Source organism: Burkholderia sp. MSMB1835 (assembly GCF_001526365.1).
In the GTDB taxonomy this organism is placed as follows: domain Bacteria; phylum Pseudomonadota; class Gammaproteobacteria; order Burkholderiales; family Burkholderiaceae; genus Burkholderia.
This window is the reverse complement of record NZ_LOYP01000043.1, coordinates 115344-172031: the sequence shown is the minus strand read 5'-3', so window position 1 is coordinate 172031 and position 56688 is coordinate 115344. Positions and strand designations below refer to the sequence as shown.

Here is a 56688-nt window from a genome sequence, read left to right as displayed (position 1 = left end):
CGTGCCGGCCAGATCGATGACCTGCGCGATGCCCACCTTGAACAGGTGCCCCAGTTGCTCGTCCGACAGCGCGAGCAGTGCGCGGGCGCGATCGGGGCCGAGCATGGTCGCGGCGCCGACCGCGCTGCGCAGCGCCTCCTCCGTCTCGACATCGAGAACCGCAGCCGCGCCTTCGAACACATGAGCTTGCGTGACCATCCTGACCTCCTGATCCAACCGGACGATCAAGCGTAGCCCCGAATCGAAACCAAGTCAACCAAGTCAACCATACGAATCAGCTTTCCGAGCCTCCGGCAGCGCCGTCGGCATTGCGTCACACCGTCCGCAGAAACAACCGGCGCGTGAGATCGAACGCGACGAGATTGCCGGCCACCACGAGCAGCAGCCCGATCACCGCGAGCGGCGACCACCGGTAGCCCTCGAACACCGTCGACACGGCCAGCGCGACGATCGGGAACAGCACCGTGCAGTACGCGGCGCGCTCCGGCCCGATCCGGCCGACGAGCGTCAGGTAGGCGGTAAAACCGATCACCGAGCCCGGCACGGCCAGGTACACGAGCGCGCCGAGATAGCGCGGGCTCATGTCGAGCGTGAACGGCATGCCGGCCGCCGCGCTGCCGACGGTCAGGATCGCCGCGCCGATCAGCATCGCCCAGCCGTTGGTCGCGAGCGGGTGCAGCCCCATCGACTGCATCCGGCTCGACAGCAGGTTGCCCGCCGAGAAACACATCGTGCCGGCGAACGCGATCGCGAGCCCGATCCACGTCGCGTGGTCGTCGAGATGGCCGGCCATCTGCTGCCAGAACAGGCATGCGATGCCGGTCAGGCCGAGCAGCGCGCCCGCGATCGCCGACGGCCGCAGCGGGCGGCCCATGAACAGCCGGCCGTTGATCGAGTTCAGCAGCGGCGCGGTCGAGAAGATCACCGCGACGAGCCCGCTCGGCACAACTTGCTCCGCATAGTAGAAGCACAGGAAATTCAGGCAGAACAGCGCGAAGCCCTGCGCGACGAGAAAGCGCCACGCTTCGCGCGGCGGGCGCACCGGCCGGCGCATCACGCGCAGCAGCGCGAACAGCACGGCGGCCGCGAGCCAGAAGCGCCATGCGATCGACACGGGCGGCGGCACCGAGCCGAGTTGCCACTTGATCGCGATCCAAGTGGTGCCCCAGATCAGCACGGTGACGAAATAAAGCGACAGGTTCATGGCGGCAATTCGGGAAATCGGGTGAATCGGGATCCCGACTATGCCGCCGCCCCGCGCGTGCCGATTGTCCGGAATTGCGGTCTTTTTCGGGACGCCGCACACGCCGTCGCGCGGCCGCTTATACTCGGCGCATCATGAGTCTCTCCCTCTGCGCCCCGCCCGTCGACCGCGCCGCCGCCCTGGCCGGCGGCGAGCTGCCGTTCGGCCTGCAGTCGGTCTGCCGCACCCTCGCCGACGCGAACGCGACGCTCGAGCGCTTCGCATGGCTCGGCGACCATCTCGCGATCGCCGAATGGACGCGGATCACCGACGAAAGCGAGACGATCTACGAGCAGCCCGGCCACCACACGCTGTCGTGCTACCTCGACGGCGGCTACCGGACCGAGCGCCAGCGCGTGCCGCGCTACGGCGCGCCGAGCCTGCTGTGCGCATTGCCGGGCGACCATGAATCGCGCTGGTGGGTGCGTGGCGAAATGCATTTCGTCCACCTGTATTTCCTGCCCGAACACTTCACGCAGCGCGCGATCCGCGAGCTCGACCGCGAACCGCGCGAACTGAAGCTGGCCGATCGCACCTATTTCGAGGATGCGCGCGTCGCCGCGCTGCTGCGCTCGCTCGCGCTCGACGGCTGGGACGATGCCGACGACCGGCTACGCGCGAACGAAACCGCGCATGACGTGCTGAGCCTGCTGCTGCGCGGCCAGAGCACGACGCGCACCGACACGTCGTTCCGCGGCGGGCTCGCGCCGGCGGTGCGCCGCCGCGTGCGCGACTACATCGACACGTACCTGACGCAGCCGCTGACGCTCGGCGAACTCGCCGAGGTCGCCGCGCTGTCCGAATACCACTTCTCGCGGATGTTCCGGCTGTCGTTCGGCCGCGCGCCGCACGCCTGGGTGGCCGAGCAACGGCTCGCCCGGGCCCGCGAGCTGCTGCGCACGACGGCGCTGCCGCTCGCGCAGATCGCGGCCGACTGCGGCTACGCGAACGCCGGCCACTTCAGCCATCGCTTTCGCGACGCGCACGGCACGACACCGAATACGTACCGGCGCGCGATGCAGGGCCGCTGAGCGCGGCCCTGTGCCGCCTTTGCGCGCTTACGCGCCGCGCCGCGACAGTTCCTGTTCGAGCGCGGCGACACCGGCCGGCAGGTCGACCGGCACCTTCAGGTCGACCATCGTGCGACCGAACGCATGCAGCGTGCGGAACAGGTTGTGTTCGCGGCACTGCTCGCCCATCTGTCCGATCCGCACGATCGGCAACCCGAACGACCCCGAGATCTCGACCTGGTACTGCTTCGAGATATGGCCGCAGACCATCCCCGGCGTGAGCCCCTCGGGCGTCTCGATCCCGACCACCGAATTGAGCCGGCAGTCCTTCGGCGCATAAAGCTTGAGCCCCATCGATTCGACGCCCGCCTGCAGCGCCAGCGAGCAGCGCAGGTGGCGCGCGAAGCGGCTTTCGAGCGTCTCCGCGCAGACGAGCCGCAGCGCCTCGTGCAGCGCGAGCACGCCCGACACGGGCGCCGTGTAGTGATAGCCGGCGTTGTGCCAGAAGTTCTCCGCGAGCGCCATGTCGAGGCACCAGTGCGCATTCGGCTCGGGGCGCTGCTTCATGCGTTCCCACGCGGCATCGGAAAACGCGATCAGCGACACGCCCGGAATCGACGACAGCCCCTTCTGGCCGCCGGTGATCACCGCGTCGATGCCCCACGCGTCCATCTCGAGCGGCATCGTCGACAGCGTGCACACCGCATCGACGACCACCAGCGCGCCGGCCGCCTTCGCGAGCGCGGCGATGTCGCGCAGGTCGCGGTTCCATACCGTGTTCGACGTCTCGCCCTGCACGATCGTGACGATCTCGGGCCGCTCGCGCGCGATCGCGTCGGCGATCTCGTCGAGGCTCGCGACCGCGCGGTCGGCGACTTCGAGCGTCGCGACGTCGGCGCCGACACGCGTGGCCATCTCGGCCATCCGCGCGCTGAAGAAGCCATTGCGGATCGACAGCACGCGCGTGCCGCGCCACGCGAGGTTCGAGATCGCCATTTCCATCGCGGCCGAGCCCGGGCCCGCGACGCCGAGCACCCACTTCGTGCGGGTCTGGAACACGTAGCGCGCCATCTCCTTCACCTGCTCGATGATCTTCGCCATCGTCGCGCCGAGGTGATTGATCACGATCGTGTTCGCCTTGGCCACGGCGGCCGGGATCGGAACCGGGCCGGCCCCCATCATCAGCAGCGGTTCTTCGGGCAGGATCGCGTCGAGCGGCACGACGACGGGACAGGGAATCGGCGAATAATCGATGGACATGGCTGGAAAATGATGAGGGAAGAAAAATGCCCGGACGCCGGCGGCATGGCACGGCGAACTGTCGATCATTCCGCGTTCCGCCGCCCCGCGCAAGAGGCACGCACGTCCGGACAGCGCGACGCCGGCCGGTCGCCGGACCGGGCCAGCCGGTCGCGCCGCGACCTGCCGGATTGAAAAAGGGATTGCCGGCCGTTTCCGAAACGGTTCCATTCGGGTTCCGCCCGCACGATTTTCTCCGCCAATATCGGCAACGGTTCGCCGAAACCGCCGGTTCAGCCCGATTCTCGGATCGAACGAAATGGAGCGGCCACCTGATACAAATCGCGGAGCGAATTCGATACACAAAATCCGAACGTGGAAAAAACATCCATTATTGCGGCATGTATTGGGGAGCGACGCCGAAATCGCCCTGTCACGGTTCGCACGAATTTAGCCCAACACGTTGATTGGAATAGGTAATCCGGGCCACCTCGACGCATATTCCAATATCGCGCCGTTTTCCCCCTGGCGTTCTTGCTGCATTGCAGCGTTAAACCGGTACTCGCGATTTCGATTTTACGCAAGCCGCCCCTTTTCTCAGGTTGACGGATATCGGTTCCGTATTGAACAATCGTCTGCGGAATCGAAATTCGATTTTCGATACGAGGGAGAGCTGGGGCCGCGCAATGCGCTTTCGATGTCGTGCGGCGATAAATCACAACCAAAATCAATCAACCGGGCCAAAAATACGCAAGCCATGAACCAGATTCAGACCATGCGTGTATTCGTCTGCGTCGCCGAACAGCAAAGCTTTCGGCGCGCGGCGCACCATCTCGGCGTGTCCAATGCGCTCGTCACGCGTTCGATCGCGATGCTCGAGGGCCATCTGAACACACGGCTGATCCATCGCACCACGCGCAACCTGTCGCTCACCGAGGCCGGCGTGCGCTACCTCGATGGCTGCCGCGCGCTGCTCGAGGAATTCGACCACCTCGAATCGTCGGTCGCGCATGCGGTGCGCGAACCGGCCGGCACGCTGCGCGTCGTCGCGTCGGGGCTGCTGTCGCCGCTGGCGCTGACGCCGCTCGTCAGCAGCTTCCGGCACCGCTATCCGGAGCTGCGCGTGCAGCTGACCGTCGCCGAAGGGCCGCTCGACGTGCTCGATTCGGGCTACGACGTCGGCATCGTCACCGGCACCCGGCTCGACGGCAACCCGTCGCTGATCGGCCATGCCCTCGCGCCGAATCCGTTCGTCGCGTGCGCGGCGCCGGCCTATCTCGACCGTCGCGGCGAGCCGCGCGTGCCCGACGATCTACCGGGCCACGACTGGGTCACGCTCGCGCCGCACCAGCACGCGCCGACGTGGCAACTGGTCGGTCACGACGGCGTCGCCCATTCGGTCACGGTGCGCCCGGCCTGCACGGTCAACCAGCTCGCGCTCGTGCAGGCGGCGGCCGTGGCCGGCGCCGGCATCGCGGTGCTGCCCGAGCCGTGCGTGGCCGACGCGCTCAACCACGGCACGCTCGTGCGGCTGATGGCCGGCTACCGGATCGACGATCCCGACGCGCAGTTGTCGCTCGTCTATCCGAACCGCCAGTACGTGCCGGCCCGCACGCGCAGCTTCGTCGAGCATGCACTCGAGCACTTCGGCGCGTCGTCCGCCCGCGAACGGACGGACTACGGCTTCCTGCGGCCGGCGCGCGGGCCCGAACACGCCGACATCGTCACGGGCCTGCAGTAAACTGCGCGCGTCAGCCATTGGAGGTGCAGCGTGCGCGTGATCCTGTTCAGCAGCCGGCAGTACGACGACGATTCATTCACCGCCGCCAACCGGCAGTTCGGCTATCGGCTGCACTTCCAGCCGTCGCACCTCGACGCGGAAACGGCGATCCTCGCGCACGGCTATGACGTCGTCTGCCCGTTCGTCAACGACACCGTCGATGCGGCCGTGCTCGAGCGGCTCGCCGACGGCGGCACGCGGCTGATCGCGCTGCGCTCGGCGGGCTTCAACCATGTCGACCTCGCCGCCGCCGAACGGCTCGGCGTCGCGGTCGTACGCGTGCCCGCGTATTCTCCGCATGCGGTCGCCGAGCACGCGGTCGCGCTGATCCTCGCGCTCAACCGCCGCCTGCCGCGCGCCGTCGCACGCACGCGCGAAGGCGATTTCTCGCTGAACGGCCTGCTCGGCTTCGACCTGCACGGCAAGACCGTCGGCGTGATCGGCACCGGCATCATCGGCAGCGTGTTCGCGAAGATCATGATGGGGTTCGGGATGCATGTGCTCGCGCACTCGGTGCCGCCGTACAACGATGAGCTGATCGCGTTCGGCGCGCGCTACGTCGAGCTCGACGAGTTGTTGCATCACGCCGACATCGTCAGCCTGCATTGCCCGCTGCTGCCGTCGACACACCACCTGATCAACGAACGCACGCTCGCGCGGATGAAGCACGGCGCGATGCTGATCAACACGGGGCGCGGCGGCCTCGTCGATGCGCAGGCGCTGGTCGACGCGCTCAAGAGCGGCCAGCTGGGCCATCTCGGGCTCGACGTGTACGAAGAGGAAAGCGGGCTCTTCTTCGAGGATCACTCCGACCTGCCGCTGCAGGACGACGTGCTCGCGCGCCTGCTGACGTTCCCGAACGTGATCGTCACGTCGCATCAGGCATTCTTCACGCGCGAGGCGCTGGCCGAGATCGCGCACACGACGCTGCTGAACATCGAGGCATGGCATGCGGGCGCGCCGCAGAACGTCGTCATGCCAAACCGTTGAAAAACAGCCCGTTTGACGGCCAGCAGCGCATCCGCAATCGTTTGCTCTTGCCCGTTGCTGCGCACCGCACCCAACCTCGTCAACAATTCAGCGCATTGTTTCGCCCGAAGTAACGTTTCGTGCGCGCCGTCTGTTATCGTTGCGCCGACGTCCTTCCCTGCCTTTGCCGCTCATGCGTTTCGACGATTCCGACATCGCCGCCGTCTATCGCGCCATCTTCGAACGGCGCGACATGCGCCACTTCACGCCGGCGCCCGTCGATCCGGCCGTGCTCGCGCGGCTGCTGCGCGCGGCGCATCACGCACCGAGCGTCGGCTTCATGCAGCCGTGGCGCTTCATCCGCGTCACCGATCCCGCATTGCGCACCGCCATTCACGCGCTGGTCGAGGCCGAGCGCCGCGCGACCGCCGACGCGCTCGGCGAGCGTCAGGACGAGTTCATGCGGCTGAAGGTCGAGGGCGTGCGCGAATGCGGCGAGCTCCTGGTCGTCGCGCTCGCCGACGGCCGCGAGCGCCATGTGTTCGGCCGCCGCACGCTGCCGGAAATGGATCTGGCATCCGCCGCGTGCGCGATCCAGAACATGTGGCTCGCGGCGCGCGCGGAAGGCCTCGGGATGGGCTGGGTGTCGCTGTTCGATGTCGATGCGCTGCGCACGCTGCTGCGAATGCCCGACGGCGCGAAGCCGATCGCCGTGCTGTGCGTCGGGCACGTCGATGCGTTCTATGCGAAGCCGATGCTCGAAGCCGAACGCTGGGCCGCGCGGATGCCGATCGAAGCCTGCCTGTTCGAGAACGGCTGGGACGCGCCGGCGGCGATCGACGGGGCCGGATCGGCTGCGTCGCCGGCGGATACCGAAATGAAAAAGAATTCGGGCGCGATGCCCGACGGAACGCCCGAACGCATCGCCTGATGCACGGTTCGGCAGCCACCGTCGCGCCGCCGCCGAATCGCCGCCGATCCAACCGGAGGAGCCTTCCGCCCGCCGCCCCGTCGCACGCCGGCAACAACTGTTTTGGCCCCAAGCATAGGGGTTTTCACTGAAGTAGAATCGCGGCTGACGTTCGCCCGACCGACCGCCCGTCCCGCGCATCCCGCGCCTGGCTCGAGCGGCATCCTTTCCCGAGCCTACCGCGATGCCCCTGCCTCTTTTCGCCCTTGCCGTCGCCGCATTTGGAATCGGTACCACCGAATTCGTGATCATGGGCCTACTGCCGAACGTCGCGCGCGACCTCGGCGTGTCGATCCCGGCCGCCGGGATGCTCGTGTCGGGCTATGCGCTCGGCGTGACGGTCGGCGCACCGATCCTCGCGATCGTCACCGCGAAGATGCCGCGCAAGCGTGCGCTGATGGGCCTGATCGGGCTGTTCATCGCAGGCAACCTGTTCTGCGCGATCGCGCCCGGCTACGGGGTGCTGATGGCCGCGCGCGTCGTCACCGCGTTCTGCCACGGCGCGTTCTTCGGGATCGGCTCGGTCGTCGCGAGCAACCTCGTCGCGCCGAACCGCCGCGCGCAGGCGATCGCGCTGATGTTCACCGGCCTCACGCTCGCGAACGTGCTCGGCGTGCCGCTCGGCACCGCGCTCGGCCAGGCGTACGGCTGGCGCGCGACGTTCTGGGCCGTCACCGGCATCGGCCTCGTCGCGGCCGCGGCGCTCGCGGTATGCCTGCCGAAAAACCTCGCGATGCCCGACACCAGCATCACGCGCGAATTCGGCGTACTCAAGCACCCGCAGGTGCTGATGGTGCTCGGCATCAGCGTGCTCGCGTCCGCGAGCCTGTTCAGCGTGTTCACGTACATCACGCCGATCCTCGAGGACGTGACGGGCTTCTCGCCACGCCAGGTCACCTACGTGCTGCTGCTGTTCGGCCTCGGCCTGACGGTCGGCGGCACGCTCGGCGGCAAGCTCGCCGACTGGCGCCGGATGCCGTCGCTGATCGCGACGCTCGCGCTGATCGGCATCGTCCTCGCACTGTTCGCGGGCACGATGCACGTGCCGTTCGCCGCGCTCGCGACGATTTTCGTGTGGGGCATCCTCGCGTTCGCGATCGTGCCGCCGCTGCAGATCATGATCGTCGATCGCGCGAGCGACGCGCCGAACCTCGCATCGACGCTGAACCAGGGCGCGTTCAACCTCGGCAACGCGACCGGCGCGTGGCTCGGCGGCATGGCGATCGGCTCCGGCGTGTCGCTCGTGAACCTGCCGTGGGTCGGCGTCGCGATGGCCGTCGCCGCGCTCGCGCTCACGCTGTGGTCGGCGTCGCTCGAACGCCGCCCGGTGGCCGTGCCGACCGAGTACGTATGACATAACCCTCATGCGATCGTTGCGGACACAACGCCATCCGAACCTGATGGCCTTCATGGACCTTTCAACGATCGCGGTGTAGCATCGCGGCCGATGAAAGCCATTCTCAATCGCGATTTCCTCGCGCTGATCCTGAGCGTCGCGGTCGTCGGCCTCGGCACCGGCGCCACGCTGCCGCTCACTGCACTTGCACTGACCGAAGCCGGACACGGCACCAACGTCGTCGGCATGCTGACGGCCGCGCAGGCCCTCGGCGGCCTCGCGATCGTCCCGTTCGTCACCGCGCTCGCGCGGCATATCGGCGCGCGCCGCGCGATCGTCGTGTCGGTCGTGCTGCTCGCGGCCGCCACCGCGCTGATGCAGTTCACGTCGAACCTGGTCCTGTGGGGCGTGCTGCGCGTGCTGTGCGGCGCCGCGCTGATGCTGCTGTTCACGATCGGCGAGGCGTGGGTCAACCAGCTCGCCGACGATTCGACGCGCGGCCGCGTCGTCGCGATCTACGCGACCAATTTCACGCTGTTCCAGATGGCGGGCCCCGTGCTCGTCAGCCAGATCGCCGGCGCGACGAGCATCCGCTTCGCGCTGTGCGGCGCGCTGTTCCTGCTCGCGCTGCCAACGCTCGCGACGATCCGCCGTGCGCCGCTCGCCGGCGACGACGCGCATCACGACGCGCACGGCCGCTGGCTCGACGTGCTGCCGCGCATGCCCGCGCTGATCATCGGCACCGGCTTCTTCGCGCTGTTCGACACGCTCGCGCTGTCGCTGCTGCCGCTCTACGCGATGGATCACGGCGTCGCGAGCGCGACCGCCGTGCTGCTCGCGTCGATCATGCTGTTCGGCGATACCGCGATGCAGTTCCCGATCGGCTGGCTCGCGGACAAGCTCGGCCGCGAACGCGTGCATCTCGGCGCCGGCTGGATCGTGCTCGCGGGCCTGCCGCTGCTGCCGTTCGTGATCGCGAACCCGTGGCTGTGCTGGCCGCTGCTGTTCGTGCTCGGCGCGGCGGCCGGCAGCATCTATACGCTGTCGCTCGTCGCGTGCGGCGAACGTTTCCGCGGCGCGGCGCTCGTCACCGCGAGCTCGCTCGTGTCGGCGTCGTGGAGCGCCGCGAGCTTCGGCGGCCCGCTGGTTGCGGGCGCGTTGATGGAGCAACTGGGCAGCAACGCGCTGGTCGGCGTGCTGGTCGCCTGCGTCGCCGCGTTCGTCGCGGCCGCGTTGTGGGAACGACGCGCGGCGGTGCAACGCGCGGTCTGATGCAGATTGGCGTTGGCGTTGGCGTTGGCGTTGGCGTTGGCGTTGGCGTTGGCGTTGGCGTTGGCGCGCAACATCATGCATCGATACGCGTCGGCCCGCTCGCACCCATGCTCCGATAAACGAAAAACGGCCCGCGCAATGCGGACCGCCCCGTCATGCCGTACTAGCGTGGCCGGCCTGCGCGCGACTTCTCGCGCTGCGGTCCGTCAAGCACGCCGCGCCGGCAAAATCTTGCCTGCACACGTGCCGAAGCCGACGCGATAGCCGTCGCCCTGGCACCATCCCTTCAGCGTCAGCTCGTCGCCGTCCTCGATGAACGTGCGGCTGCCGCCGCCGTTCAGCGCGACCGGCTCCTTGCCGTTCCACGTCAGTTCGAGCAGGCTGCCGAACGAATCCTTGGTCGGCCCGCTGATCGTGCCCGAACCCATCAGGTCGCCCACGCGCGTGTTGCAGCCGGCCACCGTGTGATGCGCCAACTGCTGCGCCATTGTCCAGTACATGTGCTTGAAATTCGTGCGGCAGATCGACGTCGCTTCGGCCGCCCCCTCGGCGCGCAGCGTCACTTCGAGCGCGATGTCGAACGCATGCTTGCCCGCATGCCGCAGATACGCGAGCGGCTGCGGCGACTGCTCCGGCTGCGCGACGCGAAACGGTTCGAGCGCGTCGAGCGTGACGATCCACGGCGAGATCGTCGTCGCGAAGCCCTTCGAGTTGAACGGGCCGAGCGGCACGTACTCCCACTGCTGGATGTCGCGCGCGCTCCAGTCGTTCAGCAGCACCATCCCGAAGATATGCGCTTCCGCATCCTCGCACGCGATCGGCTCGCCGAGCGCATTGCCCTGGCCGACGATGAAGCCCGTCTCCAGTTCGATGTCGAGCTTGCGGCACGCGCCGAACACCGGGCGCTCCTGGTCGGGCAGCTTCAGTTGCCCGTTCGGGCGCCGCACCGGCGTGCCGCTCACGACCACCGACGACGCACGGCCGTTGTAGCCGATCGGCATTTCCGACCAGTTCGGCAACAGCGCATTCTTCGGATCGCGAAACATCGAGCCGACGTTGGTCGCGTGCTCCTTCGACGAATAGAAATCGGTGTAGCCGGGAATCTCGACCGGCAGATGCAGCGTCGCATCGCGCTGCGCGACGAGCACCTGCGCGCGCAGCACCGCATCGTCGCGCAGCCGCGCGTTGTCGCGCGAGAACAGGTTCGACAACTGCACGCGCACGCTGCGCCACGCGTCGCGGCCGAGTGCGATGAACGCGTTGAGCGTCGGCGCGGCGAGTGCATCGGCGCCGGCCGGCAGCGTCAGGAGGCCCGCACGCGCGAGCGCGGCGAGATCGACGATCCGGTCGCCCAGCGCGACGCCCGCACGGCGCGCCGGTTGCTTCGCATCGCTGAAGATCCCGAACGGCAGGTTCTGGATCGGGAAATCGCAGGCGGGATCGTTCGCCGTGTCGACCCAGCTCTTGCGAGCCGGGTCGAGCGTCGCGCGCCAGTCTTGGGTATCGCTCACTTTTGCTCCGGATTGAAGTGTTTCTTGATGCCTTGCCAGCATTCGAAGTAATCGGCCTGCAGCTGAGCGGTGTCGAGCGCGTAGCGCGTCGGCCGGATCAGCGTGCGGGTTTCGAACATGAACGCCATCGTCGCGTCGACCTTGTGCGGCTTCGTCGTATCGCTCGCGGACGCCTTCTCGAACGTGTCCGCATCGGGACCGTGGCCCGACATGCAGTTGTGCAGGCTCGCGCCGCCCGGCACGAAGCCCTCGGCCTTCGCGTCGTACGCGCCGTGCACGAGCCCCATGAACTCGCTCGCGACGTTGCGGTGGAACCACGGCGGGCGGAACGTATCCTCGGCCGCGAGCCAGCGCGGCGGGAAGATCACGAAGTCGATCGTGTCGACGCCCGGCGTGTCGCTCTGTGCCTGCAGCACGAGGAAGATCGACGGATCGGGATGGTCGAAGCTGATCGAGCCGATCGTGTTGAACAGGCGCAGGTCGTATTTATACGGTGCGTAGTTGCCGTGCCACGCGACGACGTCGAGCGGCGAATGGCCGATGTCCGCGCGCCAGAGGCGCCCGTTCAGCTTCGCGACGAGTTCGAACGCGCCTTCGCGATCCTCGTACGCGGCCTGCGGCGTGAGGAAGTCGCGCGGGTTCGCGAGCCCGTTCGAGCCGATCGGGCCGAGATCCGGCAGGCGCAGCAGCGCACCGAAGTTCTCGCAGATGTAGCCGCGCGCGTCGCCGTCCGGCAGCGCGACGGTAAAGCGCACGCCGCGCGGAATCACCGCGATCTCGAACGGCTCGACGTCGAGCCGGCCCAATTCGGTCGCGATGAACAGGCGCCCCTGCTGCGGCACGATCAGCAGTTCGCCGTCCGCGCTGTAGAAGAAGCGGTCCTGCATCGAGCGGTTCGCCGCATACAAGTGGATCGCGCAGCCGTTCATCGCGGCGGCCGAGCCGTTGCCGGCCATCGTGACCAGCCCGTCGACGAAATCGGTCGGCTCGACCGGCATCGGCAGCGGATCCCAGCGCAACTGGTTCGGCGGCGTCGGCGGCACGTCGGCCGAATCGCCGAATTCCGACACGAGCCGCTGCGGGCCCGCGTACGGCTCGAACGGCCGGTGCACGGCGGCCGGGCGAATCCGGTACAGCCACGCGCGGCGGTTGTGGCCGCGCGGCGCGGTAAACGCGGTGCCCGACAACTGCTCCGCGTACAGCCCGTACGGCGCGCGCTGCGGCGAGTTGCGCCCGTGCGGCAGCGCGCCGGGCAGCGCCTCGGTCGCGAATTCGTTCGCGAAACCGCTCAGGTAGCCGGCGGTCGCCGGTGTCGACAGGTCAAGCGTCATCGTTTCCTTTCTCCATCAATTCAGGGCCGCGTTCGGCGCCTGCGCGCCGCTGCGCCGCGTGACGCCCGCCAGGCCCAGCACGAACAGCGCCGAGCACAGCACGGGCACCGCGGCCGCGTGGAACAGCGCGCCGTTCGACCAGTTGAGCGCAATCAGTTGCCCGCCGACGAGCGGCCCGAGCACCGAGCCGATCCGGCCGATGCCGAGGCTCCAGCCGATGCCGGTCGAGCGCAGCGACGTCGGGTAATACTGGCCCGCGAGCGCGTTCACGGCCGGCTGCCCGCCGACGACGCAGAACCCGCCCGCGAACACGACGACCAGCAGCCACGGCAGTGCATGCGCGACCGAGCCGATCAGCCCCACCGACACGGCCGCGCACGCGAAGCACGCGAACAGCACGCGCACGAAACCGTGACGTTCGATGAACCAGCCGAGCGACAGCGTGCCGATCACGCCGCCCGTCTGCAGCACCGTGCCGACGATCACCGCCGTGCTCGGCGAATAGCCGGCGTCGCGCATCACGGTCGGCAGCCAGTTCGACAGGAAGTACAGGTCGATCAGGTTCATGAAGCTGATGGCCCACAGCAGCAGCGTGACCGGCAGGCGGCCGTGGCGGAACAGCTCGGCGACCGGCGCGCCGCTCGCGGCACGCTCGCGCACGACGAGCCGCGTATTCGCATCGATGCCGGCTTCCGGCGCGAATCGCGCGAGCCAGTCGCGCGCCTGCGCGACGCGCCCTTTCAGCACCAGGAACTGCAGCGACTCCGGCAGCCGCGCGAGCATCGCGATCGTCAGCACGAGCGGCACCGCACCGCCGACGAAGAACACCGAACGCCAGCCCAGCGCCGGAATCAGCGCCGCGCTGATGAAGCCGCCGACCGCCGCGCCGAGCGTGAAGCCGCACGACACGATCATCATCCGCTTCACGCGATGCGCGGCCGGGCTGAACTCGCCGACCAGCGCCATCGCGTTCGGCATGATGCAGCCGAGGCCGAGGCCGGTGACGAAGCGCAGCGCCATCAGCACGGGAATCGAGCTCGCGAACGGCGTCGCGAGCATCGTCGCCGCGAAGAACAGCGTCGAGCCGATCAGCACCGGGCGCCGGCCGATCCGGTCGGCCAGCACCGACAGCCCGAGCGCGCCGAGCAGCATCCCGAACAGGCTCGCGCTGAACACCGGCCCGAGCGCCTGCTTCGGCACGCCCCATTCGGCGATCACGCTGGGCGCGACGTAGCCCATCGCCTGCGCATCGAACCCGTCGATCACGAGGCATAGCCCGCACAGCATCAGCAGCATCCAGTGAAACCCCGGGCGATGGGTCTCGTCGATCACGCGCTCGACTTCGAGCACGCGCGCGTCGGCCGGCGCCGCGCTCATTGCGCGACCTCGGCGGCCGGATGCACGGGCGGCGTCACGCCCTGGCGCGCGAGCGCCATCGCTTCGCGCAGCACGTCGGCATCGCCGACCTGGTTCGCGAGCAACAGGATCAGCTTCGCGTTGACGAGCTGGCTGTCGGCCTCCGACAGGTCGCGATGCATGTCGATCAGCGCTTCGTAGAACGCGTCGGGGTCGGCCAGGCGCGGGCGGGTATCGAGTGGGGGCATGACGGTGTCTCCGGTGTCTTTCTTTGTCGTATCAGCGGGCGCAGGTCGCGCGCGCCAGTGCGTCGGCAATCGCCTGACGGTCGAGCGTGCGCGCGCGTGCGCAGACGTGCTGGTCGGGGCGCAACAGGTAGAACGTGCCGGGCTGCGCGTCGTAGCGCCGCGCGGCGAGCCCGTCGACGTCCTCCACGACGTCGACGCCGGCCACCGGCTGCGCGTGCCCGGCCGGCACGACGAGCACGGGACGCACCGGCAGCGCGAGAGCGCCGACGGCCTGCGCGAGCGCCGCCGCGTCGCCCGGCAAGCCGAACAGCACGCCGGTGAAGCCGCCGCGCAGATGCTGCAGCAGCCAGCCCGGCGCGCCCTGCACGCGCACCGGCGCATCGGCCGCCGCCGCGCCCGGCCGCATCGCGCAGGCGAATGCGTCGCCGGCGCGGTCCGGCGTGTTGAGCGGCGAATCGGCGAGCACGGCCGGCACCGACAGGCGCCCGCTGTTCACCAGCTTGCGCGCGAACTCGCAGTCGCGCGCGAGCTTCAGCGTCGCATCGCGGAACACACGCGACACCGCGCTCTTCGGCGTGATGAAGTCGGTCGAGCGCGTCGAGTGGCGGATGTTCTCGTCGGCCGCGAACTCGCGCTCGCTCGCATACGTATCGAGCAGGGCGTCGGCGGAATGGCCGTCGAGCACCAGCTTCAGCTTCCACGCGAGGTTGTCCGCGTCCTGCACGCCGCTGTTCGCGCCGCGCGCGCCGAACGGCGACACGCCGTGCGCGGAATCGCCCGCGAACAGCACGCGGCCGTGCCGGAACGCGTCCATCCGCTGGCAGCGGAACGTGTAGACGCTCACCCACTCGAGCTCGAACTCGACGTCCGGCCCGAGCAGCGCGCGCACGCGCGGGATCACGCGCTCCGGCTGCTTCTCGGCGACGGGATCGGCATCCCAGCCGAGCTGGAAGTCGATGCGCCACACGTTGTCGGGCTGGCGGTGCAGCAGCACCGACTGGTTGCGGTGAAACGGCGGATCGAACCAGAACCAGCGCTCGGTCGGAAACTCCGCCTTCATCTTCACGTCGGCGATCAGGAAGCGGTCCTTGAACGTGCGGCCGCGGCTTTCCAGACCCATCATCGTGCGCATCGGGCTGCGCGAGCCGTCGGCCGCGATCACGTACTGCGCGCGCAGCGTCGCGACACCGTCCGGCGTCTCGACCGTCAGCACCGCGTGTTCGGCCGACTGCTCGATACCCGTCACCTTGTGCTTCCAGCGGATGTCGATGTTCGGCAGCTCGAACGCGCGCTCGGCCAGATAGCCTTCAACGTAGTACTGCTGCAGGTTGATGAACGCGGGGCGCGCATGCCCTTCCTCGGGCAGCAGGTCGAACGCGTAAAGCTGCTCGTCCTGCAGGAACACCTTGCCGACGTGCCAGCTCACGCCCTTGTCGACGAAGCGCTCGCCGCAGCCGAGCCGGTCGAAGATCTCGAGCGTGCGCTTCGCGAAGCAGATCGCGCGCGAGCCGGTCGACAGCGTGTCGTCGTCGTCGAGCAGCACGACGGGTACGCCCTGCTGGGCGAGGTCGATCGCGGCCGCGAGGCCCACCGGGCCCGCGCCGACGACGATCACCGGGTGGACGGCCGCGTCGTGCGCGCGGGCGCGGTACTCGAACTTCAGCGTCTGGTAATCGATGCTCATGGTCGCCATCCGCTCCTCAACCGCGCCGTGCGCGCACCGCCGCGCCCGTCGTGCCGTCCGTCTCCTGCCGGTGCGCCTGCCCGCCTGTCCTGTCAACCGCCACGTCTCGCTCCTTGCTTCCCGTTGATTCGCGAACTGCGCCGTTTCGCGGCGCCCGCATGCCGCATTGCCGGATCGGCGACACATTCTGGATTTACGAATAGTAAAACCAATTACGAATAGTGAAATCAACGTAAACCCTAGGCATCGGCGCGGGGACGGGATAACCATATGAGTGAAACGCCGAGCCGAGCGCGGCGCGCACTGCTAATATCAAGTCAACGAGGCGGCCCTTTCGGCCGCCATTTTTCCTTCTCACGCCGATGATTCCGCCTACCATCCCCGAGCTGGTCGCCCGTGCCGGGCAACTGCCGTATCTGCGGGAACACCTCGCGCTTGCCGAGGGCGGCACCGCGTGCGCGAATCTGCCCGAGCGCACGCTCGCCAGCGCGTACGAGCCGATCTACGACGTGACGATGCCCGGCTCGCCGCAATCGACGTCGTTCGCCGATGCGATCGAGCGCTACGGCGACGAGCTCGGCTTCCAGGCCGTCACGCTCGTCACGGGCGCGCAGCACGATCCGGTCGACGCGGCCGTCGACGACCAGACGCTGGTCGCGATCGACCGCCTGTCGCGCGCGCTGCACGCGATCAATTTCTTCGGGGCGCAGCGCCATGGGCTGTTGTTCCTGCGCGTGCACGAGCGGCTGCTCAAGAGCGTGAAATACGACCACGGCAAGCATTTCTCGTCGGTGCTGCAGCGCTTCGGGCTGCCGCCCGAGCGGATCGTGATCGAGCTGCCGGCGGTCGCGGTCGCCCACAAGACGTTCCTCGGCTACCTGACGCGCAGCTACCAGCATCACGGGTTCAAGGTCGCGGACAAGCTGCCGGACCCGGGCCGCATCCTCGCGGTCGAATCGGACATGGCGCGCCCCGACTACATCAAGATGGATGCGGGCATCGCGTTGCGCGACGGGATGGTCAAGGCGCTCGTCGCCTACGCACAGCGCGTGCGGATTCCGCTGATCTTCGACGGCGTCGTCGACGAGACGCAGTGCGAGCTGCTGCGCCAGCACGACGTGCGGTTCATGCAGGGGCCGGTGTTCGCGAAGGTCGTGACGGCCTGAGCGATCGGCGGGGAAGGCGCGCGGCAGCGGCGCGCCGGACGGCGCACGCCGGTGTCGTGTCGCTTCGCGGATCGGGTTTCGGCACGCAGCGTGGCACGACGCCGGTCGGTTCCTGGTTCGTTCATGCAGCAAGGCCGGACGCGCTTGCGCGCGCTCGACGCCGGTGCCGCGGCGCCGATGTGCGCCTATTCTGGTCCGCCGTCGGCGTACTTCGGTAGATCGTCGTCGATCTCGATGCCGGGGAAACGATCCCCGTACCAGACATGCCACGCCGGACGCAGCCGCGACGGTTCGTCGAGCGTCGCGGAATTGATCTCGACCGTCTGCGGCGCGTCGGAGCGCCGGTATTCGAGTTGCGCGCCGCAACGGCCGCAGAAGCGCCGCTCGCCCCACGCACTCGATGCATAGACGGTCGGTTCGCCCTGCAGGTATTCGAATGCGCCGATCGGCACCGATGCCGACGCAACGACCGCCGCGCCGGTCGTGCGCTGGCAGAGCCGGCAGTGGCAAAAGCCCGCGTCGGCGGGAACGTCGGCGATACGGTAGCGGATCGCGCCGCACGCGCATCCGCCTTCCATCGGTTCGGCGTGCGCCATTGCAAACCTCGTCGTCGGGAAGCACGCGAACGATGATGAGCGCGGTTCTCCCGTCGCGCAATACGCGACGGCGGCGCGCCGCCTCCGCGCCCCACGCTTTACGCCTTACGCCGCCCCGGCGCGAACCAACCGGTTGCCGCGCAACGGCAACGCCCGCGCGCTTGCTCAGATCGTCGGCCCGAGCCGCTGCGCGAGCGCCTTCAGTCGCGGTCCGACCTGCGTGCGAAACACGTCCTCGTCCATCGACGACGCGGGGCCGCTGCAGCTCAGGATCAGCCAGCGCCCCTCGCGCGGCTCGCGAAACGGCACGGCCGCCGCGTTCACGTCCATGTGCCACGCGCGGAACGAATAGCAGCAACCGCCCGTCGAGAACTCGGCCACCGCGTGCTGCGCGGCCTCGACGAGCGCATCGGCGTCGGCCGCGCCGCCGGCCGCGCGGTGCAGTTCGGCATAGAGCGCGCGGCGCGCGTCCTCCGGCTGCACGGCCAGGTACGCGCGCCCCATCGAGCTCGTCAGCATCGACAGCCGCGAACCGGGCGCGAGCCCGAGCGTCAACGCGGTCTCGCTGCGGATCGTCTCCAGGTAGATCATGTCGAGCCCGTCGCGGCAGCCGAGCGACACCGCCGCGCCGATCTCGCGCGCCAGCGCCTGCATGTGCGGCCGCGCGAGATCGATCGTCCCCGAGCCCGACAGCAGCGCGTAGCCGAGCGACAGCACGCCGGCGTCCAGCGCATACTTTCCGAGCGTCTCGTCGTAGCGCAGATAGCCGAGCACCGTCAGCGTATAGGCGAGCCGGTTCACCGTCGCTTTCGGCAGGCCCGTGCGTTCCGCGAAATCGCGATTGCCCAGCATCGTCTCGCCGGGCCGGAAGGCGCGCAGCAGGTCGAGCCCGCGCGCGAGCGCGACGACGAACTTGCGCTCGTCGATCGGGGTGTCGTCGATGGTTGAAAGTGTCATCCGGTGCTACACTGAATTCGATTTGCAAAACATTGTTCCGCACAGCGGAACGCAAGTCAAGCGAACTTCACGCATCAGCCCGGAGCAAGCACCGAAGCGCCCCCTCTGCCCGATCGAAAAACACGGGGGCGGAGTCGACGCCGAGGCGCCCGCTCCGACCGACCGCAAAGCATGGGGCCGAGTCAGCGCCACTCGGGCCGACAGGAGATGAGACGATGAGTGCTGCAACTTTTCATTGGGACGATCCGCTGCTGCTCGACCAGCAACTGACCGAGGAAGAGCGAATGGTCCGCGATGCCGCGCAAGCGTACGCACAGGACAAGCTCGCGCCGCGCGTCACCGAAGCGTTCCGCCACGAACGCACCGACGCGGCCATCTTTCGCGAGATGGGCGAGGTCGGCCTGCTCGGCCCGACGATTCCCGAGGAATACGGCGGCCCCGGCCTCAACTACGTGAGCTACGGGTTGATCGCGCGCGAAGTCGAGCGTGTCGATTCGGGCTACCGGTCGATGATGTCCGTGCAGTCGTCGCTCGTGATGGTGCCGATCCACGAATTCGGCTCCGACGCGCAGAAGCAGAAATACCTGCCGAAGCTCGCGACCGGCGAATGGATCGGCTGCTTCGGTCTGACCGAGCCGGACCACGGCTCCGATCCGGGCAGCATGGTCACGCGCGCGAAGAAGGTGCCGGGCGGCTACTCGCTGTCCGGCGCGAAGATGTGGATCACCAACTCGCCGATCGCCGACGTGTTCGTCGTGTGGGCGAAGCTGGAAGAAAATGGCAAGGACGCGATCCGCGGCTTCATCCTCGAGAAGGGCTGGAAGGGCCTGTCGGCGCCGGCGATCCACGGCAAGGTCGGGCTGCGCGCATCGATCACCGGCGAGATCGTCCTCGACGAGGTGTTCGTGCCCGAAGAGAACCTGATGCCGAACGTGAGCGGCCTGCGCGGCCCGTTCACCTGCCTGAACTCGGCGCGCTACGGGATCGCGTGGGGCGCGCTCGGCGCCGCCGAGTCGTGCTGGCACACCGCGCGCCAGTACGTGCTCGACCGCCGGCAGTTCGGCCGGCCGCTCGCCGCGAACCAGTTGATTCAGAAGAAACTCGCCGACATGCAGACCGAAATCACGCTCGGCCTGCAAGGCGTGCTGCGCCTCGGCCGGATGAAGGACGAAGGCACGGCCGCCGTCGAAATCACGTCGATCATGAAGCGCAATTCGTGCGGCAAGGCGCTCGACATCGCCCGCCTCGCGCGCGACATGCTCGGCGGCAACGGCATCTCCGACGAATTCGGCGTCGCGCGCCACCTCGTGAACCTCGAGGTGGTCAACACGTACGAAGGTACGCACGACATCCACGCGCTGATCCTCGGCCGCGCGCAGACGGGTATCCAGGCATTCTTCTGACGATCCGGCCATGACGCCCGCGGCAGCGATGCCGCGCCCGCGCCCGCCGCCACGGAAAAGGCCCGCCCGGCATCGCTGCCGGGCGGGCCTTCGTCATCGGAGCCGCGGCTCCGGGCTGCCGCTGCTTACTTGTTCGGCTGCGGCGTCAGGCGCAGATACGGACGCACCGCGTTGAAGCCCTTCGGGAAGCGCTTCTTCAACTCTTCCGGATCCTGCAGCGACGGCACGATCACGACGTCGTCGCCGTCCTTCCAGTTGCCGGGCGTCGCGACCTTGTAATTGTCGGTCAGTTGCAACGAATCGATCACGCGCAGCACTTCGTCGAAGTTGCGCCCCGTGCTGGCCGGATAGGTGATCGTGAGCCGCACCTTCTTGTTCGGGTCGATCACGAACAGCGAACGCACAGTCAGCGTTTCGTTCGCGTTCGGGTGAATCATGTCGTACAGCTGCGATACCTTGCGATCCGCGTCGGCGATGATCGGGAAGCCCACGACCGTCGACTGCGTTTCGTTGATGTCGTTGATCCAGCCCTTGTGCGATTCGACGCCGTCGACCGACAGCGCGATCACCTTCACGTTGCGCTTCTCGAATTCGCCCTTCAGCTTCGAGGTCAGCCCGAGTTCGGTCGTGCACACCGGCGTGTAGTCGGCCGGATGGGAGAACAGGACACCCCAGCTGTTGCCGAGCCACTCGTGAAACTTGATGGTGCCCAGGCTCGATTCCTGCTCGAAATCCGGTGCGATGTCGCCAAGACGCAGACTCATGATGTTCCCTCCTCGAACGATGCTGGTTGAAACCGCGCGCCGGACAGCGCGGGGCAGTCCATCAGCTTACGGGAAGCAATGGGCCGTGCGAACGATTATTCCGTTTGATATTCATACTTTTTTGTCATTTTTACCCGGCGTCGTCGCAGGGCGGAGGGCCGCGAGGGAAACTTTTCAATCCTTTGTGGCTCTGTTCATGATTACAAGTCGTTTACCATGCAGTCTTGCGCTGCCGCCGTGTGTCTTCCCGGCTCGCCAGCAGGCAGGGGTTTCGCTACGATGTGAACCTGCAGCATGACAGCACGAAGGGAGTTGCAATGTCGGAAATCAACAAGGAGAAACTGATGTCGGATATCAAAACCGTTCTCTCGGACGCCGAAGACCTGCTCAAGCAAGCGGCGAGCAGCACGGGCGACCGTGCGGCCGAGCTGCGCGAGAAGGCCATGTCTCGCCTGAAGCAGGCCAAGGAAAAGGCGGCCGACGTCCAGGTCGTGGTGGTCGAGAAAGGCAAGAAGGCCGCGCGCGCGACCGACGACTACGTGCACGAGCATCCGTGGACGTCGATCGGCGTGGCCGCCGGCGTCGGCGTGCTGATCGGCCTGCTGATCAACCGCAAGTAACGCGCTTGGCGCCGTTTCGTCCCGCAGGCCGCGTCGCGCGGCCCGCGGGCGTCGAAGCCAGCCGGCTGCGCCGGCCGGCTTTGTCCTAGCTGCTCACTGCACGCGCAAGTCCCTCATCCATGACGACAGACACCCCCTCGCAGCCGTCCGGTCAAGGACCGCTGCGCCGCCTCGTCGGCTCCGCCATCGGCCTTCTGCAGACGCGCCTCGAACTGGTGGGCATCGAGCTCGCCGAGGAGAAGGAGCGCCTGATGGGCGTGCTGTTCCTCGGACTCGCCGCGATGATGCTCGCGACGATGGCGCTCATCAGCCTGACCGTGCTGGTCGCGATCGCGTTCTGGGATACCTACCGCTGGCAGGCGCTCGCCGCGATCACCGCGCTGTATGCCGTTGGCGGCATCGTGTGCGCGCTGAAGGCCCGCTCGGGCCTGCGCGACGCGCCGACCGTATTCGAGGCGACGCTCGCCGAACTCGAGAAAGACCGCGACCTGTTCCGCGGCAAGTCGTGAACGCCCTCGCGCTCATCCCTCCCACCTATCTCGCCGACGCGCCATGAGCCAGAACATCACGGGCAATTCATCCCGCTCCCATTCGTCGCGATCGAACTGGAGCGCATCGCAGCACCGCGCGCTCCGCAAGGAACTGCTGATCCTGCGATCCGAAGTCGAGCGGCTCGAACTCGCGGAAGCCGCCGCCGAAATGCGTCAGGCCGTCACGCGCTTCAGCTGGCTCAAGGTGTTCATCCCCGGCCTGTCCTCCCACAAGTTCGGCCAGTCGGCGAAGAACCTGAACGCAAGCCTCGGTCAGCTCGTCAACCAGTATCCGATGCTGAGCTCGCTCGCGTCGCTCGTGCTGGCGAAACCCGTTCGCTCGCTGCTGCGCGCGAGTGCGGGCCCCGCGTTGAAGTGGGGCACGCTCGGCTTCGCCGCGTGGGAGGTCTACCGGATCTGGAAGCAGTCCCGCGACGAGCGCGGGCTCGACGCACACGACGACTGACCGTCGCATCCCCGCGCGCACGGCCGCAGCCGCTGCGCGCCTTCCTTGCGAACTCAGCGCCCGCCCCAGCAGGCCGCGCCGGGTTCGTCGGCGCCGTCGTTTCCTGCATTGCCCTTCGTCCCGTCCGAGCGCAGCGTGAACGTGCCGCATGCATCGTCGCGCATCGGGCCGGTGTCGAGCGGCGTCGCTGCCAGTTCATAGCTCACCGGCGAACCGTCGCCGTCCGGCCGCCCGAGCGTCAATCGATACACGGCATGCCCGTCCGGCGGCGCGTGCGCGAGCGCATCCGGCAATGCCGCAGGCGGCGCACCGTCCAGCGTTTCGAGATATTGGGCCGCACGGTACAGCGTGTTCACCGCCGACGCGCGGTGAACACGCGCGACATGCTCGCGATACGACGGAATTCCCCACCCGGCCAGCACCGCGACGATCGCAAGCACGATCATCAGTTCGATCAGCGTGAATCCCGCCGCTCGGCACATCGACAGGCGGCCGTTCATCGAAGCACCGCCGCGACACGACGCCAGCGCAGCACGACGATGTGGCCGTCCCGTATCGCGACCTGGTGTTGCAGCCACACGGCGCTCGACGCGTGCGCACCGACGCCGCGCGCGGTGATCAGGTAAGCGCGCTCGCCGGCCTGCCCTGCCGGACGCCGCCACGCCTCGATCAAGCATCGCGGCGGTTGCGCCGCCGTCGGCCAACCGGCGAATGGCGCGAATGCTTCGACCGCCGCCAGCGGCGGTATGCGTCGCCATGCGACGGGTTCCGCATGCGATTCGCTTTCGTTCACATACGGCGCCGAGCCGCGCAGCAATCGCGAGGTGCACGCGGCAAGCGCGGCATCGGCCGCGTGGAAGGCGATCAGCCGATCCGACAACGCGCGGGTGCGGCGCGACTCCGTCAATGCCGCGTCGAACCACGTGCCGGTCAGTGCCGCGATCGCTGCGCCGACCGCGATCACCGCGGGCAACGCAAGACCCGCGTCGCGACGCCAGGCGCGGCGGGTCGAGCGCAAACACATGTGCGGCTCGCGCGGGCTCGCCGCCGAACGGCCCGCGCATGCTCTCTGCTGCCGGTCGCCGCCGCGCGCGACCGTGCGCTCATGCGCGTGGCTTGGGTCAACGCATCGGGAGAGGGTGTCCCGCGCGTACTGCGCTGCTCCGCTCATCGCGCCACCCCGCTTGCTCGCGTTGCATCATGCAACGCAACGTCGGATGGAAGCGCGACGTTCCGCAACGCGACGATTCGATCCAGCGTCAAACGTGCACGGCCGTCCGGCGCCAAGGTGGCGCGGCCGTCGCAGTCGACATGCCGCGTCGGTTCGCGCATCGACTCGCCGCGCGCCTGCACGCAGACATGCACGGCCACGACCTCGCGCCAGTCGTCGGCACGCATCGCATCGGCGTCGACAAACTGCGTGGCGCCGCGACGCAGATAGCGCATGCGCAAGTGGTCGATGCCCGCCACGACGGGCTGCGGCGTACCCGGCCGGCCGCTTCCTTCGCAATACAGTTCGGGCTCGCCCGTCGACGGACTGATATGCGCGTCGAAGCGATTCTCCACCGCCGCCGGTTCGCCCGGCGCGCCGACACCCTGCCCGAGGCAATCCGTCGCCTGACCGCTCACCGTCGTCCACGTCGATACGGCATCGCCGACATACCGGATCAGCAACGCGTCCGATGACAGGCGCGACGGCTCGCAGCGCACCTGTGCGCCGCTCCCCCGCACGCGCGCCGCCGAACACCCGAACACCGGCGGCAACGACGATGCCACTTCGGCATCGAGCGGGCGGAATCCTGCCATCTGGAGCTGCTGACCGATCAGCATCAGCGCGGTAGTGGCCGCGTCGCGCATCCTGAACCCGTCTTCCGCGCGGCGTTGCGCAATGCGCTGCGCGTGGTACAGCGCACCGGCCGCCGCGAGCACGAGAAGCCCGACGGTCATCGCGATCAGCACTTCGAGCAGCGTATTCCCACGCGTACGGCGATCAGCGTTCATCGCCTGCCCGCTCGCGAAACGGCATCCGGACACACGATGGCGGTCGCGTCGACGTTCCCGCCGCGTCGCAGCGCGGCGGCGCGCTTCCATTGCCGCCACGCCAGCGGACAATCGCATAGCGGACGCCGCCCGGCCCACCGGCGAGTGTCATCGCGCCATCCGGCAACGACGCCGCCGCCAGCGCCGCGAGGCCGTCGTCGGCCGCGGCCGCAGCATGCAAGCGCTCGATACGCGCGTCGGCCAGCCACAGCGCGCGTTCGCGCCAGATCGTCGCGCGCTGCGCACGCGCCATCGCGAGCTGGCTGCCGGCGACTGCCAGCATGACGGTGGCGAGCAGCGCGATGGCCAGCGTCGCCTCGATCAACGACGTACCGCGCATGGCATCGCGCATGGCGATCACGCCGCGTCACAACGGCCGGCGACCACTCGCGCGCGGCCGCCTGCCGCAATCCGCACGCAACGCGACGCGTGCGCATCGTCGGCGCCGGACACACTGCGCCGCGGACGCACCTCGAAGCGCCGGATTCCGCCGATCGACTGTCCGACCGGCGACGCAAACGCAAGCTCATGTGCGGCGCCCGAAACGGCCACTTCCGCATCGCGCGGGTAGCGTCGCAGCACACGCGATTGCCCGTCGACCAGCCCGCTGACGAGCCAGTCGCACGACCATTCGGCCGGTTCGCATCGCTCGCCGGCGCGCAGACAGACACCGTCGCGCCCGGCACGGCACAGCGTGACGCGCGCGCCGAGACGCGTTGCCTCGGCACGCGCAAACGACAGCGCACCGAGCAGCGCACGCGAGCGGGCATCCACTCTTTCGCGCATGCGCCACTGGTCGAACGTGGGGACCGCATAGAGCGCGAGCCCCGCCGCCAGCGACATGGCGACCATCAGCTCGACGAGCGTGAATCCGCCCGGCCGTTGCACCACATTCTTCAAGGATTGGGCGCCCAGTTCCATCGCAATCGTCCTCCGCCACGGTGATGCGACGACTGTAGCGGCGCGTGCGGACGCGCGCCATTGGCCGAACGGCCGACTGGCGACATGCGATCGCAGCCGACACAATCGGCGCGAATCGAACCAACGGAGCAGACGATGAACGAACGCAGCGCGTCAGCGCTTACGTGGGGTCTTGGCGGGAGAGGTGCGACGGAACTCTTCGATCACGTCGGCAAATTCGGAAACGTCCTCGAACTGGCGATACACCGATGCGAAGCGCACATAGGCGATCGTATCGAGGCCGCGCAACTCGTTCATCACGAGTTCGCCCAGCTTCTCGCTACGCACTTCGCGCTCGCCAGTCGCGAGCAGTTGATATTCGATACGGGCGACCGCCGCATCGATCGCGTCGGCGGCAACCGGCCGCTTGCGCAGCGCGAGTTGCATGCTGGCGACGATCTTGCGACGGTCGAATTCCGTGCGGCTGCCGTCCTTCTTCACGACGAACGGCAGGGACAACTCGACCCGCTCGTACGTCGTGAAACGCTTGTCGCAAGCCGAGCAGCGACGGCGCCGCCGAATCGCGGCGCCATCCTCGGACACGCGCGAGTCAACGACCTGCGTGTCGTCATGCCGGCAGAACGGGCAGCGCATCGGCGATCAGCGGTAGACCGGGAAACGCTTGGTCAGCTCGGCGACCTGCGCGCGCACGCGCTCGATCGTCGCTGCGTCTTCCGGGTTCTCCAGCACGTCGGCAATCAGGTTGCCCACCTGCTCGGCTTCCGCCGGCCCGAAGCCGCGCGTCGTCATCGCCGGCGAACCGAGACGGATGCCGCTCGTCACGAACGGCTTTTCCGGGTCGTTCGGGATCGCGTTCTTGTTCACCGTGATGTGCGCCGCGCCGAGCGCCGCTTCCGCTGCCTTGCCCGTGATGTTCTTCGCGCGCAGGTCGACCAGCATCACGTGGCTTTCCGTACGGCCCGACACGATGCGCAGGCCGCGCTTCACCAGCGTTTCGGCCAGCACGCGCGCGTTCTCGACGACCTTCTGCTGATATTCCTTGAACTCCGGCGACAGCGCTTCCTTGAACGCCACGGCCTTCGCCGCGATCACGTGCATCAGCGGGCCGCCCTGGATCCCCGGGAAGATCGCCGAGTTGATCGGCTTCTCGTACTCGGCCTTCATCAGGATCACGCCGCCGCGCGGGCCGCGCAGGCTCTTGTGCGTCGTCGTCGTCACGAAATCCGCGTGCGGCACCGGGTTCGGGTACACGCCCGCCGCGATCAGACCTGCGTAGTGGGCCATGTCGACCATCAGGTACGCGCCGACCGACTTCGCGATCTTCGCCAGACGCTCGAAATCGATCTTCAGCGCAAACGCCGACGCGCCCGCGACGATCAGCTTCGGCTTGTGTTCCTGCGCGAGCTGCTCGGCCGCGTCATAGTCGATGTCTTCGTTTTCGTTCAGGCCGTAGCTCACCACGTTGAACCACTTGCCCGACATGTTCACCGGCGAGCCGTGCGTCAGGTGGCCGCCATGCGCGAGGCTCATGCCCATGATCGTGTCGCCCGGCTTGAGCATCGCGAAGAACACGCCCTGGTTCGCCTGCGAACCGGAGTTCGGCTGCACGTTCGCCGCTTCCGCGCCGAACAGTTGCTTCACACGGTCGATCGCCAGCTGCTCGACCACGTCGACGTACTCGCAGCCGCCGTAGTAGCGCTTGCCCGGATACCCTTCCGCGTACTTGTTCGTGAGCTGCGAGCCTTGCGCGGCCATCACGGCCGGGCTCGTGTAGTTTTCCGACGCGATCAGCTCGATGTGATCTTCCTGGCGGCGGTTTTCCTGCTCGATCGCTGCAAAGATTTCGGGATCGACGTTCGCGATGGTGCTTTGGGCTCTGTCAAACATACGGTTTCCGTTAAGTGTGTACAGGTTGACCGGAGTGGCCAAGTACGGTGCGCTGCTGGCGAGACCAGCTCGACGTGGCGGAAGAATCCGTATGACGCGAGGCAGGACAGCCACCGGCGATGCACGCGACGGCGCACAACGGCTGCCCAGGCGAACGGCAAAAACAGCGCCCCGCGCTTCACGGTGGGATGCTCCACCTTGAACCCGAAGGGTTCTATCGCCAGTCACGCAGGGGTGATGAGCGCATTAGTGTATTGGATGCGTCATGAATAGGCAACCGCGCGGCGGGGCGCCCGAATCAATTGGGGCCAGGTTTTACGCGCCCGTGCCGAAACGCTTCGTCGCCTTGCCGCGGTGCGGCATTCTCAGTAGGCTTGCAGGATTCCACCCGCTATCACGTCACCGACCAGGAGCAGTAATGATCGTGTTCGTCACAGGCGCGTCCGCCGGTTTCGGCGCCGCCATCTCCCGAGCCTTCGTCAAGGGAGGCCACCGCGTGGTCGCGACCGCGCGCCGCAAGGATCGTCTCGATGCGCTCGCCGCCGAGCTCGGCGATGCCCTTCTGCCGCTCGAGCTCGACGTACGCGACCGCGCGGCCGTCGAAGCCGTGCCGGCCGCCCTTCCCGTCGAATTCGCGGCGCTCGACGTGCTCGTCAACAACGCCGGCCTCGCGCTTGGCGTCGAGCCGGCCCATAAGGCCAGCCTCGACGAATGGCAGACCATGATCGACACGAACTGCTCGGGCCTCGTGACCGTCACGCATGCGCTGCTGCCCGGCATGATCGAGCGCGGCCGCGGCCATATCTTCAACCTCGGTTCGGTTGCCGGCACCTATCCGTATCCGGGCGGGAACGTATACGGCGCAACCAAGGCTTTTGTCCGACAATTCAGCCTGAACCTGCGCGCCGACCTGATCGGCACGCCGTTGCGCGTGACCGACATCGAGCCGGGCCTGTGCGGCGGCACGGAATTCTCGAACGTCCGCTTCCGCGGCGACGACGCGAAGGCCGCGAACGTGTACCAGAACGTCCAGCCGCTCACGTCCGAGGACATCGCCGACACGATCTACTGGATCGCGACGCGCCCGGCACACGTGAACATCAATACGATCGAGATGATGCCGGTCGCCCAGGCGCCGGCCGGCCTCGCGATCCATCGCGGCTGACGCATCGCGCACGGCCGCGGCCGCCTCCGGCCGGCCCGCGGCGTGTCGCGTCGTACTACATTCCGTTACGAAACCGTTACGAATCCGGTTCCTGCGTTCCGGTAGAATGCGCGCCATGACTCAGCCTACCCGCTCCCCGGAAGCGCTGTCCGGCTTTACCTGGCCGGTGCGCGTGTACTACGAGGATACCGATGCAGGCGGCATCGTCTTCTATGCCAACTACCTGAAGTTCTTCGAGCGCGCCCGCACCGAGTGGCTTCGCGCATGCGGCGTCGACCAGCGCCGGCTCGCCGACGATACCGGCGCGATCTTCATCGTGCGCAGCACGTCGCTCGACTACCGCGCGCCGGCGCGACTCGACGACACGCTGACGATCACGAGCCGGCCCGGGCGCATCGGCCGCGCGTCGGTGGAATTCACGCAGGAAGCCTGGTGTGGCGACACGCTGCTCGTGGCCGGGCACATCCGCCTCGGCTGCGTCGACCGTCACGGCATCCGGCCCGCGGCCATCCCGCCGGCCGTGCTCGACGCGCTGCAACGCGGGCCCGTCATCGACGACGCCGGGCAGGCTGACCTGTCAACGAAGCTCGCATGAGCGCCGTTTAGACACAGCCTATGAACTTGCCGTTCTGATTCGATACTAAGCAAGGTTCGGCGTCAGGCATGGCCGGCGCGCCGCGCCGCACGCACACCGGACGCCCTTGCCGGGCACTCCCGAAGGGACGTTACTCAAACCTCTATGAATACTGCTCAAGACCTGTCGATCATTTCCCTCGTCCTCAACGCGAGCGTGCTGGCCCAGGCCGTGATGGGACTGCTGCTGCTGCTGTCGCTGATGTCGTGGACCTTCATCTTCCGCAAGTGGTTCGCGATCCGCCGTGCGCGCGCGCAAACCGAACGCTTCGAGAAGGATTTCTGGTCGGGCGGCGACCTGCAGGCGCTGTATCAGAGCGCAGCCAACAACCGCCACACGATCGGCGCACTCGAGCGGATCTTCGAATCGGGGATGCGCGAATTCCTCAAGGCGAAGGAAAAACGCCTCAGCGATCCGGGCCTCGTGCTCGACGGTGCGCGCCGCGCGATGCGTGCGTCGTTCCAGCGTGAAATGGACGTGCTCGAAGCCAACCTCGCGTTCCTCGCGTCGGTCGGCTCGGTCAGCCCGTACATCGGTCTGTTCGGCACGGTCTGGGGGATCATGAACTCGTTCCGCGGCCTCGCGAACGTGCAGCAGGCCACGCTCGCGAACGTCGCGCCCGGTATCGCCGAGGCGCTCGTCGCCACCGCGATCGGCCTGTTCGCCGCGATTCCGGCGGTGGTCGCGTACAACCGCTACGCGCACGACATCGACCGCCTCGCGATCCGCTTCGAGACCTTCATCGAAGAGTTCTCGAACATCCTGCAGCGTCAGGCCCAGTAAGGAGCGCGCCATGGCAGGAAGCCCCATCCGATCCAGCATGCGCGGCGGCCGCTCACGCCGCGCGATGGCCGACATCAACGTCGTGCCGTACATCGACGTGATGCTGGTGCTGCTCGTGATCTTCATGGTCACCGCACCGCTCGTCGCGCCGTCGATCATCAACCTGCCGACCGTCGGCAACGCCGCGCCGCAGGAGCAGACGCCGCCTGTCGTCGTCAACATCAAGGCCGACCGCACGATGAGCGTCAAGTACAAGGGCGACTCGGGCGCGACCCAGGAAGACACGATGACGAAGGCCGAGCTCGACAGCTTCATCTCGGCCCGGCAGGCCGATCACCCTGACCAGCCGGTCGTGATCGCAGCCGACAAGACCGTGCAGTACGATGCCGTCATGACCGTGATGTCCGATCTGAAGGCGCGCGGCGTCAAGCGCGTCGGCCTCCTCGTCAAATCGCAATGAACCGGCAGCAATCCACGCGCAGATCCGCGTACCCGCTCCAGCCTCCCCGCGAGCGTGGGACGTGGCGCGCGTTCGCGCTCGCCGCGCTGATGCACGTGCTGCTCGCGCTGTTCCTCTATCACGGCGTGCAGTGGCAGAACAGCACGCCGGCCGGCGCCGAAGCCGAGCTGTGGACCGAAGTGCCCGACGTCCCCGCACCGCGGCCCGTCGTCGCGCCCACGCCGCCCGCGAAGGTCGCGCCGCCCCCTCCCCCGGTGCGCGACGAGCAGGCCGACATCGCGCTGCAGCAGAAGAAACGTCAGCAGGAAGCGGCCGCGCGCGAAGCGCAGCTCGAGCAGCAGCGCCGCGCGCAGCAACTGAAGGCCCAGCAGGAAGAGGAAGCGCGCCGCGCACAGCTCGCCGCGCAACAGGCCGCCGCGCTCGCCGCCCAGAAAGCCGCGGAACGCGACAAACAGAAGCAGGCCGAGAAACTCAAGCAACAGCAGCTCGCCGAGCAGCAGAAGCTCGAACAGCAGAAACTCCAGCAGCAAAAGCAGGCTCAGCTCGAAGCGCAGCAGGCGGCGAAGGCGAAGGCCGACGCAGCCGCGAAGGCAAAGGCGGAAGCGCAGGCCAAGGCGAAGGCCGAAGCCGCGGCGCGCGCGAAGGCCAATGCGGCGGCGAACGCGAAGCTCGACCGCGAGCGCAGTGCGCGCCTCGCGCAGCTGCAGGGGCTGTCCGGCGCCGGCGAAGGCGGCGGCGAAGGCCTCGCGAAAAGCGGCACGGGCACGGGCTCCGGCGGCAATGCCGCCACGCCCGGCTATGCCGACAAGGTGCGCCGCCGCGTCAAGCCGAACATCGTTTGGGGCGGCGAGCGGGCAGGCCTGACCACCGTCGTCAAGATTCGGTGCACGCCGTCCGGTGACGTATTGAGCGCATCGGTCTCCCGCTCGAGCGGGAATTCGGGGTGGGATCAAGCCGTGGTCAATGCGATCCACGCATCGGTCCCGTTGCCGCCCGATTCTAACGGTCGTACCCCGTCTGACATTACGATCACCTTCAAGGCGGCGGAGTGAAACGAAATGCGCTTACACTCCGGGCGTCGCTGTCAGATGGGAACGAATCGGGTATTTTTACTGTCTCTGCCGTTGCGCAGCGATCCAAGCCATACGGGAAGCAAGAAGCATGAGTTTGATGACAAAGCTAGGTTTCAGGGCACTCGTGGCCTCGTGTCTGATTACGGCCGGCAGCGCCGCTAACGCCCAGGTCAACGTGCTGATCACCGGTGTCGGGTCGACCCAGTTCCCCATCGCCACCGCGAATTTCACGAACGAGGCGAACCTGCCGCAGCAGGTCACGTCGATCGTGCGCGCCGACCTCGCCCGCAGCGGCAAATTCACCAACATCGACGCCGGCAGCACGCCCGTGCCGGAGACCGCATCGGTCGATCTCGGCGCATGGAAGGCCAAGGGCGCGAATGCGTTCGTGGCCGGCAGCGTGAACCGCGACGCAAACGGCCAGTACAAGGTCAACTTCATCCTGTACGACACCGTGAAGCAGCAAAGCCTCGGCGGCCTGTCGCTGACGGCCACCGACACCACGCTGCGCACGGCCGGCCACAAGATCGCCGACTACATCTACCAGAAGCTGCTCGGCGTGCGCGGCGTGTTCGCCACGCGCCTGTCGTACGTGATCAAGACCGGCAACCGCTACCAGTTGCAGATTTCGGATTCGGACGGCCAGAACGCGCGCATCGCGCTGTCGAGCACCGAACCGATCATCTCGCCGGCCTGGTCGCCGAGCGGCACGAAGGTCGCGTACGTGTCGTTCGAGCGCAAGAAGCCGATCGTCTACATCCATGACCTGCCGACCGGCAAACGCTACATGGTCTCCGACCAGAAGGGCAACAACAGCGCACCGGCGTGGTCGCCGGACAGCAACACGCTCGCGGTCGCGCTGTCGCTGACGGGCAATACGCAAATCTATACGGTCAACGCGAACGGCGGCGGCCTGCGCCGTCTCACGCAGAGCAGCTCGATCGATACCGAACCGTTCTACTCGCCGGACGGCCGCTGGATCTACTTCACGAGCGACCGTGGCGGTGCGCCGCAAATCTACCGGATGCCCGCACAGGGCGAAAGCGCCGGTGCCGCGCAGCGCGTGACCTTCACCGGCAGCTACAACACGAGCCCGCGCGTGAGCCCGGACGGCAAGCTGCTCGCTTACATCTCCCGCACGGGTGGGGGCTTCAAGCTGTACGTTCAGGATCTGCAGACCGGCGCGGCGAACGCCATCACGAATACCAATCGCGACGAATCGCCGAGCTTCGCGGCAAACGGCCAGTACCTTCTGTACGCGACCCAGTCGGGCGGTCGCAACGTTCTGGCTGCAGTGCCCTCCGACGGCAGCGCGCCGCCGCAGATCCTGTCCGTCCAGGGCGGCTCCGTTCGCGAGCCGTCGTGGGGGCCCTTCATGCAATGACCACAAGGAGAGTAACCATGATGTCGAATAAAGCTCGTCTGGCCCTGGCCGTGATGATGATCAGCGCGCTCGCAGCGTGCAAGTCGGGCGTCAAGCTCGACGACAAGGCGAACAACGCGGGCGCAGTCAGCACGCAGCCGAGCGCCGACAACGTCGCGCAAGTGAACGTCGATCCGCTGAACGACCCGAACAGCCCGCTCGCGAAGCGCAGCATCTACTTCGATTTCGACAGCTATTCGGTGAAGGACGAGTACCAGCCGCTGATGCAGCAGCACGCGCAGTACCTGAAGAGCCACCCGCAACGCCACGTGCTGATCCAGGGCAACACCGACGAACGCGGCACGAGCGAGTACAACCTCGCGCTGGGCCAGAAGCGTGCGGAAGCCGTCCGCCGTGCGATGGCCCTGCTCGGCGTGAACGATTCGCAAATGGAAGCCGTGAGCCTCGGCAAGGAAAAGCCGCAGGCAACGGGTCACGACGAAGCATCGTGGGCGCAGAACCGTCGCGCCGACCTCGTCTACCAACAGTAAGTAACGGAAGAATCGCCGTATGACGCACCGTTTAACCTGGCTGCGCGTTGCCGCAGCATTCTGCGTCGCGGGCGCGGCGTGGTCGGCCGCGCCGGCGCACGCCGGCATGTTCGACGACAACGAAGCGCGCCGTGCCGTACTCGATCTGCGCAGCAAGAGCGACAACCTGTCGAGCCAGTTGTCGGCCGCCCAGCGTACGATCCTCGATCAATCCGGCCGTATCGACCAGCTGAATCAGCAGGTCGCGACGCTGCGCGGCGAGAACGAGGATCTGACGAACCGGCTGACGACGCTCGAGCGGCAGCAGAAGGAGTACTACCAGGATCTCGACACACGGCTCAAGAAGTTCGAGCCGCAGCAGGCGACGATCGATGGTGTCGAAGGCACCGTGCAGCCGGGTGAAACGGATGCGCTCAGCGCGGCGCAGCAGCAGTTCCGCAACGGCAACTTCAAGGCGGCGGCGGCTTCGTTCCGTGCGTTCATCGCGAAGTATCCGCAGAGCCCCTATCAGCCGACCGCGCAGTACTGGTACGGCAACGCGCAATACGCGCTGCGCGACTACCGCGGTTCGACCGCGACGTGGCAAGGGATCGTCAGCAAGTTCCCGCAGCACCCGCGCGCGGCCGACGCCCTCGTGGCGATCGGCACGAACCAGCTCGAGCAAGGCCAGAAGGCGGCCGCGAAGAAGACGTTCGAGCAGGTCGTGTCGCAGTACGCCGGGTCGAACGCGGCGCAGACGGCGCAGGGCAAGCTCGAAACGATCAAATAATTATCGTGACGGGTTGTTGACAGCCCTGCAACCCGTCGCTATAATCTTTTGCTCTTTAGGTCGTTGCCCAAGTTGCTGAAGCAACGAACCGACCGGTTTCAAGAACGTGGGGTGGTAACTCAGTTGGTTAGAGTATCTGACTTTTAATCAGAGAGTCGAGGGTTCGAGTCCCTCCCACCCTACCAACTATCTTCGATAGTGCAAACAAGCCTCCTTCGCGGAGGCTTTTTTGCGTCTGCCGCTTTTGTGTCGCACGCCGACGTCCCCGATAGGCTCGCCGTGGGTCAGCCGGATCGGCCTGACTCGTCACGCCACCCAACCGTCGCACGTACTCAGTACGGCCACAAAGTTCGGTATCCAGAACATCACCATCGCCCTGCGCGACGGCATGGATGAAACGAACGGACGGTCGAGCTGCGGCGCCCCGATGGATACGTTCCGCCGCGGGCCTCATCGCGCAACGGGCGGCCTCGGCGAGCGCCCGCAGCGCGTGCCTTCACTCCTGGATCGACGGCGCGGACTCGGCGTCGGTATAGCGCGGCTTCGCGTTCTGCAAATCGCGCGTGTTCTTCTGCACGGCCACCGAACCGAACAGCGCGAGCACGAACGACATCGCGTAAAAGCCCTTCTCGCTCAATTGAAGCGTCGCGTTGAACAGGCCAACGATCAGCAGCGCGATCGACAGCAGCAGCGCGATCCAGCTGAGACCGTAGTAGATGCCGGTGACGGGAATGCCTTCCGCGCGGTCGCGCACGCTCTTCTGCAGCGAGATCGCCGCATAGAGGCCGAACACCAGCACGGTGAAGTAGTAGCCCTTCTCGTTGAGCTGCATGCCGGCGTTCCAGAGCCCGATCAGGAATGCCGCGAAACCGGCGAGCAGCGCGGCCCACGAAGCGGCCACGAACGCGAACGACGGTTGCTGGATGGTGGTCTGGTTCATTGCTTTGCCCTCTCTTTCTTGTTGTTCGAAATCGTTTTCGTTGAACAGCGTTTTGCGCATGGTAGCAGCTTTGGCGCGCGTCACGACGCGCGCGCTCGCAGGTTCACGTTTCGCGCCGCGCGCCGCCAGCGCCCCGGCGTCGTGCCGAGCACCGCGCGAAACGCCTTGCCGAATGCGGCCTCGGACTGGTAGCCGACCGCCTGCCCGATTTCCGCCTGCCCGCGCTGCGTGTCCTGCAGCAGCGCGCACGCATGCATCATCCTGATCTGCGCGACGAATGCGCCGACACTCATCCCGGCCTTCTCGCGGAAATGCCTCGCATAGGTCGCGCGCGACATCGCCGCCGCGGCGCCGAGCGATTCGACCGTCCACGGTTGCGCCGGCGCCTGCAGCACGGCCCGGACCGACGGGCCGAGGCGCGCATCGGCCGCCAGCGCGAGCCAGCCGGACGGCACGCGCGCGCCGCGGCCGTATGCACGCAGTGCATACGCGAGCAGCGTCTGCCCGAGCGCGTTCACGATCGCGCCGGCGCCCGGCTGCATGTTCGACGCCTCGGTACGCAGCACGCTCGTCAGCAGTTGCAGCGGCGCGGCGCCCGATGCGTCGCGCAAGCCGACGTGCAACACCTGCGGCAGCGTGCGCATCAGCAGTTCGCCCGCGCCGCGCGCATAGACGAACCGTCCGCAGAGCAGATCCACGCTCGCGCTGCCCGGGTCGGCCGGATCGAGATTCGACTTGACCGGCAGCACCGCGCCGTCGTCGGCACTCGAATCGCGCAGCGGCACGAGCGGCTTCGACCGGCTGCCCGCCGCGTCGAGCAGGTCGTGCGCGCCGCCGGCGGGCAGCAGTACGAAATCGCCGTCCGCGAGTTCCAGCGTGCGCCCGTCGGCGGCACGCAGCCGGCAGGTTCCGGCCAGCACCAGATGGAACGCCGCCTCGCCGGGCGGCAGCGGGTCGTGCGGCATCGCGAACGGGCCGTCGAGCAGGCAGCGCACGTCGAGCTCGACATGGCTGCGACCGAGCGACAGCAGTTGACTCAATGCATCCATGAGACGATTGCGCTAAAAATCGACACTCTAGCGTATCGAAACTATCAGCGCGAGCGATCAGAATAGCCCTGCATCGCCCGAGATCGCGGCACCCGCCGCCCTCCTCACTCTTCTCGACAAGGACGCATCATGCTGAACTGGAACGAATACCGGAAGGAACTCTCGACGCGTATCGGCGACATCGCCAAGCTGTCGCCCGATACGCTGGCCGGCTACAAGGCGCTGTCCGGCGCAGGCGCCAAGACCGGCCATCTCGACGCGAAGACACGCGAACTGATCGCACTCGCGGTGGCCGTCACGACGCGCTGCGACGGCTGTATCGCCGTGCATACGGCCGAAGCGGCCAAGCATGGCGCGACCAAGGAGGAAGTGGCGGAAGCGCTCGGCGTCGCGATTGCGTTGAATGCGGGCGCGGCGCTCGTCTATTCGGCGCGTGTGATGGACGCGCTCGGCGATTGAGCCGGCGGCTGCGGCACTGCCGTCGGGCCGCACCGTATTTGTCGTGTTGCGCCCGGCCGCATGGCCGGGCGATCGCGCATCGCGCGGACGGCGATGTACGAAGCGCGTGCGGGTGACTCGCCTGGGCGCGTAAGCGTCGCGGAGTCGGCTACCATGCGCGAACGATACATCGTGAAGGAGCGCTCCATGTGCCGCTGGCTCGCCTATACAGGTAATCCGATCCATCTGGAAACCGTGCTGTTCCGCGCGAAGCATTCGCTGATCGACCAGAGCCTGCATTCGGAGCTGGGCGCGACGACCACCAACGGCGACGGCTTCGGCATCGGCTGGTACGGGCACCCCGACGAACTCCCGTTCCGCTATCGCTCCGTGCATCCCGCGTGGAACGACCGCAACCTGCGTGAAGCCGCGCGTGCGATCCGCTCGCGAATGTTCGTCGCACATATTCGCGCGGCAACCGACACGCCCGTGCAGGAAACCAACTGCCATCCGTTCCGTCACGGTCGCTGGCTGTTCGCGCACAACGGGCTGATCCGCGACTTCCACAAGCTGCGTCGCGACCTGACGATGAAGGTCGATCCCGCGCTGTTCCCGACGCTCGAAGGCTCGACCGACTCCGAGCTGATGTTCCGTCTCGCGCTGACGTACGGTCTCGAGCAGGCGCCGCTGCCGGCGCTCGAACGGATGGTCGGCGTGGTGGAGGAAACCGCCGCGCGGCATCGCGTCGCCGACCCGCTCAACATGACGATCTGCGCGACCGATGGCGAACGGATCGTCGCGGTGCGTTACTCGAGCGAACGGCAATCGCGATCGCTGTTCCACAGCACGTCGTTCAAGCACCTGCACGAGTTGTATCCGCATAATCCGCGTATCGCCGAAGCCGGCGACGATGCGTTCATGGTCGTGTCGGAGCCGCTCGTCGACCTGCGCGGCGCATGGGAGGAAGTGCCGGAAGGGATGGCGATCGTCGCGCACGGCGCCGACGTGCAGCAGCGGCCGTTCGGGCCGCGGCACAAGTGACATGCCGCAGTCCTGACGAAAGCGAGCGCATCCGAATGTCGAATACTTCGGCGCGATACGGCAATTGCGGCGATCCGTTTTGACGGACCGGCGATCGGTACCGCCGAATCAATCGAAAGCGATACGAATCATCTCCCGACGAATACGATCGGGCAACGGGCCTGGGATAATTCCCCAATTCGATAATGAGCGACGGAATCGCATGACGAAAGCAGACCTGCGCACTACTGAAATTTTCGCCGAATAAAAAATTAATACTCTTGCGATTTGATTCCGGCCAGGAATCCAGGGCGATAATCGACGTACGCGCGACAACATAGGTACGAGGAATTCCGCGACACGTCGACGAACAATCGTCACCATTCTTCCAACGAATTCCGACGCAAATCGTCTGCCCCATTGCCCTCGTGGCACGGGCGTGATCGGGACACACCGAAAATCCAGCGGGCGATAAAACGGGGGCGATATTGTACGCACCTTCCATCGCGTCGGCGACACGCCGTCATTTCGAATTATTACGGCGAATCGGCAATCATTACCTGATGGAGGGGACAGCACATCGTCGCGCCGTACGACGGCGAACGCTTATTCCTGATTAAAATATTCAAGTTACAAATTTTGAAAAGGCACGTTACAATTCGCCGACGGATGAATCCGCATCACAATAAAGTAACGACGCAGTTACCGGCACATCGACTCCGAGATGACTCAAGATCTCCAAAACCCACTCCCTGTCATGCTGACGGGCAACCAATCCGTGCTTTCCAGCATGAAGCAGGACCATGCCTTCGTGGTATGGCTCACCGGTGTCTCCGGTGCCGGCAAATCGACGCTCTCGAATCTACTGAAGGAACAACTCGACACGCGCGGCCTGCGGACTTTTCTGCTGGACGGCGACCAGCTTCGCGAAGGGTTGAATCAGGACCTGGGATTCAGCGACGCAGACCGCCACGAGAACATTCGTCGCACGGCCGAGGTCGCGCGCCTGATGGTGGATGCGGGGCTCGTCGTCATCGTTGCGCTGATCTCGCCGTTCCGGGAGGCACGCGCCAAAGCGCGCGCACGTTTTCCGCAGGGCAGGTTTTTCGAAGTCTTCGTCGACGTCGCGCTGGATGTGGCGGAAGCGCGCGATCCCAAGGGGCTGTATGCGTTGGCACGGCAAGGGACCATTCGGCAGTTCACGGGCATCGAATCGACCTATGAAAAACCGGTATTGCCCGATGTGCATGTGCGCACGGGCGAAGCAAGTCCGCTGGAATGCGTGCACGCGATCATGCAGAAATTGCCGTTGAACGGCTGATACTGGCGCGGCCACCGGGCCGCCAGCGCCCCCGCTCCCTTCTTCTTTTTCGGCGCGCTATTGTGGCGACCGGCGGTTGAACTGCCCGCGTTACGCCACATCGGCCCGCTGTCTTGGTTGGCCGCGACGATCAAACCGCATCCGAATCGAATCAAGCTCGCCCGGCAACCTGCGCGAACGCGCGCGCAGCCGCGGTAGCGCCACGAACCCGAGGCGTTCGTACAGCGCGCGGGCGCGCACGTTGCACGTCAGCACGTCGAGCACGACGTCACGGCTGCCGTCGGCCGGCAACGCGCCGGCATCGAGCGCGTCGCGAAACAGCGCGGTGAAGATGCCCGTGCCGCGCTGGCGCGCGTCCGTCGCGCAATGTGCGATCAAAATCTGCGAACGCTTCGGCGCCGGAATCTCTGTCTCGAGCACCAGCCCGCGTAGCAGCTGGCCGATCGTACGGCGCAGCCCAAAGAAGCGCATCAATGCCCACACGACGTGCACGTCGTCGAACGTCGTCCGCCGCCCGTCGTGAATCGCCATCACCGCGAGCACCGTGCCATCGTCGGCGACTGCGACGCGATGCCGGCGCCACGAGAAACGTCCGTGGCGCGACCGGAATGCCTGTTGCAGGAAAGCGATGCAGCGCGCGTCGCTTTCGCCAAGAAAGAAGCCGAATTCGGCCACACCGGACGCAAACACGAGCGGCGCGCATGCTGCCGCGTCATCCGCATCGGCCGCGCGAAACCGCGCCGGTTCGCCGGCGCGCGGGACGGCTTGCGAAACCGCGGCGTCCCGCGTCACGCACTGCGCCCTGCAAGACGCGACAACACGGCAACCGCCCGACCGATCTGCTCCGGCTCATGCGTCGAACAGATGAAAAAGCGCAGCCGCGCGGCCTTTTCCTCGACGGCCGGATAGAAGATCGGCTGCACGTTGATCCCTTCGTCGAACATCGCATTCGCCCACTGGGCGGCCTTCAGCGAGCTGCCCGTGATCACCGGCACGACCGCATACCCGGCGCTCGTGCCCGTATTCAGGCCGGCAGCACGCGCCTCGGTCAGGAACTGCCGCCCGCGCGCCTGCAGTTGTGCGACGCGCTCCGGCTCGGCCTGCAGGCGTTCGAGCGCGGCCAGCGACGCCGCGGCGAGCGTCGGCGCGAGCCCGACGCTGTACAGGAAGCCCGGCGCCAGATGGCGCAACATGTCGACGAGCGGCTGGCAGCCGGCGATGAACCCGCCGCAACTGGCCAGCGTCTTGCTCATCGTGCCCATCCACATGTCGACCTGGTCGGGCGCGACGCCGGCATGCTCGCGGATGCCCTTGCCGGTCGCGCCGAGCACGCCGAGCGAATGCGCCTCGTCGACCAGCAGGAATGCCCCGTGGCGTGTCTTCACGTCGACGAAGCGCTGCAGGTCGGGGAAATCGCCGTCCATGCTGTACAGCCCTTCGATCGCGATCAGCACGTGCCGGTATTCGCGGCGCACGCGCGACAGCAGCTCGTCGAGCGCCTGCCAGTCGTTGTGCGCGAAGCTCAGCCGCTTCGCGCCGCTCAACTGCGCGCCCTGCACGATGCTGTTGTGCGCGAGCGCGTCGTGGACCACCAGGTCGCCCGGGCCGAACAGCGCGCCGATCACGGTCACGTTGGTCGCATGGCCGCTCACGAACGCGACGCAGTCGTCGGTCTCGTAGAACCCGGCCAGCGCCCGCTCGAGCTCGCGCTGCACCGGCCGCTCGCCCGCGACCATCCGGCTCGCCGAGGCCGACGTGCCGTAGCGGTCGATCGCGGCCTTCGCGCGCGCGGACACCGCCGGATCGCCGGCCAGGCCCAGGTAGTTGTAATTCGCGAAGTTCAGGTATTCGCGGCCGCCGATCTGCGTGGTCGCTCCGGCGACACCGTCGTGCACGCGGAAAAACGGCGAGTCGACCCGCAGCTTCTCGCCCATCTCGCGCATGATCCGGACCTGCTGATACTGCGGCATCGATTCGAAGCGGCTGCGCGCCGACGCGGCCTGCACCGCCGGCGTGCCCGGCACGCCGGGCGCCGCCGCGGCGTCGGTCGCGCGCTCCAGTTGCCGTTTCAGCGCTTTCGCCGCCAGTTGCTGGCGAAGATGCTCTCCCAGTGCCATTGCTTCCTTCGCTATATCTCGAAAAGACGCTATGTTACGCCGCGTATTTTTAAAAGACGTGGCGTCACGCGTCGGAAAAGTCGGCCCACTGCCACGCATCGGGCGTGGCCAGCAACGCATCGACCAGCCGAAAATTCATCTCGTGGCTCGGCCGCAGCGCGCTCACGCGCGCGAGCAGCGGCGCACCGGCCAGCGCGAGATCGCCGATCAGGTCGAGCACGCGATGCCGGACGAACTCCTCCGGCAGCCGCATCCCGCCCAGCACGCGATTGCCGACGATCGACGCGGTGCACGACGGCCGCGCGCCGCGCAGGATCGGCACGCCGCGCAGATAGCCGGCGACGATCGCCGGCACGGCCCACTTCACGCGCCCGTACGAGCGCGACGGCGCGATGTCGGTCGCGAATGCGGCCGGCGTCAGCGCGCCGTCCCAATGCATGTCGCCGAAGCCGCGCAAGTCGTTGCGCACGCTCAACTCGTAGCGCGGCGCCGGCTCGATCCGCATCTCGCGCCGCTGGTCGCCATCGCCGTCCGTGACGACGACCGGCCGCAATACGCGGATGAAGCGCTTCGGCGCATCGAGCGCGACGCGGCCGCACGCGCGGATCGCGTCCACCCATGGCGTTGCGCTGCCGTCGAGAATCGGCACCTCTTCCGCGTCGAGCTCGACGATCGCATGATCGATCTCGCATGCGAGCAGCGAGGCAAGCAGGTGCTCGACCGTGCGCACGCCGATGCCGTCGGCATTGCGCAGCATCGTGCAGAGCGGCTGCGCACGGCGCAGCGCGGGATCGACGGGCAGCGTCGCAAGCGTGCGCCCGTGCTCGATCCGACGAAACACGATGCCCGTCACGCCGTCTGCCGGACGCGCGGGCAGAATCCGCACGGCGACCCGGCGGCCCGTGTGCAACCCGTGCCCGTCGATCGTCAGCGGGCGCGCCAGCGTGCCCTGCCGCGTCGCCCAGCCGGTCGGCGCGCTCACCGCGCCACCTCGAGCGACGGCGACGGCTGACCGGCAACCGGCGCCGGCCGCGTATCGAGCATCGCGCGCGCTTCGCCGTCGATCGCATGCTTCGCGGCGAGCGCCGCGACGGCCTCTTGCGCGGCATCGGTCGCCGACACGGCATCGACGCCGGTATCGGCCGACGCGCCGATCGAATCGACGATGCGCGCAGCCAGCGTCGTCACCGACGCGCCTTCGGCGATCGCCATCACCGACAGCTTGACCTCGAACGCTTCCTCGACCGCGAGGCCGAGCTCCATCCCCATCAGCGAATCCATGCCCATGTCGAGCACCGACTTGTCGAGCGCGATGCGATCGGGCGTCATGTGCAGAATCCGCGCGATCTGCGCCTGCAGCGTCCGCGCGACCAGCGCGATCGCTTCGTCGCGCGGCAGCGCGAGCACCTCTTCGCGCAGCTGCGTGCCGCCGTCGCGCGCATCGCCGCCCTTCGCCTGCGATTGCAGCAGCGCATACCGGCGCGCCTTCGCGGCCGGCATCCCGCGGGCGACCGCGTGCCAGTCGAGCCGCACCACCGCTTCGCCGGCCGCGCCCGCGACCAGCACGCGCTCGAGCGCGGCCATCGCTTCGTCGGACGTGATCGACGCGCCGCCGATCCGCGACTGCAACGCTTCGCGCGTATCGGCGTGGCGTGCGAGGAAGCCGACGTCCTCGAGCGGCCCCCAGGCCATGAACGTACCGGGCAAGCCTGCCGCACGGCGATGTTCGACCAGCGCCTCGAGGAAGGTGTTGGCCGCGACGTAGTTCGATTGCCCCGGATTGCCGAGATAGGTCGTCGCCGACGAATAGACGACGAACAGGTCAAGCGGCAGCCCGCGCGTCGCGCGATGCAGGTTCCAGGCGCCGGCCACCTTCGGCGCGAGCACCGCGGCCATCCGTGCATCGTCGAGATTGCGCACGAGGCCGTCGTCGATCGACATCGCGGAATGCAGCACGCCCTTCAGCGGAAGGCCGCGCCGGACGATCGCGTCAATCATCGCGTCGACCGCCGCGGCATCGGTCACGTCGCACGACACGACGTCGACGGTGACGCCGAGCGTATCGTGCCAGCGCGCGACCTCGTCGCGCGCCGGCGCAGCGAGTTCGCCGGAGCGGCTCGCCAGCGTCAGCCCGCGTGCGCCGTGCTCGACCATCCAGCGCGCGCTCGCGAAGCCCAGGCCGCCCGTGCCGCCGACCACCAGGTATGCGCCATGCGGATCGAGCGCGAGCGCCTCCGCCCGCGCGACGCCGCGCGTCGGCGCGGGCGTGCCGGACGGATAGGTCACGAGCACCTTGCCGATCTGGCGCGCCTGCTGCATGTAGCGGAACGCATCCTCGGCCCGCTCGGCCGGGAACGCGCGATACGGCAACGGATGCAGCACGCCTGCCGAGAACAGCGCCATCACTTCGCCGAACAGCCGCGCGGTCAGCGCCGGCAACGCGCCCATCAACTGATCGGCGTCGATGCCGAAATAGCTGATGTTGTTGCGGAACGGCCGTAGGCCGATATGGCTGTTTTCGTAGAAATCGCGCTTGCCGAGTTCGAGGAAACGACCGAACGGACGCAACGTATCGATGCTGCGCACCATCGCCTCGCCGGCGAGCGAATTCAGCACGATGTCGATGCCCTCGCCGCCCGTCATCGCGCGAATCTCGTCCGCGAAGGCCAGGCTGCGCGAATCGAGTACGTGATCGGCGCCGAGCAGGCGCACGAACTCGCGTTTCTCGTCGCTGCCGGCCGTCGCGAACACCTCCGCGCCGAAGTGGCGCGCCAACTGGATCGCGGCGATCCCGACGCCGCCCGCGCCGCCATGCACGAGCACGCGCTCGCCGCGACGCAGCCGTGCGAGTTCGACCAGTGCGTAGTACGCGGTGAAGAACGTGGTCGGCACGGTCGCCGCTTCCTCGAACGACAGGCGTTCGGGTTTCGGCGCGATGGCCTGCGCGCGCGTCCTCACGCGCGTCGCGAACGATGCCGGCGCGAAGCCGAGCACCGCGTCGCCCGGCGCGAATTCCGTCACCGCGCGGCCCACCCGGACGACGCGGCCGGACAGTTCCATGCCGATCGTTGCGCCCGCGAAGCCGGTCTCGACCGCCTCATCGGACAGGAGCCCCATCGCATACATCACGTCGCGGAAATTCAGGCCGGTGGCAACCGGCTCGATTTCCACCTCGTCGTCGCCCAGCGCGCGTTCCGACAACGCGAACCATTCGAGATTGCGCAGCGAGCCCGGTGCGTCGAACGCGAGCACCGCCGCGCGCGCCATCGCGCCGTCGCTGCGCGCCGCGGCCCGCGCGGCCGTCAGCATGCGCGGCACCAGCCGCCCGTGTGCGCTCAGCACGACTTCTTCCTCGGCCGCCGCGCCGGTCAGCTCGCGAATCAGCGCATCGGGAATCCCGTCCGCCGTGCGATCGACGTCGATCAGCCGGCACGCAAGTTCGGGATGCTCGTTCGCCAGCACGCGACCGAGGCCCCACAGCGTCGCCTGTTCCGGGTGCGCGTTCGCGGCACCGGCGAACGGCGCGCCGCCGCGCGTGACGACGGTCAGTCGCGTGGCCGCGTTCGGCTGCGCGCCGAGCGCGCGCACGAGCGCTGCCAGCGCGATCACGCCGTGACGCAGCGCGGCCATCAGGCCGTCTCCCGTCGTCGTATCGGCGAGCGGCGTCTCCGGCGCGCAGAACACGACATGCGCCGGCTGCCCGGCCGGCAACGACGCGATCGCGTCGGCCGCATGCGTGACGTCGACGATATCGGCCGGATAGCCCGCGTGCGCGAGCGCATCGGCCAGCCGCCCGCCGAAACCGCCGGCCGCGTCCGGGGCGTGCATCACGAGCCATTGTTCGCTGCGGGCGAGCACATCGAGATCGCTCGCGTCGCTGCCGTGTTGCGCGGCAGCGGTACTGGCCGGGTTGCGCGCGATGACGAACGTCGGCGTGCCATCCAGATCGAGCCCCTGCTCGACATGCCGCACGACGTCGACGTAGCCCGCGCGCGCCAGCGCCGCTTCGAGATCCGCCGGCGCCAGCGGCGCGGGCGCATCCGCCTCCGTCGTCGCCGCCTGCGGGGCGAACACGATGTCGGAGAAGCGGCCGCGACGCGACTCCGCCAGCAGCAGCAAGCCGCCCGGCGCCAGCCACGACCGCATCGCATTCAGTGCATCGGCCGGATCGTGACGACCGCTTAGCACACGGTTCGCGACGATCAGGTCGTAAGGCCCGGCATCGTCGGCGGACAGCGACAAGCGTTCGCCCGGCTGCAACGCCACCGTGCGCACCGTCGCTTGCGCATCCGTATCGAATCCGGCCAGTTGCCCGGCCGTCGCGGCGATCGTGTGATCGCAGCGCGCGGCGGCGAGATGCATGCCGAGCGTCTGCAGCACGTCGCCGTCCGTCGCGCCCAGTTCGAGCACGCGCAGCCGGCGCGTCGGCTGCCACGCGTCGACCGCCTGCTCGACGCCGGCCGCCAGCAGCGCATGCACGTGCTGCCAGGTCGGCGATGCGGCAAGCAGTTGCTCGACCAGACTGTGCCCGGTCGGCGACAGCCAGCGAGCATCGTCCTTCGCGCCGTTGAGCACGTCGGGCAGCGCCGCGCCGCAATGCGCGAGCAACGTCAGCTCGGCCACGTGTCCCGGCGATTCGGCCAGCAGCCCGCGCCACAGATCGTCGAGCGGCGGCAGCGCCGCGCACGCCGCATCGTCGCGCACCAGACGCGCGCCGTCACGAGCGGCAAGACCATCCTCGACGAGCATGTCGGCCAGGCGTGCAGCGAACGCCGCCCGCTCCGGAGCGGGCTGCCACGTGCCGGCGAACACGCCGAGCGCATCGAACGCGCGGAGCACGTACAGGCTTGCCAGCACGTCGAGCAGCGGCAGGATTTCGGTCAAATGCTGCGTCCGGCGACCGTCGAGCCCGGCGGCATCGACGCGCGCGACGGCTTGCGCGAGCAACGCGTCGGGCGCCGGCAACCCGGCCGCGTCGACGTCGTTCGGCAACGGCAGCTCTTCGAGGCGGTAGACGAAACGCGAAGGCAGGTTCTGGCGGCGACCGACGAGGTCCACGCGCCGGAACCGGCATGCGCCGAGCCGCGCGACGATCGCGCCTTGCGCGTCGAGGAATTCGAAATGCGCGACGATCGAATGCGGGCTGCGCCGGTCGATCCGCGCGAGCACGCGGGCGACCGTGTCGCCGCGCAGGTAGTCGACCCGGCCGATCTGCACCGGCACGTAAGCCGGATGCTCGCCGTCGCGCGCCTGCGCCGTCAGCAACGCGAACAGCGGATGAAACCCGCTGTCCATCAGCGCCGGATGCAGCAGATAGGCGGACAGCGCCCGCGCATCGCCGCACGCGGCCGGCGCGGCGACGTCGGCCAGCGCGGCGTCCTCGGCCGCGGCAACCCGCACGGCGCGGACCCAGCGGAACGCCGGCCCGTAGCCGAGACCGATCGCCGCGGTATTCGCATACAGCGTGTCGCCGTCGGCGGCCGGCAGCACGAGCAGGCGCGCGAGCGTCTCGGCCGGCACGCTGCTCGCGGCGCCAAGCGCGTTGCCGCTTTCGAGCATCCGCCCCGTCACGTTCAGCGCCCATGCGCCGTCGGACATCCGGTCGCGCGTCTCGATCGTGAACGTCGCGGTGCGCGGCTCGATCACGAGCCGGAACAGCTTCGCCTGCTGCGGCTGGAACACCACCGGCGTGCGGATCTCGACGTTTTCGAGCGCCGCATCCGGCGTGTCGAAGAAGGTGCGCGCCGCGGCGAGCGCCATTTCCACGTAGCCGGCGCCCGGGAACGCCACGCCGCCGTCGACGACGTGATCGGCCAGCATCGGCAGCTTCGCCGGATCGAGCTGGTTTTCCCAACCGAATGCGTGTTCGTGCAGGCGATAGCCGAGCAGCGGATGCTCGCGGCGACGATCGACGAGACCGTAGCCTTCGACGGTCGGCGTGAGCCAGAAGCGGTCGCGCTGCCACGGATAGGACGGCAATGCCGCACGCGATGCGCCGGGCGCGAAGCGGTCGGGATCGACGCTCGCGCCGTGCGCGATCGCCGCGAGAATCGCTTGCCGCAGCGTCGCCGCGCTGCCGTGATCGCGCTTGAGCGTCGGCAGCGCCACGCCGGTCACGCCGGCCGCCGTCAACGCCTGCTTCACGTACGTGCGCAGGATCGAATGCGGCGAGACTTCGATGAACAGCCGGACACCTTGCTCGATCAGGTACGCGATGCCGTCGCCGAAGCGCACCGGCTCGCGGATGTTGCGCCACCAGTAGCGCGCATCCAGTTCGTTGCCGGCCAACGGGCCGCCGGTCACCGTCGACACGAATGCGCCGTTGCCCGGTTGCGGCCGCACGCCGGCCAGTTCGGCCAGCACCACCGGCTCGATGCGATCCATGTGACTGCTGTGGAACGCATAGTCGAGGTCGAGCATCTGGAAGAACTTGCCGCTGCCGCGCAGCGCCGCTTCCAGCGCCTGCAAGCCCTGCAGTTCGCCTGCGAGCGTGACCGCATCGGGGCTGTTGATGCCGGCCACCTCGACCCGGCGCGCCAGCCCGTGGCGCGCGATCAGCTCGCGCGCCGCCGCCTCGCCGATGCCGACGGCCGCCATCCGGCCGCTGCCGCGCGTCATCGCCTGCGCGCGGCTACGGATCTTGATCACGCGTACCGCGTCGGCGAGCGACAGCGCGCCCGTCACCCACGCCGCGGCGATTTCACCGACGCTGTGGCCGATCGCCGCGTCGTAACGCATGCCGCGTGCGTCGATCACGCGGATCATCCCGACCTGGATCGCGAACAGCAGCGGCTGCGCGTTCTCCGTCGCGGCGAGCCATTCGGCGCCCGCGCCGGCCAGCCATTCCGCGCTCGGGCCGCCGCGCATCACGTCGACGAGCGACGGGCTGCCGTCCTCGCACCACAGCGCGTCGACTTCGTCGAGCGCCGCACGGAAAACCGCGTTCTCCGCATAAAGTTCGTTGCCCATCCCGACCCACTGGCAACCGTTGCCCGAGAACACGAGCGCGGTGCGCAACGCGTCGGCCGGCGCCTGGCCGGTTGCGACGCAGGCCGGCAGCCCTTCCTGCGCCGAGTGAGCGAGCGCCGCAAGCGCCGCGCGGCCTTCCGTCACGTCGGCAGGCGCGACGATCGCGCGATGTTCGAACCATTGACGTCGACGCACGGCCGCGCCGGCAAGCGCCTGCCAGTCGGCGCCGTCGTCGAGCATGGCCAGATAGCGGCCTGCGAGCGCCGCGAGCGCAGTCGCGCTGCGCGCGGTCAGCACGAGCGGCGACGGTTGCGCCGGCATCGGTTCGGGCGCTGCCGTCGACACGTCGTGTGCGACCGGCGCCTCGGTCAGCACGACGTGGGCGTTCGTTCCGCCGAAACCGAACGAGTTGACGCCGACCGTCAGCGGCGCGCCGCCCGCGTCGAGCGGCATGTAGCGATCGACGACGCGCAAACGCCCGCCGTCGAAATCGATCCCGGGATTGGGCGTGACGAAGTGCAGCGAGCGCGGCACCGCGCGATGCTTCAGGCACAGCACGGCCTTCAGCAGGCCGGCCATGCCGGATGCCGTTTCGAGGTGGCCGATGTTGGTCTTCACCGAACCGATCAGCAGCGGACGGTCCGCCGGGCGCTCGCCCGACACGACGTCGATCAGCGCGCGTGCTTCGATCGGGTCGCCCACTGCCGTACCGGTGCCGTGCGCCTCGAGATAAGCGAGCGACTGCGGATCGATGCCGGCGCGTGCATACACGCTGCGCAGCAGCGCTGCCTGCGCGGCCGCGCCCGGCACGCTGATCCCGCCCGGCGAGTGCCCGACCGAGTTCACGCCGGAGCCGGCGATCACCGCATGGACCGTGTCGCCGTCCGCCAGCGCGCGATCGAGCGGCTTGAGCAGCACGACCGCACCGCCTTCCGAGCGCACGTAGCCGTCGCCGGTCGCGTCGAATGCGCGGCAACGGCCGCGCGGCGACAGCATCGACGCCTTGGAGAAGCTGACGAAGCCGAACGGGTGCAGCAGCAGGTTGACGCCGCCGGCGAGCGCCACGTCGGCTTCGCCGGACTGCAGCGCCTTGACGGCCTGATGAAGGGCGACGAGCGACGACGAGCAGGCCGTGTCGACCGTCATGCTCGGGCCGTGCAGGTCGAACAGATAGGACACGCGGTTCGACGCGATGCTCAGCGTATTGCCGGTCGCCGAATACGGATCGATCACGTTCAGATCGTCCATGTTGCGGTTGCCGTAATCCATGCTGGCCGCGCCGACGAAAACGCCGCAGTTGCTGCCGCGCATGTCGGCCGGGCGCACGCCGGCATCCTCGAACGCTTCCCATGCGAGTTCGAGCAGCAGGCGCTGCTGAGGGTCCATCTGGGCCGCTTCGCGCGGGGAAATGCCGAAGAACGCGGCGTCGAAGCCGGCGACGTTGTCGAGCACGCCGGCCGCGAACGTGTAGCTCTTGCCCGGTTCGCGTTTGGACGGGTGCTGGTAGAAATCGGTACCGAAGCGGTCGGCGGGGATTTCGGTTACTGCGTCGCGTTCGTCGCGCAGCAGTTGCCAGAAGTCGCCAAGATTGTTTGCGCCCCCGGGAAACCGACAAGCCGCCCCAATTATTGCAATCTTACTGTTCATCTTTTATGTCGCTTTCTCGGATGCGTGCGGTTCTTCCGCGCGATTTCCGTCATCTTGTACCACATGCAGCAGTGCAACCCCAAGCTCTTCGGCTGCCAAATTCCGGCATTCTGGAGTATCTGTGCCGTAATTTCGCCAAATGAAGTAGTCGCTGGTTTGTGGAGAAACGCCCAGCTTTTCGAATACGTGAGGTAACGCGGGGACGTGATCGCCGTAAAAGCAAACGACCGTTTCACGATCGCTGGCGCGCAAATGATCGAGCAAGCGGCCGATCATTGCGTCGGCGTTTTCAATGTGCCGCAGGTAGGCTGTCAGGTCGCGCCAGGATGGGTCTTCGCCGAGAGTATGCCGCGAAGACGATTCTCCCGGTAATACCTGCTCGAGGTGTAGTGGGCCGTGGTTTTCCATCGTCATCGCGAAGATGAAGCGCGGCGCGCTTCGAGGTTCGTCCAGTACATCGATGACAGTATCCAGCACGGCCGAATCCGCTATATAGGGGCCGGCTCGGGGCGAATCGGAAAAATATTCGATATCCAGAAATTTGCCAAAACCGAGCAACGGAAAAGCCCTGTTCCTTCCGAAGAAGTCTGCATAGTACGGATGAACCGCGACAGTCTTGTAACCGCCGCGCTGAAACCAGGTTGCGATCGTTGTGCACATGCGCCGCACGAAAGCGTACGGGTAGAAACGAGCGTAGCCGAGACGCGCAGGCGCCAGTCCGCTCAGCATCGCAAACTCCGTACGCATCGTATTCGCTCCCCAGGCCGGCACGAACAGTTCGCCGTGGTAGCTGGATTCCCGACGCGCGATGTCCAAATGACGGTAGTTCGCGGGATCGATCTCCGCGCCAAGGCGCCGCGCGTCGAAATACGACTCGCTCTGAATCACGATCACGTCAGGTCCCGCGGTCGGCGCGCCCGATGCGAACGGACCCGTCCGGGCAGCTTGTTCGAACGCGCGCAGCGTCGCGGGACGCAGGCCATTCAGCAGATATGCGACGAATACTGCGAAAAATCCATGCCGCTGCTGGTCCGCGCCGGCGTCCAGCGTAAGCGGCAAGCGTGCTGCCAGCCAATAGCTCGCGACCGCGGACGCCACGATGAGCGTCGTCACCAGCCAGAGCGCCCCGTCGAACGGTCGCTCAGCAAAGAAGCCGCTCAGCAGCACCGCGACGCCAATCACGATTCCGATTACCTTGCCGACACTCAGAAACGGCAGGTACAAGCGGGGATGCGCGAACAACTGGCTGAACAGACTCAAATCCGTAAAAACAAATGGTTCGCGCAGCGACTCGTACTTTGCATTGCTCACAGTGACCAACAGGCCGACGAGTGCCACTGCAATGCAGATCGAAAATACGAGGCGTCTCGTCACGATCAGCATCGCACCAGTCAGAAACAAAAGTGCAACCGCATGCAGCATTAGGGCAACGCCGGAACGGTGCCGCATGCGTGGCAACGCCAAGGCATCCAGCACGAACGACGCGCCAAGCGCGATCGGTAGCGTGAGCAACATGCCGACGCTCAAGCTAGCGCTCCCGCCGAGGTAAGTAGGACAGTCCGCCGAGTATCGCGTCACCGAATCGCGCCGGTAGCAGCGTCAACAGGCGCATACCGAGCGCGAGCAATCCCGGAAACGCAATCTCGGCCCGCCGCGCCGCCAGCTTGCGGCGAATGTAGCCAGCGGCTTTGTCCGCCGACCACATGAACGGCTTGTCCCCCGGGAATACATCACTCATCGCAGTCTTGACGAAGCCGGGCAAAACGATCGCGAGGTGTATGCCGTCGCGCGCCAGCAACGGGCGCACCGAATCGCCGTACGCCTTGAGTGCCGCCTTGCTCGCGCAATACGCCGGTGAAATCGCCATCCCGCGCAGCGCAGCGATGGAGCTCACCAACGCAATCTGGCCGCTGCACCGCGCTCGCATGCGCGCAATCACCGGCAGTACCGCGTGCATCGCCCCATAGAAGTTGGTATCGACGACGGCGGCCATACGACCAAGCTCTTCCCAGTCGTGAGCTGACTCAAGCGTACTTGCAATCCCGGCGTTGGCGATCAGCAAATCTATCGAATATGTGTCGTCAAACTGCCAAATCCATGCCTGCATCGCCGTTGCGTCTCGCACGTCGACTTGTGCGGTCACCACCTGGGCGCCAAGCGCGCGGCACGCATCAGCGCAGGCATCAAGCCGTCGCACATCGCGACCAACGAGCCCCAACACCACACCGGGCGCGGCGTAGGCAATCGCGAGCGCGCGTCCGATGCCTGCGCTTGCGCCGGTAATGACAATGTGGCGAGGGGTGGTGCTAGTCATGCGACGCCTCAAGCCGTGACACGGCACCACGAATCGCCCGCTCGATCCCCGTACGGGTATAGAAGTCGCCGTTGATTTGGGTATGGTGAATAACGTAGTCGAGAAATGCTTGGTAAAGCTCGCGATCAGGTTCAAATTCAGCTTTCCAAAAATCATCAAGACTGCCTTGCCATGTCAGTCCCTGCATATCGTAGATCGCATGCCCGAGAGCAATTAGCGGCCGCCGATGATGAAGGGCTGACAACCCAACCGTACTGTTCACGACGATTACGCCGCGCGCATACTCAAGCAAAGTCGGCAAGTGCCCCGCGTCGATGAAGGTAACGCGGTCGGCGACCCCCAATTCCTGCGCGAGCAGCAGCACATAACGCCGATGATCGATTAGCCCCGTATCTAACGGATGATTCTTGACCACGAGACGAACGTTGGAGTCGGCATGGGCAGCGAATGACCGTAGTACTTGATCGATCGCCGGCCGGGTGCCGCCAAATGGGGAATGCACAACAAGTTGAGCATCCGAATTGAGTTGCAGGGGGAACAAAAAGTAGCCGTCAGTTGCGCGAAGCAATTGATCCGTTACCCGGCCTGCATCACGCTCGAATCCACGCTGCGCAAGTGCGCGCCAGGCGAGCCCGACATACTCTACGAACCCGTTATGTGGCCGATGACTGCGATAGTGCGGAAATCGACGTGAAAATAGCGTATTGGCGCCGCGATAGGCGATATCGTGAAAGGCTCGCTCGCGAAGGTTATAGCCGGTCGGTGCGGCAGGCGGACTTGCTGGCGTCTCCTTGCGTCGGTCACGATACCAGTCCGGATCCCGGGGTAACAGGGAGCGTCCATTGACGCCATGGCGCTCCAGCGTCAGCCAGTGCGGTCGCACATAGCCCTCTTCGAAGACATGTACGCGCATGCCCGCCTTCTGTGCTATCGCGTGCGCGGGTACATGAACCTCGCGACAGTCGCCGAACATCAGTACATCGGTGAAGTCACCTCGTCCGATTACGTCCGAATACCATGCCGGCAGTTCGCCAAGGCGCCCCTCATAATTCACGGCATGGCGGGCAGCCCCCCCGTATAGAAGATCTCCTCCACAAAAATTGACCTTCTGTACTGCATGGCCGCGCGTGCGCAAAGCCTCGGCCAGCTTGGAAAAAAAAGGGGAGGCCGTACCCTGAAGCGCAAGATATGAGCGACGCATGAAAGAATGTTGCGAGCGGTGCGGATACACAGAAACCGAGACGCTTTCGTCCCTCACAGCATCCACACTATATATATGAACCGGACGTGGAAATCACACGGGCGCCACCGCTAGCAATTATCGCATTCGGCAGCACCAAAAACATTAGCGCGAACAAAATCGTGAGCCGAAACAGAAATGCAGTGACGCACGTCACGTAACGTCGCTATAATACGCGCCCCTCGCCGCACCCTCCCCACATACCGCCATCGGGCGTGGTCCGATCCGACTATGCCACCGACCGGCGCGTATGTGCCATCAGCCCCCACTGCAACCGCCTGAATCGGGCCCGCAAAATCACCGAGCCGCGTGCAAGCCTTACCACTCACATTCGAAAAAATTACACAAATGACATTGTTGAGTCAGGTGCGAAAAACCACACTTAGATAGCGCAAAATTACGGTGCTGGCTATAATCACTCGCCCGAATTTCGGTGTGAACGTCGCCTGCCAGAGGTGCAGCGGCACGAGCGCTGGGTCGCGAAGCAACCCACTACGCATACCTTGCGCTGGTGGCGCATGCCCTTGACGGTGGACGCGAGCGGCGCCCCCGGCATCCCAAGATCTTTGGCAATTGAGTTTGGACAAGACGTTGAAAACGCTATCGGAAAAGTATTCGGCGTCGTCGCTAGGCGGCAACGATAAGGGTGTAGTGGCACGGCTCAAACGAATCAACACGTTGTTTGCAGTTACCGTTCTGGCCCCGACTATCATCGCCACGGCCTACTACGGCCTGATCGCGTCGGACATCTATGTTTCCGAATCTCGGTTTGTTGTCCGCAGCCCGCAGCGCCAAAGCCAGACAAGCCTTCTCAGTTCTCTGCTACAAGGTACTGGCGCGGCCCGCGCGCAAGACGACACATACTCTGTAGTCGACTACATTCGGTCTCGCGACGCACTGCGCGAGCTGAATCGGGATAACTATATTCTTGACGCCTACAGCCAGCACGGCGACGTAGTCAGTCGCTTTTCACGTTATTTCGACGACAGTTTCGAAGCGCTGTGGCGCTACTACGGCAAACGAATTGTCTCCGTCGATCTGGATTCGACGTCGGCAATCACGACCCTACAGGTACGTTCGTATACCGCAAGTGACGCGCAAAAGATCAATGAAGACCTGATTGCGATGAGCGAGCGCCTCGTCAACCGCATGAATCAGCGTGCGGCAGCAGATACGGTCAGATTTGCACAACAACAAGTAGACTCTGCAACGACAAAAGCGAAAGACGCGGCCGCAACCGTAGCAGCCTATCGCAATTCTTTTTCCGTGTTCGACCCGGAACGCCAGTCCGCTTTGCAGTTGCAGCAAATCACCGGTTTGCAGAATCAGTTGCTTACGGCGCAAAACCAACTCATCCAGCTTCAGTCAATCGCTCCGCAGAACCCACAGATTCCTGTGCTGAAGACGAATATTCAGACACTCGAAAAGCAAATCGCGAATACAACCGTTGGTGTCGCCGGAAGTAAAGATTCCCTTTCCGCGAAGGCCGCCAATTACGCACGTCTGCAACTTGATGCTCAATTTGCCGATCGCCAACTGGATGCGGCAATGACCGCTCTTCAAAACGCACGAGTGGAAGCAAGCCGCAAGCAGCTGTATCTTGAACGTCTCGTCGAACCCAACAGGCCCGATGTAGCGATCGAACCTAAACGTATCCGCGGCATTGTTACTGTGTTTGTGCTTGGCATTGTAGCCTGGGCCTCGCTCAGCCTGCTGATTGCAAGCGTGCGCGAACATCAACACTGACGTCATGTCGTCTCCTCGGCCATATCCTTCGCTGCTTACCTCGCTCAAAATCCAGATGCGAGTAGTTTTCGCGCTAACCATGCGTGAAATTATTACGCGCTACGGTCGGCACAATATTGGTTTCGCATGGCTGTTTGCAGAACCAATGTTGTTCACGGTCGGTATCGCGGCACTTTGGAACCTGCTACACGAGACGGGACAGGGACACGAGATCAACGTGACGGCCTTTGCGGTCACAAGCTACTCCACGGTTCTGGTCTGGCGTAACACAATTGGGCGATGCACGCTGGCTGTCGAGCCCAATGCGGCCTTGCTGTTCCATCGCAATGTTCGCGTTATCGACCTGTTTTTTGCGCGCATCACACTTGAGATTGTCGGCACAACGCTATCGATGCTGGTGCTGACCAGCACACTGATCGCGATAGGAATAATCGACCCGCCCGCCGATGTCCTGAACATGGCAGCCGGCTGGGTGTTGTTATGCTGGTATTCGGCCGCGCTTGGCCTGCTGATCGGCGGACTGTGCGAATACAGCGAACTTGTCGAAAGACTCTGGCACCCGATTTCCTACTTCCAACTTCCTGTATCCGGCGCCTTCGTTATGGCGAGTTGGCTTCCCCCCAACCTGCGTGACATCGCAATGTTGTTTCCTGCGCCGAACTGTGTGGAATTATTTCGCTACGGTTACTTCGGCTCACAGATCACGCCATACTACGACGTTCCCTATACGATCACGGTCTGTGCTTTCCTCACGTGGATCGGACTTGCGGTTGTGAGAGACGTGTCGACGAGAGTGGAACACTGATGTTAAATCTTCAAGACGTGTCGAAGCACTACAGCACACGCAACGGCAGACGGTTAATTCTCGACCATATCAATCTCACAATCGAGCCGTCCGAACGCATCGGCATTCTAGGACGCAACGGCGCGGGCAAATCGACACTGGTCCGCCTGATCAGCGGCTCCGAATTACCGACTTCGGGTACTATCGAGCGAGCAATGAGCGTATCCTGGCCGCTCGCCTTTTCAGGCGGATTCCAAGGAAGCCTCACCGGTCTCGATAATCTGCGGTTCGCCTGTCGAGTCTACGGTGCATCCTACGAGGCCGCCCTACCTTTTGTGGAAAACTTCACCGAACTGGGAATGTATCTGCGAGAGCCGGTGAAAAAATACTCAAGCGGTATGCTTGCGCGACTTGCGTTCGCGATGTCAATGGCGATCGAATTCGACTGCTTTCTGATCGATGAGGTTATCGCAGTCGGTGACGCAAGTTTTCGCGACAAATGCCATCAGGAACTATTTGAAAAACGCCGCGATCGAGCGATGATTATGGTGTCGCATGATCCTCATATTATTCGTGAACACTGCACGCGTGCATGTGTACTTGAGAAAGGGGTCCTGCGTGAGTTCCTGGATGTAGACTCAGCATTTGATTTCTATCACGAAATCACGGGTCAACCTATTCACTCGTAAGTTTGACCCGCCTTCTTTCGTCGAACATGTGCCGCGTCGTCAATGCACTCGACACGGCAACGGGTAGGCTAACATTTCACTTGTCGCCGTTGTGCATTAGACAACGCCCTGAGCAACACTATCGCAAATCCGATCACGCACGCATTGGAGCCCTACCGTGATTTTCAAGAAGCGCAAAACTGACGCCACCACAGAATCGGATCGGGCGTCGCAAGCCGACAACGTCAACGTAGTGGCATATGACGTTACTACCGAAGGGTTTCGATCATCCTCGGCAATAATCCGCGAGAACGATCCAGCTGTTGATGAGCTCGTAC

The 56688-nt window shown here is 66.4% G+C and carries 53 protein-coding genes, 1 tRNA gene and 1 riboswitch (2 of these 55 running past the window's edge); of the genes, 27 read left to right on the top strand and 27 right to left on the bottom strand.

The genetic code is table 11. From position 1 onward, the window contains the following. Positions 1-198: the start of a hypothetical protein gene (locus WS96_RS19615; protein ID WP_059834690.1), read on the bottom strand. The gene continues 468 nt to the left of window position 1, outside the view; the window shows 198 of its 666 coding nt (coding positions 1-198); the start codon lies at positions 196-198; its stop codon lies beyond the left edge, outside the window. Between the two features lie 115 nt (positions 199-313). Further along, positions 314-1204, bottom strand: a complete 891-nt coding sequence (locus WS96_RS19610; protein ID WP_059834688.1) for a DMT family transporter — start codon at positions 1202-1204, stop codon at positions 314-316. 134 nt (positions 1205-1338) lie between these two features. On the opposite strand from WS96_RS19610, the gene WS96_RS19605 reads away from it, so the two are divergent. Then, the gene (locus WS96_RS19605) at positions 1339-2274 is read left to right on the top strand and encodes a helix-turn-helix domain-containing protein (protein ID WP_059834686.1); all 936 of its coding nucleotides are present in this window, start codon (positions 1339-1341) and stop codon (positions 2272-2274) included. A gap of 27 nt (positions 2275-2301) precedes the next feature. On the opposite strand, the gene WS96_RS19600 is transcribed toward WS96_RS19605, so the two are convergent. Then, positions 2302-3513 (bottom strand): pyridoxal-phosphate-dependent aminotransferase family protein, encoded by a 1212-nt coding sequence (locus WS96_RS19600; RefSeq protein WP_034206542.1) that lies wholly within the window; start codon positions 3511-3513, stop codon positions 2302-2304. A gap of 736 nt (positions 3514-4249) precedes the next feature. On the opposite strand from WS96_RS19600, the gene WS96_RS19595 reads away from it, so the two are divergent. From WS96_RS19595 to WS96_RS19575, 5 genes are all read left to right on the top strand, one after another. Next, a complete protein-coding gene (locus tag WS96_RS19595) occupies positions 4250-5233 on the top strand; it encodes a LysR family transcriptional regulator (protein WP_059779369.1) in 984 nt (327 codons plus the stop codon). Positions 5234-5263: 30 nt separating this feature from the next. Continuing rightward, complete coding sequence (locus tag WS96_RS19590) at positions 5264-6262, top strand: 2-hydroxyacid dehydrogenase (RefSeq protein WP_059834684.1); 999 nt, start codon at positions 5264-5266, stop codon at positions 6260-6262. A 172-nt stretch (positions 6263-6434) separates the two neighbouring features. Next, complete coding sequence (gene bluB, locus WS96_RS19585) at positions 6435-7172, top strand: 5,6-dimethylbenzimidazole synthase (protein WP_059834682.1); 738 nt, start codon at positions 6435-6437, stop codon at positions 7170-7172. 223 nt (positions 7173-7395) lie between these two features. Continuing rightward, positions 7396-8565, top strand: a complete 1170-nt coding sequence (locus WS96_RS19580; RefSeq protein WP_059834680.1) for an MFS transporter — start codon at positions 7396-7398, stop codon at positions 8563-8565. Positions 8566-8658: 93 nt separating this feature from the next. After that, complete coding sequence (locus WS96_RS19575; protein WP_059834678.1) at positions 8659-9819, top strand: MFS transporter; 1161 nt, start codon at positions 8659-8661, stop codon at positions 9817-9819. A 206-nt stretch (positions 9820-10025) separates the two neighbouring features. Here WS96_RS19575 and fahA read toward each other — a convergent pair whose 3' ends face one another. Genes fahA through WS96_RS19550 form a run of 5 tightly spaced genes read right to left on the bottom strand, consistent with a single transcriptional unit; the run spans position 10026 to position 15949 of the window. Beyond that, a complete protein-coding gene (gene fahA, locus WS96_RS19570) occupies positions 10026-11330 on the bottom strand; it encodes a fumarylacetoacetase (protein ID WP_059834676.1) in 1305 nt (434 codons plus the stop codon). Beyond that, a complete protein-coding gene (gene hmgA, locus WS96_RS19565) occupies positions 11327-12661 on the bottom strand; it encodes a homogentisate 1,2-dioxygenase (RefSeq protein WP_059834674.1) in 1335 nt (444 codons plus the stop codon). Before hmgA ends, fahA begins: the two co-directional genes overlap by 4 nt. Before the next feature lie 15 nt (positions 12662-12676). Beyond that, on the bottom strand, positions 12677-14038 hold the full coding sequence (locus tag WS96_RS19560) for an MFS transporter (RefSeq protein WP_059834672.1): 1362 nt from the start codon (positions 14036-14038) through the stop codon (positions 12677-12679). Beyond that, the gene (locus WS96_RS19555; protein WP_059834670.1) at positions 14035-14265 is read right to left on the bottom strand and encodes a DUF2783 domain-containing protein; all 231 of its coding nucleotides are present in this window, start codon (positions 14263-14265) and stop codon (positions 14035-14037) included. The genes WS96_RS19560 and WS96_RS19555 overlap by 4 nt, the downstream gene beginning before the upstream one ends. Positions 14266-14296: 31 nt before the next feature. Continuing rightward, positions 14297-15949, bottom strand: a complete 1653-nt coding sequence (locus WS96_RS19550; protein ID WP_059834743.1) for an FAD-dependent oxidoreductase — start codon at positions 15947-15949, stop codon at positions 14297-14299. Positions 15950-16311: 362 nt separating this feature from the next. Here WS96_RS19550 and WS96_RS19545 point away from each other — a divergent pair, with 362 nt between their 5' ends. After that, on the top strand, positions 16312-17115 hold the full coding sequence (locus tag WS96_RS19545) for an EAL domain-containing protein (RefSeq protein ID WP_034206532.1): 804 nt from the start codon (positions 16312-16314) through the stop codon (positions 17113-17115). A 185-nt stretch (positions 17116-17300) separates the two neighbouring features. On the opposite strand, the gene WS96_RS19540 is transcribed toward WS96_RS19545, so the two are convergent. Further along, on the bottom strand, positions 17301-17711 hold the full coding sequence (locus tag WS96_RS19540) for a GFA family protein (RefSeq protein ID WP_059834668.1): 411 nt from the start codon (positions 17709-17711) through the stop codon (positions 17301-17303). 165 nt (positions 17712-17876) lie between these two features. Then, positions 17877-18668: an IclR family transcriptional regulator gene (locus tag WS96_RS19535; protein WP_059834666.1), complete on the bottom strand. Its 792-nt coding sequence runs from the start codon at positions 18666-18668 to the stop codon at positions 17877-17879. Positions 18669-18883: 215 nt separating this feature from the next. On the opposite strand from WS96_RS19535, the gene WS96_RS19530 reads away from it, so the two are divergent. Continuing rightward, entirely contained in the window at positions 18884-20071 is a 1188-nt protein-coding gene (locus WS96_RS19530; RefSeq protein WP_059834664.1) for an acyl-CoA dehydrogenase, read from the top strand. A gap of 125 nt (positions 20072-20196) precedes the next feature. Here the strand turns inward: WS96_RS19530 and WS96_RS19525 are convergent, their stop codons facing one another. After that, positions 20197-20835, bottom strand: a complete 639-nt coding sequence (locus tag WS96_RS19525) for a peroxiredoxin (RefSeq protein WP_006476788.1) — start codon at positions 20833-20835, stop codon at positions 20197-20199. A 317-nt stretch (positions 20836-21152) separates the two neighbouring features. Between WS96_RS19525 and WS96_RS19520 the strand changes: the two genes are divergently transcribed. The 3 genes from WS96_RS19520 to WS96_RS19510 all read left to right on the top strand — a co-directional run bounded on the left by WS96_RS19520 (position 21153) and on the right by WS96_RS19510 (position 22451). Further along, entirely contained in the window at positions 21153-21455 is a 303-nt protein-coding gene (locus WS96_RS19520; RefSeq protein ID WP_006494044.1) for a DUF883 family protein, read from the top strand. Between the two features lie 119 nt (positions 21456-21574). Then, positions 21575-21964 carry a phage holin family protein gene (locus WS96_RS19515; RefSeq protein WP_059501079.1) on the top strand — a complete coding sequence of 130 codons (390 nt, stop codon included), beginning with the start codon at positions 21575-21577 and terminating at the stop codon, positions 21962-21964. A 43-nt stretch (positions 21965-22007) separates the two neighbouring features. Beyond that, positions 22008-22451 (top strand): DUF3318 domain-containing protein, encoded by a 444-nt coding sequence (locus tag WS96_RS19510; protein ID WP_034206527.1) that lies wholly within the window; start codon positions 22008-22010, stop codon positions 22449-22451. A 53-nt stretch (positions 22452-22504) separates the two neighbouring features. On the opposite strand, the gene WS96_RS19505 is transcribed toward WS96_RS19510, so the two are convergent. From WS96_RS19505 to glyA, 7 genes are all read right to left on the bottom strand, one after another. Next, entirely contained in the window at positions 22505-22951 is a 447-nt protein-coding gene (locus WS96_RS19505; RefSeq protein WP_059834662.1) for a type IV pilin protein, read from the bottom strand. After that, the gene (locus WS96_RS19500; RefSeq protein WP_059834741.1) at positions 22948-23412 is read right to left on the bottom strand and encodes a pilus assembly protein; all 465 of its coding nucleotides are present in this window, start codon (positions 23410-23412) and stop codon (positions 22948-22950) included. The genes WS96_RS19505 and WS96_RS19500 overlap by 4 nt, the downstream gene beginning before the upstream one ends. A 206-nt stretch (positions 23413-23618) precedes the next feature. Further along, a complete protein-coding gene (locus WS96_RS19495; protein WP_059834660.1) occupies positions 23619-24452 on the bottom strand; it encodes a type IV pilus assembly protein in 834 nt (277 codons plus the stop codon). After that, positions 24442-24843, bottom strand: coding sequence for a type IV pilus modification PilV family protein (locus WS96_RS19490; RefSeq protein ID WP_080747735.1), 402 nt, complete (start codon positions 24841-24843; stop codon positions 24442-24444). Before WS96_RS19490 ends, WS96_RS19495 begins: the two co-directional genes overlap by 11 nt. Before the next feature lie 5 nt (positions 24844-24848). Further along, on the bottom strand, positions 24849-25412 hold the full coding sequence (locus tag WS96_RS19485) for a GspH/FimT family pseudopilin (protein WP_059834658.1): 564 nt from the start codon (positions 25410-25412) through the stop codon (positions 24849-24851). Between the two features lie 153 nt (positions 25413-25565). Beyond that, positions 25566-26045 carry a transcriptional regulator NrdR gene (gene nrdR / locus WS96_RS19480; RefSeq protein ID WP_034206522.1) on the bottom strand — a complete coding sequence of 160 codons (480 nt, stop codon included), beginning with the start codon at positions 26043-26045 and terminating at the stop codon, positions 25566-25568. A 6-nt stretch (positions 26046-26051) separates the two neighbouring features. After that, positions 26052-27299 carry a serine hydroxymethyltransferase gene (glyA, locus tag WS96_RS19475; protein WP_034206521.1) on the bottom strand — a complete coding sequence of 416 codons (1248 nt, stop codon included), beginning with the start codon at positions 27297-27299 and terminating at the stop codon, positions 26052-26054. A 137-nt stretch (positions 27300-27436) separates the two neighbouring features. Beyond that, positions 27437-27537: riboswitch (ZMP/ZTP riboswitch) on the bottom strand. A gap of 180 nt (positions 27538-27717) precedes the next feature. Between glyA and WS96_RS19470 the strand changes: the two genes are divergently transcribed. The 9 genes from WS96_RS19470 (at position 27718) to WS96_RS19430 (ending at position 34282) form a co-directional block, all read left to right on the top strand. Continuing rightward, positions 27718-28464 carry an SDR family NAD(P)-dependent oxidoreductase gene (locus tag WS96_RS19470; RefSeq protein ID WP_059834656.1) on the top strand — a complete coding sequence of 249 codons (747 nt, stop codon included), beginning with the start codon at positions 27718-27720 and terminating at the stop codon, positions 28462-28464. Positions 28465-28570: 106 nt separating this feature from the next. Continuing rightward, complete coding sequence (ybgC, locus tag WS96_RS19465; protein ID WP_059834654.1) at positions 28571-29059, top strand: tol-pal system-associated acyl-CoA thioesterase; 489 nt, start codon at positions 28571-28573, stop codon at positions 29057-29059. A gap of 144 nt (positions 29060-29203) precedes the next feature. Next, positions 29204-29881 (top strand): protein TolQ, encoded by a 678-nt coding sequence (tolQ, locus tag WS96_RS19460; RefSeq protein ID WP_027783647.1) that lies wholly within the window; start codon positions 29204-29206, stop codon positions 29879-29881. Positions 29882-29891: 10 nt separating this feature from the next. After that, positions 29892-30341: a protein TolR gene (tolR, locus tag WS96_RS19455; RefSeq protein ID WP_006484943.1), complete on the top strand. Its 450-nt coding sequence runs from the start codon at positions 29892-29894 to the stop codon at positions 30339-30341. Beyond that, complete coding sequence (gene tolA, locus WS96_RS19450) at positions 30338-31393, top strand: cell envelope integrity protein TolA (protein WP_034206518.1); 1056 nt, start codon at positions 30338-30340, stop codon at positions 31391-31393. Before tolR ends, tolA begins: the two co-directional genes overlap by 4 nt. A 109-nt stretch (positions 31394-31502) precedes the next feature. Beyond that, positions 31503-32798 carry a Tol-Pal system beta propeller repeat protein TolB gene (gene tolB / locus WS96_RS19445; protein WP_034206517.1) on the top strand — a complete coding sequence of 432 codons (1296 nt, stop codon included), beginning with the start codon at positions 31503-31505 and terminating at the stop codon, positions 32796-32798. A 17-nt stretch (positions 32799-32815) separates the two neighbouring features. Beyond that, positions 32816-33328, top strand: coding sequence for a peptidoglycan-associated lipoprotein Pal (gene pal / locus WS96_RS19440; protein WP_006484980.1), 513 nt, complete (start codon positions 32816-32818; stop codon positions 33326-33328). Positions 33329-33347: 19 nt separating this feature from the next. Further along, positions 33348-34097, top strand: coding sequence for a tol-pal system protein YbgF (gene ybgF / locus WS96_RS19435; protein ID WP_011544679.1), 750 nt, complete (start codon positions 33348-33350; stop codon positions 34095-34097). Between the two features lie 108 nt (positions 34098-34205). Further along, a tRNA-Lys gene (locus tag WS96_RS19430) sits at positions 34206-34282 on the top strand. Between the two features lie 311 nt (positions 34283-34593). Here WS96_RS19430 and yiaA read toward each other — a convergent pair. Both yiaA and WS96_RS19420 read right to left on the bottom strand, forming a co-directional pair. Then, the gene (yiaA, locus tag WS96_RS19425) at positions 34594-35037 is read right to left on the bottom strand and encodes an inner membrane protein YiaA (protein ID WP_059834652.1); all 444 of its coding nucleotides are present in this window, start codon (positions 35035-35037) and stop codon (positions 34594-34596) included. A gap of 80 nt (positions 35038-35117) precedes the next feature. After that, positions 35118-36086: a cupin domain-containing protein gene (locus tag WS96_RS19420; protein WP_059834650.1), complete on the bottom strand. Its 969-nt coding sequence runs from the start codon at positions 36084-36086 to the stop codon at positions 35118-35120. A gap of 129 nt (positions 36087-36215) precedes the next feature. Between WS96_RS19420 and WS96_RS19415 the strand changes: the two genes are divergently transcribed. From WS96_RS19415 to cysC, 3 genes are all read left to right on the top strand, one after another. Then, positions 36216-36545 (top strand): carboxymuconolactone decarboxylase family protein, encoded by a 330-nt coding sequence (locus WS96_RS19415; RefSeq protein WP_006484989.1) that lies wholly within the window; start codon positions 36216-36218, stop codon positions 36543-36545. Positions 36546-36731: 186 nt separating this feature from the next. Continuing rightward, the gene (locus WS96_RS19410) at positions 36732-37565 is read left to right on the top strand and encodes a class II glutamine amidotransferase (protein ID WP_059824618.1); all 834 of its coding nucleotides are present in this window, start codon (positions 36732-36734) and stop codon (positions 37563-37565) included. Between the two features lie 736 nt (positions 37566-38301). Beyond that, the gene (gene cysC / locus WS96_RS19405; RefSeq protein ID WP_059834648.1) at positions 38302-38865 is read left to right on the top strand and encodes an adenylyl-sulfate kinase; all 564 of its coding nucleotides are present in this window, start codon (positions 38302-38304) and stop codon (positions 38863-38865) included. Between the two features lie 90 nt (positions 38866-38955). Here the strand turns inward: cysC and WS96_RS19400 are convergent, their stop codons facing one another. The 7 genes from WS96_RS19400 to WS96_RS19370 all read right to left on the bottom strand — a co-directional run bounded on the left by WS96_RS19400 (position 38956) and on the right by WS96_RS19370 (position 53113). Continuing rightward, positions 38956-39657 (bottom strand): GNAT family N-acetyltransferase, encoded by a 702-nt coding sequence (locus WS96_RS19400; RefSeq protein WP_059834646.1) that lies wholly within the window; start codon positions 39655-39657, stop codon positions 38956-38958. Continuing rightward, positions 39654-40982, bottom strand: a complete 1329-nt coding sequence (locus WS96_RS19395; RefSeq protein WP_059834644.1) for an aminotransferase class I/II-fold pyridoxal phosphate-dependent enzyme — start codon at positions 40980-40982, stop codon at positions 39654-39656. Before WS96_RS19395 ends, WS96_RS19400 begins: the two co-directional genes overlap by 4 nt. Before the next feature lie 64 nt (positions 40983-41046). Beyond that, positions 41047-41964 (bottom strand): UDP-3-O-acyl N-acetylglycosamine deacetylase, encoded by a 918-nt coding sequence (locus WS96_RS19390; protein WP_059834642.1) that lies wholly within the window; start codon positions 41962-41964, stop codon positions 41047-41049. Beyond that, positions 41961-49598 carry a type I polyketide synthase gene (locus WS96_RS19385; protein WP_059834640.1) on the bottom strand — a complete coding sequence of 2546 codons (7638 nt, stop codon included), beginning with the start codon at positions 49596-49598 and terminating at the stop codon, positions 41961-41963. Before WS96_RS19385 ends, WS96_RS19390 begins: the two co-directional genes overlap by 4 nt. A 3-nt stretch (positions 49599-49601) precedes the next feature. Further along, positions 49602-51125: an LTA synthase family protein gene (locus WS96_RS19380; RefSeq protein WP_059834639.1), complete on the bottom strand. Its 1524-nt coding sequence runs from the start codon at positions 51123-51125 to the stop codon at positions 49602-49604. A gap of 1 nt (position 51126) precedes the next feature. Next, complete coding sequence (locus WS96_RS19375) at positions 51127-51912, bottom strand: SDR family NAD(P)-dependent oxidoreductase (RefSeq protein ID WP_059834637.1); 786 nt, start codon at positions 51910-51912, stop codon at positions 51127-51129. After that, on the bottom strand, positions 51905-53113 hold the full coding sequence (locus WS96_RS19370; protein WP_059834635.1) for a capsule biosynthesis protein: 1209 nt from the start codon (positions 53111-53113) through the stop codon (positions 51905-51907). Before WS96_RS19370 ends, WS96_RS19375 begins: the two co-directional genes overlap by 8 nt. Before the next feature lie 618 nt (positions 53114-53731). On the opposite strand from WS96_RS19370, the gene WS96_RS19365 reads away from it, so the two are divergent. The 4 genes from WS96_RS19365 to WS96_RS19355 form a co-directional block, all read left to right on the top strand. Continuing rightward, entirely contained in the window at positions 53732-54898 is a 1167-nt protein-coding gene (locus tag WS96_RS19365; protein ID WP_059824458.1) for a hypothetical protein, read from the top strand. Positions 54899-54902: 4 nt separating this feature from the next. Continuing rightward, on the top strand, positions 54903-55703 hold the full coding sequence (locus tag WS96_RS19360) for an ABC transporter permease (RefSeq protein WP_059824460.1): 801 nt from the start codon (positions 54903-54905) through the stop codon (positions 55701-55703). Then, a complete protein-coding gene (locus WS96_RS32650) occupies positions 55703-56371 on the top strand; it encodes an ABC transporter ATP-binding protein (RefSeq protein WP_082720305.1) in 669 nt (222 codons plus the stop codon). The genes WS96_RS19360 and WS96_RS32650 overlap by 1 nt, the downstream gene beginning before the upstream one ends. A 157-nt stretch (positions 56372-56528) precedes the next feature. After that, positions 56529-56688, top strand: the 5' end (the start) of a protein-coding gene (locus WS96_RS19355) for a glycosyltransferase (protein WP_059834633.1). Its footprint extends 4841 nt past the window's final position; the window shows 160 of its 5001 coding nt (coding positions 1-160); it begins with the start codon at positions 56529-56531; the stop codon falls past the right edge of the window.

What these genes read in the sequence shown, in the direction of transcription:
- WS96_RS19495 (WP_059834660.1), bottom strand. Translation starts at nt 24,452, where the DNA reads ATGAACGCTGATCGCCGTACGCGTGGGAATACGCTGCTCGAAGTGCTG.
- WS96_RS19580 (WP_059834680.1), top strand. Translation starts at nt 7,396, where the DNA reads ATGCCCCTGCCTCTTTTCGCCCTTGCCGTCGCCGCATTTGGAATCGGT.
- nrdR (WP_034206522.1), bottom strand. Translation starts at nt 26,045, where the DNA reads ATGCGCTGCCCGTTCTGCCGGCATGACGACACGCAGGTCGTTGACTCG.
- WS96_RS19530 (WP_059834664.1), top strand. Translation starts at nt 18,884, where the DNA reads ATGAGTGCTGCAACTTTTCATTGGGACGATCCGCTGCTGCTCGACCAG.
- WS96_RS19470 (WP_059834656.1), top strand. Translation starts at nt 27,718, where the DNA reads ATGATCGTGTTCGTCACAGGCGCGTCCGCCGGTTTCGGCGCCGCCATC.
- WS96_RS19410 (WP_059824618.1), top strand. Translation starts at nt 36,732, where the DNA reads ATGTGCCGCTGGCTCGCCTATACAGGTAATCCGATCCATCTGGAAACC.
- WS96_RS19555 (WP_059834670.1), bottom strand. Translation starts at nt 14,265, where the DNA reads ATGCCCCCACTCGATACCCGCCCGCGCCTGGCCGACCCCGACGCGTTC.
- pal (WP_006484980.1), top strand. Translation starts at nt 32,816, where the DNA reads ATGATGTCGAATAAAGCTCGTCTGGCCCTGGCCGTGATGATGATCAGC.
- ybgF (WP_011544679.1), top strand. Translation starts at nt 33,348, where the DNA reads ATGACGCACCGTTTAACCTGGCTGCGCGTTGCCGCAGCATTCTGCGTC.
- WS96_RS32650 (WP_082720305.1), top strand. Translation starts at nt 55,703, where the DNA reads ATGTTAAATCTTCAAGACGTGTCGAAGCACTACAGCACACGCAACGGC.
- WS96_RS19485 (WP_059834658.1), bottom strand. Translation starts at nt 25,412, where the DNA reads ATGGAACTGGGCGCCCAATCCTTGAAGAATGTGGTGCAACGGCCGGGC.
- WS96_RS19575 (WP_059834678.1), top strand. Translation starts at nt 8,659, where the DNA reads ATGAAAGCCATTCTCAATCGCGATTTCCTCGCGCTGATCCTGAGCGTC.
- WS96_RS19420 (WP_059834650.1), bottom strand. Translation starts at nt 36,086, where the DNA reads ATGGATGCATTGAGTCAACTGCTGTCGCTCGGTCGCAGCCATGTCGAG.
- hmgA (WP_059834674.1), bottom strand. Translation starts at nt 12,661, where the DNA reads ATGACGCTTGACCTGTCGACACCGGCGACCGCCGGCTACCTGAGCGGT.
- WS96_RS19540 (WP_059834668.1), bottom strand. Translation starts at nt 17,711, where the DNA reads ATGGCGCACGCCGAACCGATGGAAGGCGGATGCGCGTGCGGCGCGATC.
- WS96_RS19535 (WP_059834666.1), bottom strand. Translation starts at nt 18,668, where the DNA reads ATGACACTTTCAACCATCGACGACACCCCGATCGACGAGCGCAAGTTC.
- WS96_RS19360 (WP_059824460.1), top strand. Translation starts at nt 54,903, where the DNA reads ATGTCGTCTCCTCGGCCATATCCTTCGCTGCTTACCTCGCTCAAAATC.
- WS96_RS19560 (WP_059834672.1), bottom strand. Translation starts at nt 14,038, where the DNA reads ATGAGCGCGGCGCCGGCCGACGCGCGCGTGCTCGAAGTCGAGCGCGTG.
- WS96_RS19595 (WP_059779369.1), top strand. Translation starts at nt 4,250, where the DNA reads ATGAACCAGATTCAGACCATGCGTGTATTCGTCTGCGTCGCCGAACAG.
- WS96_RS19550 (WP_059834743.1), bottom strand. Translation starts at nt 15,949, where the DNA reads ATGAGCATCGATTACCAGACGCTGAAGTTCGAGTACCGCGCCCGCGCG.
- WS96_RS19375 (WP_059834637.1), bottom strand. Translation starts at nt 51,912, where the DNA reads ATGACTAGCACCACCCCTCGCCACATTGTCATTACCGGCGCAAGCGCA.
- ybgC (WP_059834654.1), top strand. Translation starts at nt 28,571, where the DNA reads ATGCGCGCCATGACTCAGCCTACCCGCTCCCCGGAAGCGCTGTCCGGC.
- WS96_RS19490 (WP_080747735.1), bottom strand. Translation starts at nt 24,843, where the DNA reads ATGCGCGATGCCATGCGCGGTACGTCGTTGATCGAGGCGACGCTGGCC.
- WS96_RS19415 (WP_006484989.1), top strand. Translation starts at nt 36,216, where the DNA reads ATGCTGAACTGGAACGAATACCGGAAGGAACTCTCGACGCGTATCGGC.
- yiaA (WP_059834652.1), bottom strand. Translation starts at nt 35,037, where the DNA reads ATGAACCAGACCACCATCCAGCAACCGTCGTTCGCGTTCGTGGCCGCT.
- tolR (WP_006484943.1), top strand. Translation starts at nt 29,892, where the DNA reads ATGGCAGGAAGCCCCATCCGATCCAGCATGCGCGGCGGCCGCTCACGC.
- WS96_RS19525 (WP_006476788.1), bottom strand. Translation starts at nt 20,835, where the DNA reads ATGAGTCTGCGTCTTGGCGACATCGCACCGGATTTCGAGCAGGAATCG.
- WS96_RS19395 (WP_059834644.1), bottom strand. Translation starts at nt 40,982, where the DNA reads ATGGCACTGGGAGAGCATCTTCGCCAGCAACTGGCGGCGAAAGCGCTG.
- WS96_RS19605 (WP_059834686.1), top strand. Translation starts at nt 1,339, where the DNA reads ATGAGTCTCTCCCTCTGCGCCCCGCCCGTCGACCGCGCCGCCGCCCTG.
- tolB (WP_034206517.1), top strand. Translation starts at nt 31,503, where the DNA reads ATGAGTTTGATGACAAAGCTAGGTTTCAGGGCACTCGTGGCCTCGTGT.
- glyA (WP_034206521.1), bottom strand. Translation starts at nt 27,299, where the DNA reads ATGTTTGACAGAGCCCAAAGCACCATCGCGAACGTCGATCCCGAAATC.
- bluB (WP_059834682.1), top strand. Translation starts at nt 6,435, where the DNA reads ATGCGTTTCGACGATTCCGACATCGCCGCCGTCTATCGCGCCATCTTC.
- WS96_RS19600 (WP_034206542.1), bottom strand. Translation starts at nt 3,513, where the DNA reads ATGTCCATCGATTATTCGCCGATTCCCTGTCCCGTCGTCGTGCCGCTC.
- cysC (WP_059834648.1), top strand. Translation starts at nt 38,302, where the DNA reads ATGCTGACGGGCAACCAATCCGTGCTTTCCAGCATGAAGCAGGACCAT.
- tolA (WP_034206518.1), top strand. Translation starts at nt 30,338, where the DNA reads ATGAACCGGCAGCAATCCACGCGCAGATCCGCGTACCCGCTCCAGCCT.
- WS96_RS19610 (WP_059834688.1), bottom strand. Translation starts at nt 1,204, where the DNA reads ATGAACCTGTCGCTTTATTTCGTCACCGTGCTGATCTGGGGCACCACT.
- WS96_RS19520 (WP_006494044.1), top strand. Translation starts at nt 21,153, where the DNA reads ATGTCGGAAATCAACAAGGAGAAACTGATGTCGGATATCAAAACCGTT.
- WS96_RS19370 (WP_059834635.1), bottom strand. Translation starts at nt 53,113, where the DNA reads ATGCGTCGCTCATATCTTGCGCTTCAGGGTACGGCCTCCCCTTTTTTT.
- WS96_RS19505 (WP_059834662.1), bottom strand. Translation starts at nt 22,951, where the DNA reads ATGAACGGCCGCCTGTCGATGTGCCGAGCGGCGGGATTCACGCTGATC.
- WS96_RS19545 (WP_034206532.1), top strand. Translation starts at nt 16,312, where the DNA reads ATGATTCCGCCTACCATCCCCGAGCTGGTCGCCCGTGCCGGGCAACTG.
- WS96_RS19510 (WP_034206527.1), top strand. Translation starts at nt 22,008, where the DNA reads ATGAGCCAGAACATCACGGGCAATTCATCCCGCTCCCATTCGTCGCGA.
- WS96_RS19515 (WP_059501079.1), top strand. Translation starts at nt 21,575, where the DNA reads ATGACGACAGACACCCCCTCGCAGCCGTCCGGTCAAGGACCGCTGCGC.
- WS96_RS19385 (WP_059834640.1), bottom strand. Translation starts at nt 49,598, where the DNA reads ATGAACAGTAAGATTGCAATAATTGGGGCGGCTTGTCGGTTTCCCGGG.
- tolQ (WP_027783647.1), top strand. Translation starts at nt 29,204, where the DNA reads ATGAATACTGCTCAAGACCTGTCGATCATTTCCCTCGTCCTCAACGCG.